The organism is Stenotrophomonas sp. 05N423 (assembly GCF_056397145.1).
The window spans coordinates 57,427-112,542 of sequence record NZ_JBFTMV010000005.1 but is presented as its reverse complement, the minus strand read 5'-3'; the positions used below and the strand labels follow the sequence as shown (position 1 = coordinate 112,542).

The 55,116-nt window shown below is 68.5% G+C and carries 51 protein-coding genes and 1 tRNA gene (2 of these 52 cut by a window edge); 33 read left to right on the top strand and 19 right to left on the bottom strand.

From position 1 onward, the window contains the following. The 3 genes from AC1DGW_RS10215 to AC1DGW_RS10205 all read left to right on the top strand — a co-directional run. Positions 1-2,241: the 3' portion of a GH92 family glycosyl hydrolase gene (locus AC1DGW_RS10215; RefSeq protein WP_478022708.1), read on the top strand. 66 nt of this gene lie to the left of the window's left edge; the window shows 2,241 of its 2,307 coding nt (coding positions 67-2,307); its start codon lies beyond the left edge, outside the window; it ends in the stop codon at positions 2,239-2,241. An 81-nt stretch (positions 2,242-2,322) separates the two neighbouring features. After that, positions 2,323-2,398 (top strand) — tRNA-Ile (locus AC1DGW_RS10210). Between the two features lie 674 nt (positions 2,399-3,072). Further along, entirely contained in the window at positions 3,073-5,754 is a 2,682-nt protein-coding gene (locus AC1DGW_RS10205) for a bifunctional diguanylate cyclase/phosphodiesterase (RefSeq protein WP_478022421.1), read from the top strand. A gap of 8 nt (positions 5,755-5,762) precedes the next feature. Here AC1DGW_RS10205 and AC1DGW_RS10200 read toward each other — a convergent pair whose 3' ends face one another. Continuing rightward, positions 5,763-6,605 carry a class I SAM-dependent methyltransferase gene (locus AC1DGW_RS10200; protein WP_478022419.1) on the bottom strand — a complete coding sequence of 281 codons (843 nt, stop codon included), beginning with the start codon at positions 6,603-6,605 and terminating at the stop codon, positions 5,763-5,765. A 189-nt stretch (positions 6,606-6,794) separates the two neighbouring features. Here AC1DGW_RS10200 and AC1DGW_RS10195 point away from each other — a divergent pair, with 189 nt between their 5' ends. Both AC1DGW_RS10195 and AC1DGW_RS10190 read left to right on the top strand, forming a co-directional pair. After that, a complete protein-coding gene (locus tag AC1DGW_RS10195) occupies positions 6,795-7,730 on the top strand; it encodes a hypothetical protein (RefSeq protein ID WP_478022417.1) in 936 nt (311 codons plus the stop codon). 245 nt (positions 7,731-7,975) lie between these two features. Next, positions 7,976-9,049, top strand: coding sequence for a chitinase (locus AC1DGW_RS10190; protein WP_478022415.1), 1,074 nt, complete (start codon positions 7,976-7,978; stop codon positions 9,047-9,049). Positions 9,050-9,128: 79 nt separating this feature from the next. Here the strand turns inward: AC1DGW_RS10190 and AC1DGW_RS10185 are convergent, their stop codons facing one another. After that, a complete protein-coding gene (locus tag AC1DGW_RS10185) occupies positions 9,129-9,689 on the bottom strand; it encodes a hypothetical protein (protein ID WP_478022413.1) in 561 nt (186 codons plus the stop codon). Here AC1DGW_RS10185 and AC1DGW_RS10180 point away from each other — a divergent pair. Then, on the top strand, positions 9,688-11,769 hold the full coding sequence (locus AC1DGW_RS10180; RefSeq protein WP_478022411.1) for an NHL repeat-containing protein: 2,082 nt from the start codon (positions 9,688-9,690) through the stop codon (positions 11,767-11,769). The two genes, AC1DGW_RS10185 and AC1DGW_RS10180, sit on opposite strands and share 2 nt — an antisense overlap. 446 nt (positions 11,770-12,215) lie before the next feature. Here the strand turns inward: AC1DGW_RS10180 and AC1DGW_RS10175 are convergent, their stop codons facing one another. Further along, positions 12,216-15,386, bottom strand: coding sequence for a TonB-dependent receptor (locus AC1DGW_RS10175; RefSeq protein WP_478022409.1), 3,171 nt, complete (start codon positions 15,384-15,386; stop codon positions 12,216-12,218). Positions 15,387-15,596: 210 nt separating this feature from the next. Then, positions 15,597-15,971: a YciI family protein gene (locus AC1DGW_RS10170; RefSeq protein WP_478022407.1), complete on the bottom strand. Its 375-nt coding sequence runs from the start codon at positions 15,969-15,971 to the stop codon at positions 15,597-15,599. Positions 15,972-16,141: 170 nt separating this feature from the next. Here AC1DGW_RS10170 and AC1DGW_RS10165 point away from each other — a divergent pair, with 170 nt between their 5' ends. The 9 genes from AC1DGW_RS10165 (at position 16,142) to AC1DGW_RS10125 (ending at position 23,574) form a co-directional block, all read left to right on the top strand. Next, positions 16,142-16,573 carry a YciI family protein gene (locus AC1DGW_RS10165; protein ID WP_478022405.1) on the top strand — a complete coding sequence of 144 codons (432 nt, stop codon included), beginning with the start codon at positions 16,142-16,144 and terminating at the stop codon, positions 16,571-16,573. A gap of 44 nt (positions 16,574-16,617) precedes the next feature. After that, positions 16,618-17,055 (top strand): VOC family protein, encoded by a 438-nt coding sequence (locus tag AC1DGW_RS10160; RefSeq protein ID WP_478022403.1) that lies wholly within the window; start codon positions 16,618-16,620, stop codon positions 17,053-17,055. Further along, positions 17,052-17,462, top strand: coding sequence for a VOC family protein (locus AC1DGW_RS10155; protein ID WP_478022401.1), 411 nt, complete (start codon positions 17,052-17,054; stop codon positions 17,460-17,462). Before AC1DGW_RS10160 ends, AC1DGW_RS10155 begins: the two co-directional genes overlap by 4 nt. Positions 17,463-17,526: 64 nt before the next feature. Beyond that, entirely contained in the window at positions 17,527-17,883 is a 357-nt protein-coding gene (locus AC1DGW_RS10150; RefSeq protein WP_478022399.1) for a DUF1428 domain-containing protein, read from the top strand. 91 nt (positions 17,884-17,974) lie between these two features. Then, complete coding sequence (locus tag AC1DGW_RS10145; RefSeq protein WP_478022397.1) at positions 17,975-19,228, top strand: RNA polymerase sigma factor; 1,254 nt, start codon at positions 17,975-17,977, stop codon at positions 19,226-19,228. A gap of 112 nt (positions 19,229-19,340) precedes the next feature. After that, a complete protein-coding gene (locus tag AC1DGW_RS10140; protein WP_478022706.1) occupies positions 19,341-20,960 on the top strand; it encodes a M28 family metallopeptidase in 1,620 nt (539 codons plus the stop codon). A gap of 186 nt (positions 20,961-21,146) precedes the next feature. Then, positions 21,147-22,433, top strand: a complete 1,287-nt coding sequence (locus AC1DGW_RS10135) for a histidine kinase (RefSeq protein ID WP_478022395.1) — start codon at positions 21,147-21,149, stop codon at positions 22,431-22,433. Then, positions 22,423-23,196 carry a LytR/AlgR family response regulator transcription factor gene (locus AC1DGW_RS10130; protein WP_478022393.1) on the top strand — a complete coding sequence of 258 codons (774 nt, stop codon included), beginning with the start codon at positions 22,423-22,425 and terminating at the stop codon, positions 23,194-23,196. Before AC1DGW_RS10135 ends, AC1DGW_RS10130 begins: the two co-directional genes overlap by 11 nt. 33 nt (positions 23,197-23,229) lie before the next feature. Further along, positions 23,230-23,574: a hypothetical protein gene (locus tag AC1DGW_RS10125; protein ID WP_478022391.1), complete on the top strand. Its 345-nt coding sequence runs from the start codon at positions 23,230-23,232 to the stop codon at positions 23,572-23,574. 36 nt (positions 23,575-23,610) lie between these two features. On the opposite strand, the gene AC1DGW_RS10120 is transcribed toward AC1DGW_RS10125, so the two are convergent. Then, the gene (locus AC1DGW_RS10120) at positions 23,611-24,213 is read right to left on the bottom strand and encodes a hypothetical protein (protein ID WP_478022389.1); all 603 of its coding nucleotides are present in this window, start codon (positions 24,211-24,213) and stop codon (positions 23,611-23,613) included. Between the two features lie 331 nt (positions 24,214-24,544). Between AC1DGW_RS10120 and AC1DGW_RS10115 the strand changes: the two genes are divergently transcribed. After that, complete coding sequence (locus tag AC1DGW_RS10115) at positions 24,545-25,465, top strand: oxygenase MpaB family protein (protein ID WP_478022387.1); 921 nt, start codon at positions 24,545-24,547, stop codon at positions 25,463-25,465. Positions 25,466-25,538: 73 nt separating this feature from the next. On the opposite strand, the gene AC1DGW_RS10110 is transcribed toward AC1DGW_RS10115, so the two are convergent. After that, positions 25,539-27,641 (bottom strand): M13 family metallopeptidase, encoded by a 2,103-nt coding sequence (locus tag AC1DGW_RS10110; protein WP_478022384.1) that lies wholly within the window; start codon positions 27,639-27,641, stop codon positions 25,539-25,541. A gap of 340 nt (positions 27,642-27,981) precedes the next feature. On the opposite strand from AC1DGW_RS10110, the gene AC1DGW_RS10105 reads away from it, so the two are divergent. Beyond that, positions 27,982-30,915, top strand: coding sequence for a bifunctional diguanylate cyclase/phosphodiesterase (locus tag AC1DGW_RS10105; protein WP_478022382.1), 2,934 nt, complete (start codon positions 27,982-27,984; stop codon positions 30,913-30,915). Here AC1DGW_RS10105 and AC1DGW_RS10100 read toward each other — a convergent pair. After that, on the bottom strand, positions 30,907-31,815 hold the full coding sequence (locus AC1DGW_RS10100; RefSeq protein ID WP_478022380.1) for a LysR family transcriptional regulator: 909 nt from the start codon (positions 31,813-31,815) through the stop codon (positions 30,907-30,909). The genes AC1DGW_RS10105 and AC1DGW_RS10100 overlap by 9 nt on opposite strands. A 101-nt stretch (positions 31,816-31,916) precedes the next feature. Between AC1DGW_RS10100 and AC1DGW_RS10095 the strand changes: the two genes are divergently transcribed. Both AC1DGW_RS10095 and AC1DGW_RS10090 read left to right on the top strand, forming a co-directional pair. Beyond that, on the top strand, positions 31,917-32,708 hold the full coding sequence (locus AC1DGW_RS10095) for a DODA-type extradiol aromatic ring-opening family dioxygenase (protein WP_478022378.1): 792 nt from the start codon (positions 31,917-31,919) through the stop codon (positions 32,706-32,708). A 114-nt stretch (positions 32,709-32,822) separates the two neighbouring features. Continuing rightward, positions 32,823-34,469, top strand: a complete 1,647-nt coding sequence (locus tag AC1DGW_RS10090) for a Na+/H+ antiporter (RefSeq protein ID WP_478022375.1) — start codon at positions 32,823-32,825, stop codon at positions 34,467-34,469. Positions 34,470-34,534: 65 nt separating this feature from the next. Here AC1DGW_RS10090 and AC1DGW_RS10085 read toward each other — a convergent pair whose 3' ends face one another. Beyond that, positions 34,535-34,780 (bottom strand): DUF3297 family protein, encoded by a 246-nt coding sequence (locus AC1DGW_RS10085; RefSeq protein WP_478022372.1) that lies wholly within the window; start codon positions 34,778-34,780, stop codon positions 34,535-34,537. A 118-nt stretch (positions 34,781-34,898) separates the two neighbouring features. On the opposite strand from AC1DGW_RS10085, the gene AC1DGW_RS10080 reads away from it, so the two are divergent. Further along, a complete protein-coding gene (locus AC1DGW_RS10080) occupies positions 34,899-35,441 on the top strand; it encodes a DUF6630 family protein (protein ID WP_478022370.1) in 543 nt (180 codons plus the stop codon). Positions 35,442-35,481: 40 nt separating this feature from the next. On the opposite strand, the gene AC1DGW_RS10075 is transcribed toward AC1DGW_RS10080, so the two are convergent. The 5 genes from AC1DGW_RS10075 to msrB form a co-directional block, all read right to left on the bottom strand. Next, on the bottom strand, positions 35,482-35,757 hold the full coding sequence (locus AC1DGW_RS10075; RefSeq protein ID WP_478022368.1) for a DUF4031 domain-containing protein: 276 nt from the start codon (positions 35,755-35,757) through the stop codon (positions 35,482-35,484). A 14-nt stretch (positions 35,758-35,771) separates the two neighbouring features. Beyond that, on the bottom strand, positions 35,772-36,251 hold the full coding sequence (locus AC1DGW_RS10070) for a hypothetical protein (protein WP_478022366.1): 480 nt from the start codon (positions 36,249-36,251) through the stop codon (positions 35,772-35,774). A 79-nt stretch (positions 36,252-36,330) separates the two neighbouring features. Further along, positions 36,331-37,287: a flagellar motor protein MotB gene (motB, locus tag AC1DGW_RS10065; RefSeq protein ID WP_478022364.1), complete on the bottom strand. Its 957-nt coding sequence runs from the start codon at positions 37,285-37,287 to the stop codon at positions 36,331-36,333. Positions 37,288-37,290: 3 nt separating this feature from the next. Further along, positions 37,291-38,145, bottom strand: coding sequence for a flagellar motor stator protein MotA (gene motA / locus AC1DGW_RS10060; protein WP_478022362.1), 855 nt, complete (start codon positions 38,143-38,145; stop codon positions 37,291-37,293). Between the two features lie 73 nt (positions 38,146-38,218). Continuing rightward, positions 38,219-38,686 carry a peptide-methionine (R)-S-oxide reductase MsrB gene (gene msrB, locus AC1DGW_RS10055; protein ID WP_478022360.1) on the bottom strand — a complete coding sequence of 156 codons (468 nt, stop codon included), beginning with the start codon at positions 38,684-38,686 and terminating at the stop codon, positions 38,219-38,221. Between the two features lie 127 nt (positions 38,687-38,813). Between msrB and AC1DGW_RS10050 the strand changes: the two genes are divergently transcribed. Both AC1DGW_RS10050 and AC1DGW_RS10045 read left to right on the top strand, forming a co-directional pair. After that, positions 38,814-39,191: a classical arabinogalactan protein 4 gene (locus AC1DGW_RS10050; RefSeq protein WP_478022358.1), complete on the top strand. Its 378-nt coding sequence runs from the start codon at positions 38,814-38,816 to the stop codon at positions 39,189-39,191. Positions 39,192-39,343: 152 nt separating this feature from the next. After that, positions 39,344-39,514: a hypothetical protein gene (locus AC1DGW_RS10045; RefSeq protein WP_478022356.1), complete on the top strand. Its 171-nt coding sequence runs from the start codon at positions 39,344-39,346 to the stop codon at positions 39,512-39,514. Between the two features lie 65 nt (positions 39,515-39,579). Here the strand turns inward: AC1DGW_RS10045 and AC1DGW_RS10040 are convergent, their stop codons facing one another. Then, positions 39,580-40,059: a winged helix-turn-helix transcriptional regulator gene (locus AC1DGW_RS10040; protein ID WP_055770585.1), complete on the bottom strand. Its 480-nt coding sequence runs from the start codon at positions 40,057-40,059 to the stop codon at positions 39,580-39,582. 198 nt (positions 40,060-40,257) lie between these two features. Here AC1DGW_RS10040 and AC1DGW_RS10035 point away from each other — a divergent pair, with 198 nt between their 5' ends. Together AC1DGW_RS10035 and alr are read left to right on the top strand one after the other, a co-directional pair. After that, positions 40,258-41,526, top strand: a complete 1,269-nt coding sequence (locus AC1DGW_RS10035; RefSeq protein WP_478022354.1) for a D-amino acid dehydrogenase — start codon at positions 40,258-40,260, stop codon at positions 41,524-41,526. Next, positions 41,526-42,602: an alanine racemase gene (alr, locus tag AC1DGW_RS10030; protein ID WP_478022352.1), complete on the top strand. Its 1,077-nt coding sequence runs from the start codon at positions 41,526-41,528 to the stop codon at positions 42,600-42,602. The genes AC1DGW_RS10035 and alr overlap by 1 nt, the downstream gene beginning before the upstream one ends. Positions 42,603-42,669: 67 nt before the next feature. Here the strand turns inward: alr and AC1DGW_RS10025 are convergent, their stop codons facing one another. Beyond that, on the bottom strand, positions 42,670-43,239 hold the full coding sequence (locus tag AC1DGW_RS10025; RefSeq protein ID WP_478022349.1) for a DUF3016 domain-containing protein: 570 nt from the start codon (positions 43,237-43,239) through the stop codon (positions 42,670-42,672). Positions 43,240-43,423: 184 nt separating this feature from the next. Between AC1DGW_RS10025 and AC1DGW_RS10020 the strand changes: the two genes are divergently transcribed. The 4 genes from AC1DGW_RS10020 to AC1DGW_RS10005 all read left to right on the top strand — a co-directional run bounded on the left by AC1DGW_RS10020 (position 43,424) and on the right by AC1DGW_RS10005 (position 47,955). Then, a complete protein-coding gene (locus AC1DGW_RS10020) occupies positions 43,424-45,442 on the top strand; it encodes a PAS domain-containing hybrid sensor histidine kinase/response regulator (RefSeq protein ID WP_478022704.1) in 2,019 nt (672 codons plus the stop codon). A gap of 76 nt (positions 45,443-45,518) precedes the next feature. Beyond that, positions 45,519-46,574, top strand: coding sequence for a class I SAM-dependent methyltransferase (locus AC1DGW_RS10015; protein WP_478022347.1), 1,056 nt, complete (start codon positions 45,519-45,521; stop codon positions 46,572-46,574). Beyond that, positions 46,571-47,278: a pseudouridine synthase gene (locus AC1DGW_RS10010; protein WP_478022345.1), complete on the top strand. Its 708-nt coding sequence runs from the start codon at positions 46,571-46,573 to the stop codon at positions 47,276-47,278. Before AC1DGW_RS10015 ends, AC1DGW_RS10010 begins: the two co-directional genes overlap by 4 nt. Continuing rightward, positions 47,275-47,955 carry an HAD family hydrolase gene (locus tag AC1DGW_RS10005; RefSeq protein WP_478022343.1) on the top strand — a complete coding sequence of 227 codons (681 nt, stop codon included), beginning with the start codon at positions 47,275-47,277 and terminating at the stop codon, positions 47,953-47,955. Before AC1DGW_RS10010 ends, AC1DGW_RS10005 begins: the two co-directional genes overlap by 4 nt. Positions 47,956-47,987: 32 nt before the next feature. Here the strand turns inward: AC1DGW_RS10005 and AC1DGW_RS10000 are convergent, their stop codons facing one another. From AC1DGW_RS10000 to AC1DGW_RS09990, 3 genes are read right to left on the bottom strand one after another with little or no spacing between them, the layout of a single operon-like run. Beyond that, on the bottom strand, positions 47,988-48,533 hold the full coding sequence (locus tag AC1DGW_RS10000; protein ID WP_478022702.1) for a DUF1415 domain-containing protein: 546 nt from the start codon (positions 48,531-48,533) through the stop codon (positions 47,988-47,990). A 4-nt stretch (positions 48,534-48,537) separates the two neighbouring features. Beyond that, complete coding sequence (locus AC1DGW_RS09995) at positions 48,538-49,023, bottom strand: YajQ family cyclic di-GMP-binding protein (RefSeq protein WP_273082979.1); 486 nt, start codon at positions 49,021-49,023, stop codon at positions 48,538-48,540. A 60-nt stretch (positions 49,024-49,083) separates the two neighbouring features. Continuing rightward, complete coding sequence (locus tag AC1DGW_RS09990; protein ID WP_478022341.1) at positions 49,084-50,184, bottom strand: serine hydrolase domain-containing protein; 1,101 nt, start codon at positions 50,182-50,184, stop codon at positions 49,084-49,086. Positions 50,185-50,261: 77 nt separating this feature from the next. Here AC1DGW_RS09990 and AC1DGW_RS09985 point away from each other — a divergent pair, with 77 nt between their 5' ends. The 5 genes from AC1DGW_RS09985 (at position 50,262) to AC1DGW_RS09965 (ending at position 54,882) form a co-directional block, all read left to right on the top strand. Further along, entirely contained in the window at positions 50,262-51,173 is a 912-nt protein-coding gene (locus tag AC1DGW_RS09985) for a DMT family transporter (RefSeq protein ID WP_478022339.1), read from the top strand. A 121-nt stretch (positions 51,174-51,294) separates the two neighbouring features. After that, a complete protein-coding gene (locus tag AC1DGW_RS09980; protein ID WP_282276687.1) occupies positions 51,295-52,302 on the top strand; it encodes a methionine ABC transporter ATP-binding protein in 1,008 nt (335 codons plus the stop codon). Then, positions 52,299-52,988 carry a methionine ABC transporter permease gene (locus AC1DGW_RS09975; protein ID WP_273082970.1) on the top strand — a complete coding sequence of 230 codons (690 nt, stop codon included), beginning with the start codon at positions 52,299-52,301 and terminating at the stop codon, positions 52,986-52,988. Before AC1DGW_RS09980 ends, AC1DGW_RS09975 begins: the two co-directional genes overlap by 4 nt. 110 nt (positions 52,989-53,098) lie before the next feature. Further along, positions 53,099-53,899, top strand: a complete 801-nt coding sequence (locus tag AC1DGW_RS09970; RefSeq protein ID WP_478022336.1) for a MetQ/NlpA family ABC transporter substrate-binding protein — start codon at positions 53,099-53,101, stop codon at positions 53,897-53,899. Positions 53,900-54,123: 224 nt separating this feature from the next. Then, positions 54,124-54,882, top strand: a complete 759-nt coding sequence (locus tag AC1DGW_RS09965) for a YiiX/YebB-like N1pC/P60 family cysteine hydrolase (protein WP_478022334.1) — start codon at positions 54,124-54,126, stop codon at positions 54,880-54,882. Positions 54,883-54,972: 90 nt separating this feature from the next. On the opposite strand, the gene AC1DGW_RS09960 is transcribed toward AC1DGW_RS09965, so the two are convergent. Further along, a protein-coding gene (locus tag AC1DGW_RS09960; RefSeq protein ID WP_478022332.1) for an OmpW/AlkL family protein crosses the window boundary here: on the bottom strand, positions 54,973-55,116 show its final stretch. 498 nt of this gene lie beyond the right edge of the window; only the last 144 of its 642 coding nucleotides appear in the window; the start codon falls outside the window, past its right edge — the gene reads right to left on this strand; the stop codon is at positions 54,973-54,975.

Sequence of the window (55,116 nt, the reverse complement as noted above, 5' to 3'; positions counted from 1 at the left end):
GCGGTCGATCCGTTCATCGGTACCGGCGGCGAGGGTCATACCTATCCTGGCGCGACGGTGCCGCACGGCATGATCCAGCTCAGCCCCGATACGCAGATCAGATCGCGCAAGGAGGGCTACGGCTGGGCGGCCGGCTACCGCCATGACGACACCACCATCGTCGGCTTCTCGCACACGCATTTCTCCGGCACCGGCCATTCCGATCTTGGTGACGTGCTGTTGATGCCGATCACCGGCGAGGTGAAGTACGAACGCGGCGATGCCGGCACGCCGGGCAGCGGCTATACCTCGCGCTTCGACCATCGCAGGGAGCGCGCCGAGCCGGGTTACTACGCGGTAACCCTGGACGACTACAGCGTGCGCGCCGAGCTGACCGCCAGTGCACGCGTCGGCATGCATCGCTATGCCTTCCCCGCGGATCGGCCGGCGCACGTGCTGATCGATCTGCGCACCAGCATGTACGACTACCCGGGCAAGATCCTGTGGTCGCGCCTGCGGCTGCGTGCGGACGGCACCGTGACCGGCTTCCGCGAAACACGCGGCTGGGCACCCGGTCGCCAGCTGTATTTCGCCATGCGCTTCTCGCGTCCGGTCAGCGGGCATGCCTTCCACGATACCGAGACCGACGTTGCCTACCGCGGCTTCCCGCCACCGGCAGAGAAGGACCCGGGCGCGCGTGCGCAGATAGAAGGCCGCCAGCTCGTCGGTAGTTTCGACTTCGGCCAGGGAGGGCGCGAGCCGTTGCTGGTGAAGGTATCGATCTCGCCGGTCAGCGAGAACAACGCCATCGCCAATCTTGACGCCGAAGCGCCCGGCTGGGATTTCGATGGCATGCGTGCCGCCGCCCGCGCGCAGTGGGCGCAGGCACTGGCGGAGGTGGACGTGGACGCGCCGCCGGCGCAGCGCACCGGCTTCTACACCGCGCTGTACCACAGCATGCTCGGCCCGACGCTGTTCATGGATAGCGATGGCCGCTACCGCGGCCCCGACAACGCCGTGCACCAGGCGCAGGGCTGGACCAACTACTCGACCTTCTCGCTGTGGGACACCTACCGCGCGCTGCATCCGCTGATGACCCTGCTGCAGCCGCCGCAACGCAGCAGCGACATGGTCAATTCGCTGCTGGCCGCGCGCCGCGAAAGCCCCTACGGCATCCTGCCCGTGTGGTCGTTCCACGGCCTGGAGACGTGGTGCATGATCGGCTACCACGGCGTGCCGGTGATCGCCGACGCCTACATGAAGGGCATCGGCGGCTTCGATGCCGATGAGGCGCTGCAGGCAATGGTCGCCAGCGCCGACTATGGTCCCTACGACGGCATCACCCAGTACCGCGAACTCGGCTGGGTGCCGATCGACGAGGAGGGCGAGGCGGCGAGCAAGACGCTGGAGTACGCCTACGACGACTGGAGCATCGCGCGCATGGCCGCGGCGATGGGACGTGACGACATCGCTGCGGAATTTGCAAAGCGCGCCGGCAACTGGAAACACGCCTTCGATCCTGCAACCGGCTTCATGCGCGCCCGCAAGCGCGATGGCAGCTTCCGCGAACCGTTCGATCCCGCCACCAGCGGCTACGGCAGCGATTACACCGAAGGCAATGCCTGGCAGTACTCGTGGTACGTGCCGCAGGATGTGGCCGGGCTGGCCACCGCGCACGGCGGTGCGGACCGGCTGCTCAAGCGGCTGGATGACGTGTTCGACGCCAAGGTCGATCCGGCGGTCTTCGAACATATGGAGGACATCACCGGCCTGATCGGCTGGTACGCGCATGGCAACGAGCCCAGTCACCACGTCGCCTATCTCTACGCCTACGCCGGCCAGCCCTGGCGCACGCAGGCGCGGCTCAAGCGGATCATGGACACCCAGTACGCGCCACGCCCGGACGGGTTGGCCGGCAACGATGACCTCGGCCAGATGTCGGCGTGGTACGTGTTCACCGCGCTGGGCTTCTACCCGGTCACGCCAGGCAGCAACGAATACATCATCGGCCGCCCGTTCCTGCCGCGCGCCACCTTGAACCTGCCCAACGGCAAGCGCTTCACCATCGTCGCCGACGGCCTGGACGATGCCCATTCCTATGTCGGCAGCGCCACCCTCGACGGCAAGCCGCTGCACCGTGCCTTCCTGCGCCACGAGGAGATCACGGCAGGCGGCGAACTGCGCTTCACCATGCAGGCCGAGCCCAACCGCGAATGGGGCAGCCATCCGGACGCGAGGCCGTACTCGCAGTCGACGCACTGAGGCGCGGGTGCGGGCGCGGAGGCGAGGCGCGCGGGCGGTGGCCGCCTGCGCCAGCCTCCACTACACTTGCGCACCGGCAGCGGGCCTATAGCTCAACGGTTAGAGCAGAGGACTCATAATCCTTTGGTTCCAGGTTCGAATCCTGGTGGGCCCACCATATGGATTAGTGGTTTGTAGCGATGCAGGCCATTTTCTGTTCTTAAGGGCGGCGGCCCGGTGCCTACATGGTGCCTACTCTATTCCCCACTCCCCTCGTTTGCCTCTACCTGTGCCCTCACCCATGCGTGGACGCATCCCTGTCCTGCACGGAGTCCTGGATGTACCCGTGGAGATGGGCACGGTTCCTGATTGCCGAAGCCGATGGCAGGAGTGTGGTCCGGCGCTTGCCTGTGCAGCAGCGCAGGGGTGCGGGACGCTTGATCCGGTGTCGAGGTAGGCAGAGATCAAGAGGAAGGGGTGAGCCTGCAGGTCCCGCCCATGGCAGCGCAGGTGAATGGCTGCCGGGCTGTCAGGGACGGCATGTCTGCTGCGGGCGCATGCGCGGCGGTTTCCGTACCGACCGGTGCGGGGACCTGCGTGGTGAGTAGAATCGGAGCGCTCCATCGGACCCCATTGACCGCGTCCGCGTCCGCGTCCGCGTCGGTGCGTGGGGTGGGTGGAGAAGGCCGTTCGTGGTGCGCGTTGCCGGGGCCGCTTCCTGCTGCCGGCGAACTGGAGTTCGGATATCGGGCAGGGGCCGTATGGACGACAGCGGGACGATGACAGGTCACGGGAGGGGGGCGGCAACAGGGGGGCGTTGGGCCGCCGTGGTGGTTCCCCGGAGATATGCGCATGCATGACGCTTCCGTGGAACGTGGCGACGGCGATGGGCCGCGCTACATGTTCACCACGCCGCTGTGGGCTCTGCTGGTGCTGGTGGCGGGCCTGGCGCTGACGGCCTGGGTGGCGTTCGGTGAGTGGAAGGGCGAGCGCGACCGGGTGCTGTCCCTGCAGCGCGCGCTGGCCGATGCAGCGCCTGCGCGCCTGCGTGAACCGCTGGCCGGCGCCGCGTTGGGATTGCGGGCGATGCAGACCGTGCTGCTGGCCGGTACCCCGCAACTGGACCAGGGCACGTTCGACAGCTACCAGCGCAACCTGCGTTCTCAGGAATGGATCCATGGTTATGTGCTGATCGCCTTCGCGCAGCGGCGCGGTAACGCCGGCAATGATGGTGAGGCCACCTACCGTTACCAGTATGTTGCGCCCCTGGAAGGAAACCAGGTGCTGGTGGGCTTCGACATCGCCCGGCAGCCGGAGAACATGGAAGCATTGCGGCGCGCGCGCGACGCCGATGCACCGGCGATGTCCGCGCCGTTCCCGTTGCTGCAGTTCCGCGGCCAGCAGGGAGCGGGCGACATGGGCATCACCGTGCGCCTGCCCGCATATACGCCGGGCGTCATGCCCGCGACGGTGAACGAACGCCGCGCGCGCGAGCTGGGTGCGCTGGCGGTGAGCGTGCGCCTGGAGCCGATGGTCCGCCAGGCCCTGTACGGCCGGATCCTGGATCACATGAACGTGGAGATCCGCGACCTGGGCGCCCTGCCCGCGCATGCGCGGGTGTTCGCCAGCGCGCCAATGCCGGCCGATGCCGCGTCGCTGCAGGTGCGGCGCATGGAGTTCGGTGGGCGCACGTGGGAACTGCGCCTGTGGCCGCGCACGCCGATGGGGACGTGGGGCCAACTGCGGCTGATCGTCATCGGCGGCAGTTCGATCAGCGTGCTGCTGGCGTTGTTCCTGTGGTCGCAGGCGACCCTGCATCGTCGGGCGGTCGAACTGGCACGGCGGATGAGCGCCCGTTTCGGCGAAAGCGAAGCGCGCTTCCAGGCCCTGAACGAGATGCTGCCGGCGCTGGTGCTGGTGGCCGACGCCCGTGACGGACGCATCAGCTATGCCAACCGTGCGGCGAGGACGCAGTTGGGCAACGTGGCCGGCGAGCCGCTGGAGAGCCTGTTCGCCGATGCCGCGCAGGGCAGGGCGGCGGTTGCCGCCACCCTCGGGCAGGGAACCTGGAACAGCCTCGAAGCGTTCGTGGTGCGTGGTGCCGACGCCGCGCTGTGGGTGAATGCCTCGCTCGCCATGCTGGACATGGACCATGTGCCCCACCTGCTGATGGTGGCCGGCGATACCAGCGCGCAGCGCGAGATGACCGAGCGCCTGCGCTACCAGGCCACGCATGACGAACTCACCGGCCTGTGCAACCGCCGCGAGTTCGAGCGCTGCCTGCGCCAGGCCCTGATCGACCGCGGCGATGCTGGCGCCGCATCGTTCGCGCTGATGTACATCGATCTGGACCAGTTCAAGCTGATCAACGACCTGTCCGGGCATACCGCGGGCGACCAGCTGCTGGTGCAGCTGTCGCAGGCGATGCGCCGCGACATCCGCGACGGCGACCTGCTGGCGCGCCTGGGTGGCGACGAGTTCGGCCTGCTGGCATACGGCGTGGACAAGGCGCAGGCCAACCAGCTGGCCGAGCAGGTGCGCGCCTGCATCGAACGCTCGACGTTCTGCTGGTTGGGGCGCAGCTACACGGTGAGCGCCAGCATCGGCCTGGTGCTGGCCGACCGCCCTGGATGCACCCTGAAGGACCTGCTGGCCTGGGCGGACAGCGCCTGCTACCAGGCCAAGGAAGACGGCCGCAACCGCGTATGCGTATACCGCGACGATGCCGACGCCACCCGCCGCATGGGTGAGATGGAATGGGCCAGCCAGTTGCGCCGGGCGCTGGAGCAGGACCGCCTGTTGCTGGACTACCAGGAGATCGTGCCGCTGTCCGCCGGCGCCAATCCGGTCACGCGGGTGGAGCTGCTGCTGCGCATGCGCGCCGACGACGGCAGCGTGATCGCACCGGGTGTGTTCATGGTGGCGGCCGAGCGCTATGGCCTGATGCCGGCGGTGGATCGCTGGGTGATCCGTACCGCCCTGGCCAATTTCGACAGGCTGCATCCCTGCGGCGACCGCCTGCAGAACTGCGCCATCAACCTGTCCGGCGCCAGCCTGGAGGACGAAGGCCTGGCCGATTTCATCCTCGATGCCATCGCCCGCAACGGCGTGCCGCCGCAGCGCCTGTGCCTGGAAATCACCGAGACCGTGGCGGTGCGTGACCTGCTGCGCGTGGTGCGGGTGATCGAGCGGCTGCGCGCGGCTGGCTGCCGCATCGCGCTGGACGATTTCGGTGCCGGCATGGCCTCGTTCGGCTACCTGAAGAACCTGCCGGTGGACGTCATCAAGATCGACGGCAGTTTCGTGCGCGACCTCGGCCGCGATCCGATGAGCCGGACCATCGTCGATGCCGTCACCCGCATCGGCCACCAGCGAGGTGCCAAGGTGGTGGCGGAGTGGGTGGACAACCTGGACACCCTGGACCTGCTGCGCGAGCTGGGCGTGGACAGCGCGCAGGGCTTCGCCCTGCATCGCCCGGAGCGGGTGGTGTTCCAGCGCGATGGCGCGGAGCGCCCGGAGAGGAGCGATGTGTAGCGCGTTGCTCAGGTGCGGACGGCGAACACCCCGTCCAGTTCCGGTCGCGCGCGGAAGCCTGCTTTTGCCAGGCGCGTGGCGACCTCGCGCGGGACATCGCGTCCGCTGGTGAGTTTGTTGGGCGTGCCGGTGTAGTGGAACAACTGGCCGCCCCGGCGCAGTACCCGTGCCAGGTGGTCGTAGAACGTCTGCGAGTACAGTTCGCCGGCAATGCCGAAGCGCGGCGGGTCGTGCAGCACGGCATCGACCGAGGCGTCGGCGATGTCCGCGATGGCCAGTGAGACGTCGCCATGCGTAAGTGTCAGGCGTCCGCCCGCGGCGTCGGATTCCGGGTCCGGAGACCAGGGATTGAGCGTGCGCAGCCACAGCACTTCCGGGCTCTTTTCGAACGAACGCACGACCGCCACGCCGGCTTCCAGGCAGCAGGCGGCGAAATAGCCCATGCCGCCGCAGGTATCGAGCACCTGCTTGCCGCGCGGCGCGATCAAGGCGACCTTGCGGCGCGCGTCATCCATCGGCGACAGCTGCGCGCTGACCAGCATCTTGATGCCGTCGATCTCGAAGGTCGGCACGCCCCATCCGGTCGGCACCAGCTTGTACAGGCCGTTGCCGAACCGCGCAGCGGGAACGAAGTCCTCGCCGTCCCAGTAGTAGATGGTGCGGTCCTTCAGCCGTTCGGGCCAGGGGTAATCGGCGCCGCGCCACTGCCAGCGACTCGCTTCCAGCCGCACTTCGTCGCTGCCACGTCCCAGGTCGAACGAACCGGCCCACGTCGGCCTGCCGCTGCGGCGCGCGTCGAGCATGGTCTCCAGCAACGGACGGGTAAGCAGGGGGCCGGAGTAATGGGGCATGCGCGGAACGGCCCGGGAGAGGGCGCGGATGACGGAAGGGGCGGCCATCGTAACCTGCGCCGTGCAGCCGGGCCGCAAACCTGTCATGGGCCATGGAACTCGTTGCGCCGCGGCCGGTCTGTTGCTGTCATGGTTGCACCACGGCGGGTCAATGCGCGCCCGTGCAGAGAGATCCGGCGATGGAGAGGCATGCACGATTCACGTGGTCGCGAACCGTTGTCCCACCGCATCGGCGCCGGCCTGGCGACCGCGGCGATCCTCTGCCTGTTCGCGCGCGTGCTCTGGCAGGTGCCCGAGGCAGAGGCGGATGGCCGCGTGCAGCGGCTGCAGGTGCGCTGGCTGCCGCGCGAAACCGATGAAATGCCGTCGTCGTTGCCGCCGCCAGCGGCGGTGACGCGGGCGGCGCCGGCCGTGTCCCGTGACGCGGCACCGCCCTCGTCGGGTGCCCGGCCCTCCCGGCCGGAAGCCGCCGCGCCCGCACCCACGGCCGCGGTGGCTTCCGCGGACTGGTCGCGACGGCTGTACGACAGCCATGGGGAGATCGCCCTGCCCAAGGAACTCGCTGGCGATGGCCGCACGCGCGGAACCGACGAGCGCGTATTCGAGCATCGCGACGAACTGGCCACGGGCGTCGGCGAGCGCGCCACCGCCGGGCTGTTCTCCAAGCAGCGGGCGGGAACGAAACAGTCGCGCATGCAGCGCTGGCTCTACGGCGAGGACACCCAGCCGGCGGAAGCACGGCGCCCGCCGGACGTGGCGTTCAATCCGTCCCTGCACGAACGCGCGTCCGACCTCGGCAGCGAGGCGACCGGCGATGCCTACAAGGCCGCGCCGATCCGCCATGAACCGCTGCCGGGCCTGGAGGGCGAGGCCAGCCGCCGCATCCGTACTGCCATCGGCGAGCTGGAGCGGCGCTATCCGCGTTGCAGCGCCGAGGTGCGCGGCCGCTGGCTCGCCACGGCGCTGCAACATCTCGATGCGCTTGAACGGCTGGAATACCGCTACCGCCACGGTGCCGATCCGGTCGAAGCCGAGCACACGCTGCCGTCCGCGGCCGACAGCGCCTATGACCTGGCACGGCGCGCATTGTGGGATGCGGAGCGACGCATGAAGACCTGCGGCTGAGCGGCGGCGCCAACGGAAGACTGGGCGGGTTGGGCTGCGCTGCCGAGGGCGGTCGCGCGTTGTCCTTCCCGCCGCCGCCATGGGCGTGATGCGACAGCGGGCCGACAGCTTTCAGGCGCTGGCGATGGACAACGCCCGGACTGGCCCGGCCAATACCAGACAACTTCTCCAACGTCATGTTCCGGAAGGATTTTCCGCGTCGGCGGCTGTCTAGAATCGGGTTCCCTCCACCGCATGGGATCGCGATGAAGCCGATCAGCCTGTTGTCGTACGCGCTCGTCCTCCTCACCACGTTCGGCTGCCAGGCCGGGCAGAAATCGACCGCCGAGCCGCAGCCCGGAATCACGCCGGGCTACAGCCAACCGCTTCCGCGCCACGCGTTGGTCGGCTACCTGCACAACTTCGACAACGGTTCGGGCGTGCTGCCGCTCGGGCAGGTGGACGACAGCTGGGACGTGATCGTGCTGGCGTTCGCCGACGACATGGGCGAAGGGCGGATCGCGCTCAACCCTGCGCCGGGACTGGAGCGGACGCGCCTGGTCGCCGACATCGCCGCCCGTCGCGCGCGCGGCGGCATCGTGGCGCTGTCCTTCGGCGGCGAACTGGGCACGGTGACCCTGCAGACGCAGCGTGACGAGGACAACTTCGTGCGCACCACCGCGCAGGCCATCGATGCCTACGGACTGGACGGCATCGACATCGATCTGGAGAAGATCGCCGGGGTCGTGCATGGCGCGCCGGTGACCGGCCACCTCGTCTCCGCGGTCAAGCGCCTGCATGCCATGTACCCGAACCTGTATGTGTCGATGGCGCCGGAGCACCCCTATGTGCAGGGCGGCTGGGTGTCGATGGAGGGCATCTGGGGTGCCTATCTGCCGTTGATCGATGGGCTGCGCGACGAACTGGACCTGCTGCACGTGCAGCTCTACAACAACGGCGGCCTGCCAACGCCCTACCGCACGGACACGCTGCCAGCCGGCAGCGTGGACATGATGGTGGGCTCGGCGAAGATGCTGATCGAAGGTTTCCAGCTCGCCGATGGCAAGGGCCGTTTCGACGGCCTGCGCCCGGACCAGGTGGCGCTGGCCCTGCCTTCCGGCCTGACCGCGGCCGGCAACGGCTACGCCACGCCGGCCGACATCAACCGCGCCTTCGATTGCCTGGCCACGGCCACCGCTTGCGACACGGTGAAGCCGGCGCAGGCTTACCCGGAGTTCCGTGGAGTGATGACCTGGTCGATCAACTGGGACGCGGCGCATGGCGGGGAGTTCTCCATTCCCGTCGGCGCGCATCTGCGCAAGGCGCGGGCAGAGCAATGATCGTGCGGGCGCGGCATGGGGCTGCGTCCGGGCTTCACGTGTTCCGCCACGACTGATGCCCGTGGCCTGCGGGGGGGCATCAGGCCGCCGCAGGCATCACCCGCAGGGCCGGGAGGCCGACGTGGTGCAGAAGCTCGCGCACCACCACCAGCGCGGCGACAAAGCCGGGTTGGTCGGGCACGCCCAGGCTGCGTGAGGGAACGCCGGCCGCCACCCGGGCGAGGCGGTCGAAGACTTCCTCGACTTCGGCGATGGAAAACGTGGCTGCTGCCATGGGATCACGTCCGGTGGCCGGCAACAGCGGCGCCAGCACCGGGTCGGCGCATTCCAGCAGCATCGCCGGAGGATGGCGCAGGCTGGGAATCGCCGGCATCAGTGCATCCTCGACCAACTGGATCGCCTGCTCGAGCGCCGCGCTGCCTGGCGGAAAAGTCCCCAATCCCGCGGCCAGCAGATCATCCAGCGACAACGGCAGCACGACCGTCGTGGCGTGCGGTGCCTGCAGGTGGATCGTTTCTTCCTGCAGATGCAGTCGCAGGTTCATGTGGGCTCCTATGCGAGGTGCCAGCCGGGGACAGGTGGTTCCGCGCAGGCCGGCGAGCGTCCATGATGCCGGGTCCGCAGTGGGTTGGATGTACATGGAACGCAGGCATTGGGTGATGATGGTGGCGGTGCTGACGGGCGGCGCGTTGGCGGCCAGCTATCTGTGGGCGCCGCGCGCGCCGCAGGCGAGGGTGCCGGTCGCGACGCCGCTGGGCTGGCGCGCGCAGGTCGACCTGCTGGCCGGCGACGGCGTCGAGGGCGACGCCATCGGCCCGGGTGAACAGAGCCGCTTCAGCGATCCTTGGGGCGTGGCGATGGACGCTGGTGGCACGCTGTATGTGGCCGACGCCGGCGACAACAATCGCATCCTGTATCGCTGGCTGGACGGCGGGTTCCATGTGCTGGCCGGCGGCCGCGAGGGCTTCGCCGATGGCCGCGGTGAAGCCGCCGCGTTCAACACGCCCTCCGGCCTGGCGCTGGACCGGCACGGCAACCTGTATGTCGCCGACACCGGCAACCATGCGATCCGCAAGGTCACGCCGCAGGGCGAGGTCAGCACGCTGGCCGGCGACGGTGTGGCGGGCTTCGCCGATGGCGTCGGGCGGCAGGCGCGTTTCGACGGGCCGATGGGCCTGGCCGTGGATGCGGCCGGACGCGTCTACGTGGCCGATACCTGGAACGACCGCATCCGCGTGATCGAGCCTGATGGACGGGTGTGGACGCTGGCCGGCGGCGACCGTCCCGGCTGGGCGGACGGGCAGGGCGGCATGGCGCGCTTCGATACGCCGACCGACATCAAGCTCGCCGCCGACGGCACCCTGTGGGTGGCGGACCTGTACAACGACGCGCTGCGCACCGTCACCGCGGCAGGCCAGGTCGCAACGCGGATCGGTGGCCCGGATGGCCAGCGCGTGCTGTGGGGGCCGATGACGCTCGCGCTCACCCACGATGGCGTGGCCTATGTCGGCGAACGCATCACCGGCCGCGTGGTGCAGGTGTCGCCGACGGGACACGTGGTGGCGGTCGCGGGCGATGCGCAGCGGTTCGCGCGTCCGGCCGGCATCGCACTGGCGCCTGATGGCAGCCTGCTGCTCGGCGATGCCGATGCCTACCGCATCCACCACCTGCAACCGCAGGGAGAGGGGATGGCGGCGGCGGAAGCATCGGTCGGGCCTTCGATGGACAATCCGCTGCCACACAACGGGGGACGTTGGCCGCTGGCGCCGCAACAGGGCTGGCACGAGGTAGTCGGCACGCTCGGCGAGGTCCGCGGCAATTTCAGCGGCGAGAGCCGGCACCACCTGCACAGTGGCTTCGACGTGCGCGGCGACGTGGGCCAGACCGTGCTCGCCATTGCCGCCGCCAAGGTCAGCAGCCCAACGGCAACCTGGAGCCTGGGTGGGCAGGCCGAGGGCCTGTCGCTGGATAGCGTGGACTACATCCACATGAAGGTCGGCCGCGACCCGGCCAACCGGCCGCTCGACCGCGTGCGCTTCCAGCTGGTGTACGACGAAGCGGGGCAACTTGAACGCGTCCGTGTCCGCCGCGGCACGCGCTTCAACCCTGGCGATGCGCTGGGCAGCATCAACAACCAGGCCCACGTGCATCTGGCGGTTGGTCCTTCCGGCTACGAGCGCAACGCCGTGCGGCTGGGCTTCGCCAACTATGCCGACCACGTACCACCGCGCATCGACGACATCGCCCTGTTCGACGCCGGGGGCCAGCGGCTGCGCGAAACCCGCGACGGCCGCCTCGTCGTGCCGCGCGATGCTGGCGGCCTGCAACTGGTGGTCGAGGCCTGGGACCAGGTGGACGACAACCTGCCGCGCCGCCGCCTCGGCCTGTACGCGCTGGGCTACCAGATCCTCGATGCCGCGGGCCGGCCGCTGCCCGGCTACGAACAGCCGCGCATGAACATCGAGTTCAACCGCATGCCCCCGCAGTCCGAAGCAGCGAAGGTGGCCTATGCCGAAGACAGCGGCATCACCGTCCACGGCAGCGCGGTGACCCGGTTCCGCTACGTGCTCACCAACACCGTGCGCGACGGGCGGCTGGCGAGCGGCGCGCTGGAACACTCGGAGCTGCCGAAGGGCGACTACAGCTTGCGCATCATCGCAAGGGACTACAGCGGCAACGAGGCGAGTGAGCGCAGGGAACTGCAGATCGCGTTGTTCTGAGCGACCCGGAGAGTTGGCATGGGGGTGGGCTGACGAAGGCAGTCCAGCCCACATGCCCGATATTCCAGGATGCTGGGCTTCCTTCGCCGGCCCAGCCTGTGGCTCCTGACCAAGGCCGTCATGCTCGCAGACCCGCATCTGCTCCACCGGCAACCCCGCCTGCCGCAACCGGGCGCTGCTGCAGGCTGCCCATGGGAACTGCCGGGAGATGCGCATGGACTTCCCGGTAGCGGCAGCTTCGATCAGGTTGAAGCCGGCCAGAACCTCGCGGTTTCGGAGGGGGGCTTCATGGATGGCATTGGGTTTTTCCACAGAATCGAAAGGGGAGGCGGATTACGGCCTGTACCCGGGTCTCAGCGAATGCTTTCCGCTTGGGCCACATGGCAAAAAAAACCGGCCTTCTTGCGAAGGCCGGTGTGATTCAACTTCCAAAAACCGACTAGGACTTACCAGTCGTAAGACATCGAGAACTGCACGTAACGCGGAGTGGTGTAGCTCTGCGGCAGCATGTAGTCATTGTTCACGCTGTAGGGGCCGTCAGACTCGCTGTTCTGGATATAGGACGTCGCCTTGCGCTCGTTGAACACGTTGAACACATTCAAGGTGAACGCCATCTTGCCATCGAGCACTGCCGGACGGTACATCACCGACATGTCGTAGCGATGGGTCCACGGCGAGGTCTTCTTGCCCGGCGGCCATGCCTCACCAAAGCAGGTGTGGTAGCTGTCGTAGTAACCGATCGGATCGGCTTCAGCGGAGTCATGGTCAATGGTGCCATCCGGGTCGTAGTAACCGAAGCAGCTGATCGGGGCACCCGAGGTGATACGCACGTTGGCACCAACGGTCCATTCCGGCGTAATGGCATAGGACGCACGGCCCTTGATCTGATGGCGGCGGTCATTGGGCAGGTAGCCGTCGGCGTACTCCATGATCTGCCAGGCATCCCAGTTCTGGCTGGTGCCTACGCCATTGTCGTGCGCGTTGGAACCCTGGCCGGTATCCGAGTTGGCCGGGCCTTCCGAGTTGCCGCGCGACTTGCTGTAGGTGTAGTCGACACGGGCCTCCCACTTTCCATCCCACTTGCGCTCCAGGAACAGATCGATGGCCGAATAGGTGCGCTTCAGATTCGGGAAGCCCAGGGCCGAGGATGCGACCTTGACCTTGGTGTACGAGCCATCCACGTTCGCATAGCCGTTGCCGTTGGGCGTGATTTCCTGGAAGGCATAGGTATTGCTGCCGCCCGGGTTGAACATGTAGCAACCGGAGGTGGCGTAGTACTTGCCATCAGCGGACTGGACGATGTACGCAGCACGGCTGTAGTCGTAGTTGAGCACGTCGAAGCCTGCACCTTCGGCCAGCGTTGCCGAGTCGCAGAAGTCGTCGATGCCCGATTTCAGCTCGCGTCGAGTGACCTTGGCACCGAACGACCAGTTCTGGGCGAACGAATGCTCGAAGCCCAGGACGTACTCATCCTGATACTGGGACTTGATGTCCTCGGGGACGTAGGTCAGCGGATCCTTTACCGTGCCGAATTCACCGTTGGAGGAGACCGGGCCGGCCGGCTTGCCGGTGCCGATGCCGTTGATCGCCGTCAAACCGGTCGGATTGCCATTTGCGTCAACGCCGGTATAGGTGAAGTACTCACGGGTAAAGGTGGATTCGCCCACGCCACGGATGGCGACGGCGTTCGGCATGTTCAGGAAGTAGCGGCCAGCGTTGCCGAAGACCTTGAAGCTGGAATCACCATACACGTCCCAGGAGAAGCCCAAGCGGGGCTGCCACTGGGTGCCGCTGTCGACGAACTTGACGCCGGTTCCGTTGAAGTTCGAGAAGGTGTCCGCACGCACGCCCAGCGACAGCAGCAGATTGTCCATGACCTGCCACCTGTCTTCCAGGTAGTAGGCGTTCTGCTTGTTGTGCATGCTGGTGGTGTCGAAGTACTTCAGCTTGTAGGTGTAGTAACCGCAGTTGGTGGACGATCCATTTGCGTTGGCCTGGTTGGGGGTGCCGTTGCAGGCGCCGGCAACAAGACCCGTTGGGCCGACGCCCAGAGAGGCAGATGCGTTGCTCCTTTCCGAAGCGGCCTTGCCGTAGTACCAGTAGTCCGCAATCTGACTGGTGCCTTCATTCACACCTTCGAGCTTGGTGTTGTCGATACCGGCAGTCAGAGTGTGGCGGCCCAGCAACCACTCCAGCTCCAGGCGCAGACCATCGGTGTAGTCGCTGGTGTTCTTGGTGGCGCGGTATGTCTGCTGGTTGCTGGGATTGGAGGAAGATGCAGCTCCAGGCAGGGACGGGTTACGGCTAGACCAGTTGGAGACGAACGGGGCCCCGGTCAGGAAGGGGCTGGTGTTGTAACGATTGCGCGATCGCCCGTAGGTTCCGTTCAGGGTCAGGTTGTCGGTCAGGTAACCCGTGTACTTGAGAACGGAGAACTCGGTGTTGGACGTGGTTTCCGTTGCCGGATTCCGATAGTTGCCGAAGGAATACGAGTCCCAGTCGAAGTCGTAGAGACCGCCGGTCTGCTTGTACTTTTCGGAAACGTAGGTGTACTCGAGCAGGTGGTTGTCGGTGATGTTCCAGTTCAGCTTGGCATAGAGCTTCGGATCACTGGACTTGTACTTGGTTCCGGTTGCCGCAAAGCCGACTTCCGGATTGCCGCCAGGACTGGTGCTGTGGCCCTTGGCATCTTCAGCCGACAGGAAGAAGAACAGCTTGTCCTGGATGAGGGGACCGCTGACATAGCCGCTGTACACGGTTTCCCAGGACAGGCGGTCCTTGCCGCTGTCGTACTGGACACCCGCCAGCTCAGGGGTGGCGTAGTCATAGCCGGCCGGCAAGGCCTGCGAGGTGTAGAAGCGATCCGGACGTTCCTGCTTCAGCCCCTTCGGAGTCCAGACGACCTGGCCACCGAAATGCCATTCGTTGGAGCCACTCTTGCCGACCTGGCTGATGACGCCGCCGCTGGAACGGCCGTACTTGGCACCGTAGCCACCGGTGTAGGTTTCCTGCTGCTCGATCGAGCCATACGGCAAGGTGAAGCCGCCGACGTTCGTCATCGGGTTGCCGGAGAAATAGCCGTTGAGGTAGTAGGCGTTCTCCGCGACGCTGGAGCCACCGAACGAGATCTGGCTACCGAAGAAGCTGCCATTGCCGCCAACGGCACCCGGAGACAGCATGGCGATGGCTTCCGCCGAGCGGGCGATGGGAAGGCGCTTCAGCTCTTCCGCGGTGATGACGGTGCGTGTATCGGTGGTGGTGACGTCAATCGGCGCTACGCTGGTAGCGGTGACGGTCACCGTATCGAGATTGGTGGCGCCACTGGCATTGAACGACACGTTGGTGCCGGCACCAATGGTCACGACAACCTGCCGCTTGCTGTCCCCCGAGGTGACGGTATAGCTACCTACCGGCAGGCTGCCGATGTTGTAACGGCCATTGGCGTCCGCGGTGATCGTGCGGGTCAGGCCGCTGTTGTTGCTCACCACGATTTCAGCACCGACCGGCGCGTTGCCGTAGATGTTGCCGGTAGTGCTTTGCGCTTGGGCGGCACCTGCAATGCACAACCCCAGTGCTACGGTCAGCGTTGCACGCTGGATCGACTTGCGCTTAATCATCTTCCTCTCTCTCCTAGGCGGAATGGCTTGACAACGGGCCAAAAGATGAACATCGGCCTAACATCAAGTGAACGGAAGATAACCTGCGAAGGCTTGAAAGTTAATAAGTTATGAACAGTTTTACATGAAATTTTTTAATAAAATAGATTTTTCAAGTAGTTACAACTTGTTTGTGTCGCAAATGTATCGTGTTGTGTCGTTCAGGCTGTGTCATGAGTACAGCCGCGTCCGCTCCGCCTGCAGGTCCTCCACCTCCCGCACCTCGATGCTGCCGTAGGCCGCCCAGGGGAACTGCCGGGCGATGCGCATGGCTTCTTCCGCGTCGGCGGCTTCGATCAGATTGAAGCCGGCCAGGATCTCGCGGGTCTCGGCGAAGGGGCCATCGGTGATGCGCGGCTGGCCGTTGCGGGTGCGCAGGGTGCGCGCGGTGGCTGGGGGCTGCAGCTTCTGCGCCATCTGCAGCGTGCCCTGCGCCTGCAGGGCATCGGCGTGGAGCAGGCATCCGCGCATCTGCGCGTCGTACTCCTGCGGCGGCAGCGACTGCAGCAGCTCCGGGTCGATATAGATCAGCAGCAGGAATTTCATGGAAGGAGCCGGTCCGGGATGAGCCGCCATGATGGCGCAGGAGCCGGTCTGCGGGGCAATCATTAATGCGTTCATGAAAATAATCGACGACGCTGTCGATTCCATCGGCGCCGGTTCGTCGTATCGGGTGTGAAGCGGATCATCCGGTCCGCAACCGGAAAGGCACTGCGATGAAAGTGATGGTGATCGTGAAGGCGACGGCCGATACCGAGGCCGGGGTGATGCCCACCCAGGCCGAGCTGGCGGCGATGGGGGCCTACAACGAGCGGCTGGTGGAGGCAGGCATCATGCTGGCCGGCGAGGGCCTGCATCCGAGCCGGCGCGGCGCGCGGGTGCGGTTCGACGGCGCGCAGCGCAGCGTCATCGACGGACCGTTCGCCGAAACCAGGGAACTCATCGCCGGCTTCTGGCTGTGGCAGGTCCGCTCCATGGACGAGGCGGTGGAGTGGCTCAAGCGCGCGCCCTTCAATCCCGATGGCGGCACGCCGGTGGAGGTGGAGATCCGCCCGTTCTTCGAGGCCGAGGACTTCGGCGAAGCCTTCACCCCCGAATTGCGCGCGCAGGAGCAACGTCTGCGCGAGCGCATCGACAGCAACGATTGACCTCTGGTTCCAATCTCTCCAATCCCGACGACAGGAGCAGCACGATGAAACTGATTCCCTTCCTGGGCTTCAACGGCAACACCCATGAGGCGATGGCGTTCTACGCCAAGGCGCTGGGCGGCAAGGTGGTGTCGGAAATGAAATACAGCGACATGCCGCCCGGCCCCGACATGGATGCCGAAGGCTGTGGCGGATTCATGCCGCAGCCGGAACATGTCGCGCACTGCCAGGTCGAGGCCGGCGGCGCGATCCTGATGGCGGCCGACGGCCCGCCCGCCGAGGGGCAGTGCGCGACCACCATCAACGTCGACGTGGACACCGTCGAGGAGGCCGAGCGCGTGTTCGCCGCGCTTGCCGAAGGCGGCCAAGTGCAGATGCCGTTGGCCGAGACGTTCTGGGCCAAACGCTGGGGCATGCTGGTGGACCGTTACGGCAAGCCGTGGATGGTCAACTGCATGAAGCCGATGGACGGGGGGAAGTGAGCATGGCCACGCCGCAGATGATCTTCGTCAACCTGCCGGTGCGCGACCTGGACGCCTCCAAGGCGTTCTTCGCCGCGCTCGGCTACACCTTCAACCCGCAGTTCACCAACCAGGATGCGGCCTGCATGGTCATCAGCGACAGCATCTACGTGATGCTGCTGGTGGAGCCGTTCTTCCAGACCTTCACCCCCCAGCCGCTGTGCGACGCGCGCCGGCAGACCGAGGTCATCACCTGCCTGTCGGCGGCCAGCCGCACGGCGGTGGATCAACTGGTGGACAAGGCGATCGCCGCCGGCGCGAGCGAACCGATGCCGGCGCGCGACTACGGTTTCATGTACCAGCGCGGCTTCCAGGACCTGGACGGGCACCTGTGGGAAATCGCCCACATGGACGGCGAACCGGGCTGATCCACGAGCGGCCGCGAACCGACGCGGCCGCATCCGTCGTATTCCATGAGTGGAGGAGACAACGATGAGTTATGTCGATGGTTTCGTACTGCCGGTGCCGCAGGCGCGGTTGGCCGAGTACCGGCGGATGGCCCGCCTGGGCGGCAAGGTGTGGAAGGAACATGGCGCGCTGGCCTACCTGGAAGCGGTGGCCGACGACGTCAAGCCGGGCAAGCACACCTCCTTCCCGCAGGCGGTCAAGCTCAAGCCCGATGAAGTAGTGATCTTCGCCTACATCATCTACCGCTCGCGGGCGCACCGCGACCGGGTCAACGCCAAGGCCATGGCCGATCCGCGCCTGGCCGGCATGGACGCCAAGACCGTGCCGTTCGACGGCAAGCGCATGTTCTGGGGCGGGTTCAAGGCCTTCGTCGAGCTGTGATGGATGGGGTGCCCGTCGCCGCAGGCGCGGCGGCGGCATGGCGGCGCGGAAACTTGCGTGCGCGGTGGCGCGATGGTGTGATCGCGGGCTGATGGAAGCACGCGACGTCCAGCGCAGGCTCGATACGGTGTGGCGCATGGAGTCGCCACGCCTGATCGCGCGGCTGGCGCGGATGCTGGGCGACCTGGACAGCGCCGAGGAACTGGCCCAGGACGCGCTGGTTGCCGCGCTGGAGCATTGGCCGCGACATGGCGTGCCGGACAACCCCGCCGCATGGCTGATGACCACCGCCCAGCGCCGGGCGATCGACCTGCTGCGCCAGCGTCGCCTGCATGCCGGCAAGCATGAGGCGATGGCCCAGGAGCCGGACCATCAGGGGAGCGTCGTGCGCGACCACGAGCGCGAGGTGGAAGACGACATCGGCGACGACCTGCTGCGGCTGCTGTTCGTCGCCTGCCATCCGGTACTGCCTGCCGACGCGCGCGTGGCGCTGACCCTGCGCCTGCTGTGCGGCTTGAGCACGGCCGAGATCGCGCGCGCGTTCCTGTTGCCGGAACCGACCATCGCCCAGCGCATCGTCCGCGCCAAGCGCACGCTGGCCGAGCGCGGCGTGGCGTTCGAGGTGCCGCGGCGGCAGGCGCTGCCGCAACGCCTGCGATCGGTGCTGGAGGTGGTCTACCTGGTCTTCAACGAAGGCTATGCGGCCAGCCACGGCGAGGACTGGATGCGCCCGGCGCTGTGCGAGGAGGCCCTGCGCCTGGGCCGGGTGCTGGCCGGGCTGATGCCCGCGTCGGCGCCGGTGCTGGGGCTGCTGGCGTTGATGGAGCTGCAGGCCTCGCGGATGAACGCGCGCGTCGATGCCGATGGCGCGGCGGTACTGCTGATGGAACAGGATCGCAGCCGTTGGGACTGGCTGCAGATCGGCCGCGGGCAGGCCGCGCTGGAGAAAGCGCTGGCACTGGGCGGCGAAGACGATGCCTATGTACTGCAGGCGGCCATCGCCGAATGCCACGCGCGGGCGCGCCGCGCCGCGCAGACCGACTGGTCGCGCATCGCGCAGCTGTATGCGCGCCTGGCGACGGCGATGCCCTCGCCGGTGATCGAACTGAACCGCACGGTCGCGGTGGCGCGCGCGCAGGGGCCACAGGCCGCGTGGCCGCTGCTGGAAGCCCTGCAGGAAGACGGCCGGCTCGACGACTACGCGCCGCTGCAGGCGGTGCGCGGCGACCTGCTCGAACAACTGGGCCGCCGTGACGAAGCGCGCGACGCCTTCGAGCGCGCCGCCAGCCTGAGCGGCAACGCCCGCGAGCGGGATGCGCTGCTGGCCCGGGCGGCGGGCCTGTAGCCGCGGCCGTGCACTCCGGCACTGCCCGCCCGGCCGCGGTGCTGGCTACACTCCGGCGGTTGTTCGACCCTTGGAGATGGATGTGAAGCGAATTGTGATCAGCCTGCTGGCGATGTCGGTATCCACCGCATTGATGGCCGCGCCGCCGAAGTTCGATGGCGCGCGGATTTCCGCCGACGTGAAGGAGCTGGCCTCCGACGCCTATGAAGGCCGTTCGCCGGCTACCGCCGGCGAGGAGAAGACCATCGCCTACCTGAGCCGCCAGTTCGCCGCTGCCGGCCTGCAGCCCGGCGGCGACCTGCAGGACGGCAAGCGCCTGTGGACCCAGGCGGTGCCGCTGCTCAAGGGCGACATCGTCGGCAAGCCGCAGTTGTCGCTGTCCAGCAGGGGCAAGCCGCAGGCGCTGACCCAGGGCCAGGAGATCGCCGTGCGCGCGGCCATGAACGGCGATAGCGCGGTGGCGATCAAGGACGCGCCGCTGGTCTTCGTCGGCTATGGCGTCAAGGCGCCGGAGCGCGACTGGGACGACTTCAAGGGCGTGGACCTGAAGGGCAGGATCGCGGTGATGCTGATCAACGACCCCGACTTCGAGACCGGCGTCGGCGATTTCGATGGCAAGGGCATGACCTACTACGGCCGCTGGACCTACAAGTACGAGGAAGGCGCGCGCCAGGGCGCGGCCGGCGTGCTGATCGTCCATGAGACCGCGCCGGCCTCCTACGGCTGGGCGACGGTGGCCGGTTCCAATACCAACACCATGTTCGACGTGGTGCGCGACAACCCGGCCGCGGCGCATCCGCCGCTGGAAGGCTGGATCCAGCGCGACCTGGCGGTGGACCTGTTCAAGCGCGCCGGGCTGGATTTCGAGGCGTTGAAGAAGCAGGCGCAGTCGCGCGACTTCCGCCCGGTGGAACTGAAGGGCGAGACCTTCTCGGCCGACTATGCGGTCAAGACCGAGGTCATCACCTCGCACAACGTGGTCGCGCGCCTGGAAGGCAGCAGCCACCCGGACGAGACCGTGCTCTATTCCGCGCACTGGGACCACATCGGCGTCGGCGAGCCGGACGCGCGCGGCGACCGCATCTTCAACGGCGCGCTGGACAACGCCAGCGGCACCGCCGCGCTGCTGGAACTGGCGCGCGGCTTCGCCAAGGCGCCGCGTCCGCAGCGCTCGGTGGTGTTCCTGGCGGTCACCGCCGAGGAGAAGGGCCTGCTGGGTTCGGAGTACTACGCCAGCCATCCGCTGTACCCGCTGGGCAAGACCGTGGCGCTGATCAACATGGACGGCATGGCGCCATTCGGCCCGTCGCGCGATTTCGGCATCTACGGCTCGGCGCGTTTCGAGCTGCTGGACCAGTTGAAGGACGTGGCCAAGGGCTGGGACATCCGCTACACGCCGGACCCGAAGCCGGAAGCCGGCCTGTTCTTCCGCTCCGATCACTTCCCCTTTGCCAAGCGCGGCGTGCCGGCGCTGTCGTACTCGGCCGGGCAGGACTGGATCGACGGCGGCGTGGCGGCCGGCAAGAAGGCCTCCGACGACTACACCGCCAAGCGCTATCACCAGCAGGGCGATGAATGGCAGCCGGACTGGACCTTCGCCGGCGCCGCGCGCGACCTGGAGGTGGTCTACACGCTGGGCGAGCAGCTGGCCAACTCCCGTGCCTGGCCGAACTGGAGCGCCGACGAGCCGTTCCGCGCGACGCGCGACGCCAGCGCCGACGAGCGCAGGTAAGCGTTTGCGGGGTGGGGGCGGCCGATGCCGCTCCCACCGCTTGCCGGTGCCTTCAGCGCCTGCTGCCCTCTGTTTCATCCCGGAAGATCCCGGCCTGTCCGCCGTTTCCGTGGTTTCGTCGCATGCCGCTTGCAGCACCGGCGGGGCTGCCTATGCTCGACGCCAATCCCCTTGGGTGACCGCGCCATGTTCGCCAGCCTGTTCCTCGGTTTTCGCATCATCGCCGCCTGGGTGCTGACCCTGCTGGTTGCCGGCTTCCTGTGGAGCGGCCTGTTCAGCGGCATGGACAGGGCGCCGGGCTGGATTTTCGCAATGGCTGCCGTCGCCCTGGTGGTGTTCGCGCTGACCTCGGTCGCCAGTCATATCCGCCGCGTCGCGCTGATCGCCGACCAGTTGGATTCGCAGACCCTGGGCAACCGCCACCGCCGCCAGGTGGAACTGCCACTGGAGGCATCCACCGCGTTCGCCCTGCTGGAGCAGGTGATCGGGCAGATGCCGCGCATCGAGCAGATGGAGCGCTCCATCGGCACCCTGCAGCTGCGCGCCACCCAGCGCCGCGCCGATCCCTATGGCGAGCGTCCGCCGTCGCGCTGGAACCCGCTGGCGCGGCTGGCGATCCGCCACAACCAGATCACCGCGCGGGTCATTCCCGGCGTCGATACCAGCAGCGTCACCCTGTTCTTCGAACCCGATGCCGGGGCATGGGTGGACCTGCTGCTGCTCGATGAAGGCAGCAACTACGAGAACGCCGATGCCATCACCCATGCGCTCAGTGGCAAGGTCGCCCAGCAGCGCCGCGAGGAGCGCGAGCACGCCGCGCGCACCGAAGCGGAGAAGGAGCTCAGCGTCGCCCGCCTGAACCTGCTGCATGCGCAGGTCGAGCCGCACTTCCTCTACAACACGCTGGCCAACGCACAGGTATTGACCCGCAGCGACCCGGCCCGCGCCGAGCAGATGCTCGGCCACCTGATCCAGTACCTGCGCAGTTCGCTGCCGGGCATCGACCAGTCGGTGTCCACGCTGGGGCAGGAGCTGGAGCGCGTGCAGGCCTATCTGGAAATCCTGCGCATCCGCATGGGCGCGCGGCTCAACCTGCAGATCGACGTGCCCGAGGCATTGCACGGCGTCAGCCTGCCGTCGATGTCGCTGCAGACCCTGGTGGAGAACGCCATCAAGCACGGCCTGGAGCCCAAGAGCGGTGGCGGTACGGTGTGGATCCTGGCGCGCGAGCGGGAAGGCGAGCTGACCATCACCGTCGCCGACGATGGCCAGGGCATCAACACCGCCACCAGCGGTACCGGCATCGGCCTGAAGAATCTGCGCGAGCGTCTGCGCCTGAGCTGCGACGAACGGGCCACGCTGTCGGTGGTGTCCAACTTCCCCAGCGGCGTGGCCGCGACCATCAGCCTGCCGCAGGCCGCACCGACGGTGGTGCCGTTCCCGGTCGTGCCGGAGCTGCCCCGTGCATCTTGACGCGCTCATCGCCGAGGACGAGCCGCTGCTGCGCCAGGCGCTGGCCGCACAGCTGCAGCGGCTGTGGCCGGACCTGCGCATCGTCGCCGAATGCGAGGACGGTGCCGCCGCCCTGGAAGCGCTGGAAACGCTGAAGCCGGACCTGGCCTTCCTCGACATCCGCATGCCCGGCGTCACCGGCATCGACGTCGCCCGCGCGCTGGAGACGCTGAGCCCGCAGACCCAGGTGGTGTTCATCACTGCTTACGACCAGTACGCCATCGATGCCTTCGAGCGCGGTGCGGTCGACTACCTGCTCAAGCCGGTGGCCGACGAGCGCCTGCTGGCCACCCGCCAGCGCGTGCTTGCGCGGCTGCAGGCCGGCGCGCCGGACAGGCGCCTGCTGGACCAGCTGCTGGAACAGCTGGGGCGGCGTCCGGCCGGAAGCAGCACCGCGCCGCCGCTGGCCTGGATCACCGCCAGCAACGGCCGCGAGACGCGGCTGGTCATGCTGGAGGACGTGCTGTACTTCCGCGCCGACAGCAAATACACCGCGGTGGTCACCGCCGGCGAGGAGCTGCTGCTGCGCAGCTCGCTGCGCGAACTGGCCGAGGCGCTGGATCCGCAGTGCTTCCGCCAGGTGCACCGCTCCACCATCGTCAACATGAAGGCGGTGGCGGCGGTGAGCCGCGACGACAGCGGGCGCGGCGTGCTGCGGCTGAAGAACCGCAGCGAGACGCTGGTGGTCAGCCAACCGTTCATGAGCCTGTTCCGCGGCATGTGACTCCCTGCCTGCGGCCGTACAAGGAGAAGTGCCATGCAGTACCTGACTTTCGTGCTCGGCAGCCTGCTGGCGATGCTGGGCTACCGCGAACCGCAGGGGCAGACGTCGATCGTCCGCGTCAGCGGCGAGGCGGCCGTGCTCAGCCGCACCACAGTGTCCGGCGACCGTGCCCGCTTCCAGTGCCTGCAGAGCGAGAGCGGCAACTGCTTCTACCGGCTCTACCGGGAGCACTGCAGCGACGAGGGAACCGGCGAGCTGTGCCGGCGCCAGGCGCTGGACGATTTCAGCGTGGTGGTCGGCAGCGTGCGCGACGTGCGCGGGCTGCCGGCCGGCTTCGGCCAGCAGGTGCAGGCCCGCAAAGCGCAACGCCGCGACTGAGCGCGGCGTTGCGGGAAGGGTGCTGGAGCGGAAGACTCAGAACGCCGGCTGCAGGCGCAGCCCGTCGTCGCCGATGTGGTTGAGCTTACCGACCAGTTCCGAATGCTGCCGCATGCGGCCCAGCTCGCGCATGATGCGGATGTCCTCATGGCGCAGTTCGCGCCGGGATGCCACCGCCTGCTTGTAGTCCAGCACTTCCGGATAGTGCCGGGCCATTTCCAGCGCATCGGCCACGGTCTCCACGCTGTCGGCGTCGGAGCTGATGCGCGCACGGCTGTTGAAGGCCTTCATCCAGCGCTCGAAGCCGGCGGTGTGGTCGAACATGTTGGCCATGAACCAGATCACGAACAGGATCGATACCCACGAGCCGAACACGATGACCACGCGGGTGAACGTGATGTGGAAATCATCGCGCCAGAGGTAATTGGTGATCAGCCCCAGGATCAGCAGCGAGGACGCCTGCCAGAGCACGATGGACGCCATCAGCCACTGGCACTTGGCCTTGGCCAGTATCGATACTTCGTCGCGGATCTGCTCGTCGCTCAGGTTCTTCCAGTGCTCGACCTGCTTCTCAAACGGACTGCCATACAGCTCATTGTCTTGCAGCAACAAACCCAAACCCTTGAACAACGCGATCATGTGGAGCTCCTTGCAGAAACCGGCTGGAACGAGCGACGGATGTGGCGTGGAACGATCTGGCGCTTCCAGTTCTAGCACTTTCATGCCGCTTGGCAATGGGGGCGGTGCGATGAAGTGACGGTGCCGCATCGACCGGTACGCTGGCCGGTCCGTGCTTTTTTGCGGCGCGTCATCGCGCAAGTGGCGGAATCGAAAATCGAAAGTGCGCCTGCATGCTGCGGATGCACACGCAATGGCCGGAAGCCGCCAGCGGGCGCTGCCAGTGCGGAAGTCGCCGCCCAGCCAGCGCTGCGGCCGCCTGCGTGCGCGACCGCTCCACTACGATGTGCCCATGTCGTTCCTGTCCAGACCTGTTTCCTCGGCGGCCGCCACCCAGATCCGGCGCTGGGTGCTCGATGCCTTCCCGCGCGACCAGAGTGGCGTCGCGTACGACGTGCCGCCGGGAGACCCGGGCTGGTTCGGCCCGGACAGCGTGACCTGGCGCATCCATTCCGAGTTCCCGGGCATGCTCGCCGGCGGCCTGTGCGCGCTGATGCTGCAACTGCTGCACCCGCGCGCGCTGGCCGGCGTCCACGACCATTCCAACTTCCGGCAGGACCTGGTCGGGCGCCTGCGCCGCACCACCCACTTCGTCGCCGGCACCAGCTATGCGCCGGTGGCGGAAGTGGAAAAGCTGGTCGAACGGGTGCGGCGCATCCATGCGCGCATCGCAGGTACGTTGCCCGACGGCCGCGCCTATGCCGCCGACGATCCGGAACTGCTCACCTGGGTGCACGTCACCGAGGCCTACGGTTTCCTCGAAGGTTGCCGCCGCTGCTGCCGCGAAGTGCCGGGCGACATCGCCGATCGCTACTACGCCGAGTACCGGCGCGTGGCCGAGGCGCTGGGTGCGCGCGACGTACCGGCCAGCGAGGCGCAGGTGCGCGACTACTTCGCCGTGCAGCAGCCGCAGCTGTGCATGGATGCGCGGTCGCGCGAGGTGCTGGACGTGCTCGAGGCCGTGCGCCTGCCGGTGCCGTTGCCGGGCGTGTCGCGCGATCTGTTCCTGTCCGCTGGCGCGGCGCTGTTGCCGGAATGGGCGCAGCAGCTGATCGGCCGCAGCCGCAGCCAGCGCCTGCGCGCCAGGCTGGCCGTGCGGATGCTGCGCGGGGCGGCGCCGCTGTTCCGTGTCGCGCTCGGCGATGGCATCGCCACGCGCGCCTGCAGGCGAATGGGACGCGATCCGCAGTCGCTGCTGCGGTGGCCGCCGTAGCCGGGCTTTTCGACCGGACAAAAGGGAACGGGCGCCGAAGCGCCCGTTCCCATGCCAGCCTGCCGGCGGTGCGTTACCAGACCTTGACCCGCTTGTCCGGGGCCAGGTACAGCTTCTGGCCTTCCTTGACCTCGAAGGCCGGGTACCAGGCATCGAGGTTGCGTACGGTCAGCGTGCGGAACTGGCCCGGTGCATGCACGTTGGTCAGCAGCGAATTGCGCAGCGCCTGTTCGCGCATCTTGCTGCGCCAGGCCTGGGCGAAGCCGAGGAAGAAGCGCTGGTCCGGGGTGAAGCCTTCCAGGTCCTGCGCCGGCTTGCCCTGCTGCGCCATCAGGTAGGCGTCGTGCGCGGTCGCCAGGCCGGCCACGTCGGCGATGTTCTCGCCCAGGGTCAGGCGGCCGTTGACGTGCACGCCGGGGAACGGCTCGTAGCTGCTGAACTGTGCGGCCAGCGCGTCGCCGGCGGCGTTGAACTGCTTCAGGTCGTCGGCCGTCCACCAGTTGTGCAGCCTGCCGGTCTCGTCGAACAACGCACCGGCGTTGTCGAAGCCATGGCTGATCTCATGGCCGATCACCGCGCCGATGGCGCCGTAGTTGACCGCATCGTCGGCCGCGCCATCGAAGAACGGCGCCTGCAGGATCGCGGCCGGGAATACCAGGCGGTTCTCCAGCGGTACGTTCATCGCGTTGATGGTCTGCGGCAGCATCGCCCATTCGCTGTGGTCCACCGACTGGCCGAGCTTGGCGATGTTGCGCCGGTATTCGAACAGCGCCGCGCGCTGCGCGTTGCCCAGCGCGTCGTCGCGCTTCACTTCCAGCGCGCTGTAGTCGCGCCACTTGTCCGGGTAGCCCATGCCGACCTTGAGACCGGCGACCTTGGCCTGGGCGTGCGCCTTGGTCTCCGGCGACATCCATTCCAGTGCGTCGATGCGCCGGGCGAAGGCGGCGATGATGTTCTTCGCCATCTCGTCGGCGCGCGCCTTGGTGGCGGCGTCGAAGTGGCGCTCGACGTAGATCTTGCCGACTGCCTCGCCGATGGCGGTGTTGGTTTCGTTGACGGCGCGCTTCCAGCGCTCGCTCTGCTGGGGGGTGCCGCTCATCGCGGTGCCGTGGAAGGCGAAGTGCGCGTCGGCGAAGGCCTTGGGCAGGTAGGGTGCGGCTTCGTCCAGCGCGTGGAAGGCGAGATAGTCCTTCCATGCGTCCAGCGGCTCGCTGGCGACCAGCTTCGACAGCCCGGCCACGGCCTTCGGCTGCCAGACGATGAAGTCCTGCTGCGCCGACAGGCCGGCGGCACCGAGGAACGCCGCCCAGTCCATGCCCGGCGCCCTGGCCGCGAGATCGGCCTGCTTCCAGGCGTTGGCGCCCTTCTCGACGTCGTTGGTCTCTTCCTGGGTGGCGTGGGCGCGCGCGATCTTCGTTTCCAGCGCGACGATGCGCGCGGCCTTGGCGGCGGCGTCGGCATCGCCGGACAGTTCCAGCAACCGGGCGACATAGCCTTCATAGGCCTTGCGCAGCTCGGCCATGCGGCCGCCTTCCAGGTAGAAGTCGCGGTCGGGCATGCCCAGGCCGCCCTGCACCAGATAGGGTGCGTTGCGGTCCGGCTGCAGCAGGTCCACCGACACCCACACGCCGAACAGGTGCGGCGTATAGAAATTTGTAGCGTTGAGCAGGTCCACGTCGGCGCGCAGGCTGGCGCCCAGCGCCTGGGCCAGCGCCTGCCTGTCGGCGATGCCGGCGATGGCCTGCAACTGCGGCTGCGCCGGCGCCGCGCCGCGTGCCTCGATGCCGGCCTCGTCCATGAACGCGGCGTAGTAGTCGCCGATCTTGCGCGCCTCGCCGTCGCTGGCCTTGCCGGCCTCCTCCATGATCGTGCGGGTGTCGGTCAGGGTCTTTTCGTAGATGACGTTGAAGCTGCCGAAGCTGGAGCGGTCGGCCGGGATCTCGGTGCGCTGCACCCACTGGCCGTTGGCGAAGTCGAAGAAGTTGTCGCCGGCGGCCACGCTGCGGTCCATGCCGGAGACGTCGAAGCCGAAGCTGCCCAACTGCGCCTTGGCAGTGGTTCCGGCGGCGGGCGTGGCGGTGGCGTTGCCTTCGGCGGGGGCCTTGTCGCCGCCGCAGCCGCTCAGCGACAGCGCGGCACCAAGGGCGAGTGCAAGGATCGAACGTTGCAGGGCCATGACGGCTCCGGAATCTGTGATGGAACCGGCAGTCTAGTCCTGCGCACCGGTGTGCGCGCTCCCGATTCCGGCACTTGCCCCCTTGGCATGGATATGCGGCGACGAGACGGGACCGCATGCAAGTCTTCCCGCCGGGGGCGTTTGTGCTGCATGCTGTGAAACGGGCATTGGGCGGCGACTCCCGGGGAGGGCGGGAGCCGCATTGCATGCGAGCCGTTCCGTGCCACTGGGGCACGGCGGCCGCGGCCGGTGGTTTCCGATGGTACGGCGGACGAACGACGAACGAGACCATGCATGCAGACCGAACGCTGACGCAGGGAAGGTGCCGGTGCACCGTGACATGAGCCAACCGCTGCGCCAGGTCGCCGCCTTCGGGCTTGTGATCGCGCTGCTGCTGGCGGCGACGCTGGTGACCATGCTGTGGAACGACCGTGGCAGCCGCCTGCAGGCGGCGCAGCGGCAGAGCATGGCGCTGGCGACGGGCAGCGACCGCCTGCTGCGGGCGGAACTGACCACGATGGAGCGCGCGCTGCGTGGCGCCGCCCGCGACGGCCGCGAGTATTACCGGCAGGTACCGGAGCGGGCGCCGGCATTGCTGGCGGCCAGCATGCGCGGCACGCTGGAACGCAATACCGACCTTGCTGCGATCACCCTGGTCGACGATGCCGGCCTGCCGGTGACCGAGGGTGCCGGCGATCCGACGCTTGCGCGATGGGCGGTGCCGGAGAACCGCGTGCTGGCCGGCGAACTGTACGTCGGCGGGCTGGAGACGCTTCCCGGTGGCGGCAGGGTGCTGGTGACCGCGGTGCCGGTGCAGCCCGGCCAGTGGCTGCTGGCGCGCGTGCGCCTGGCGGTGTTCCAGCGGGTGGTCAGCGGCCTGGATACCGGCCGCAGCGGCGTGGTCTCGATCAGCAGCCGCCACGGCGAGCTGCTGGCGCACAGCCTCGATCCCTCGGCAGTGGAACGTGCGCTGCCGAGGCCGATGCGGCTACCGCCCGCCGCCGACCAGGTGCAGGCGCTGGGCGTGGCGGACAGCCCGATGGACGGCGTGCGCCGCGTCGTCGCGGTGAGCGCGCCGCGCGATTACCCGCTGATCCTGTTCGCTGGCCTGTCCTATGACGAGGTCATGGCGCCATGGCGCACGTACTTCTACGTCGCCACCGGCATCTACCTGCTGTATCTGTGCGGGTTCGCCTACCTGTATGGCAGCATGCGCCGCGGTGCGCTGCGCCAGGCACGGCTGGCCGACGAACTGCGTACCGGCGCGGCCGAACTGGCGCTGGCGCACCAGGTCGGCAAGGTGGGGACCTGGTCGATCGACAGGAAGGGCGGCACCCTGCGCTGGTCGGCGCTGACCCGGCGCATGTTCACGCTGCCGGCGCGGCAGGCCCGCCTGGAGGAGTTCTACGCCCGCGTGCACGAAGAGGACCGCCCCTGGCTGCGCCAGCAGGTCCAGCAGGCGACAGAGGCCGGGCGCGCGGTGAACGCGCTGTTCCGCCTCGTGCTGCGCGACGGCTCGGTGCGTTGGCTGTCGGCGCGTGGCGAGCGGGTGCATGGGCTTGGGCCGCATCCGCGCATGACCGGCGCGGTCACCGACATCACCGAACGGGTGCGCAACGAAGCGCGCGTGCAGCGCGCCGAGCACCAGTTCCGCCTCGTGTTCGAGCGCAACCCGGCGCCGTTCTGGATCTTCGACCTGGCCACGCTGCAGTTCCTGGAGGTGAACCAGGCCGCGATCGACCAGTACGGCTACAGCCGTGCCGAATTCCTCGCCATGACCATCCTCGACATACGCCCGGAAGATGGAAAGGAGGAAATCCAGCGCACGCTGGAAGAATCCGGGGACGGCAGCTCGCCGGTGCCGCGGGTGCGCACGCACCGGCGCCGCGACGGCAGCCTGTTCGATGTGCTGGGACATCTGGCGCGGCTGGAATTCGATGGTCGCCCGGCCTGCCTGGTGCTCGCCGAGGACGTCAGCCAGCGGCTGGCCTACGAGCGCGACCTGGCCTGGCGCGCCAGCCATCACCCCGGCACCGGCCTGTTGACGATCGAAGCGCTGGCCGAGCGACTGGACGCGGGCGCAGCCGGCTACACCATTCTCCATGCGCAGCTGCGCGGGCTGCAGATGGTCGCCGACACGCTGGGCCGCGAAGCCGGCGACGAGGTCCTGCAGGCGATGGTCGCCCGGCTCGCCACGCTGGGCGAGCGCTACGGCCTGCTGGCCTACCAGCCAGCGGAGGATTTCGTGTTGGCGGTCGCCGGTGGACACGATCCGCAGCGGGTGCTGGAGGCGCTGCGCGCAGCGGTGTCCGAGCCGGTGCGCGGCCGCGATTCCTTCCACCAGCTGGAACCGCGCATCGGCGTGGCGAGCAGCCCGGGCGATGGCGCGCGCGCCGACCTGGTGCTGGGCTGCGCGGCGCAGGCGGCCCACGCCGCGCGCGAGAACGGAGTGGTGGTGCTGCGCTTCGATCACGCGCTGGCGCAGCGTCACGCCGACCGGCTGCAACTGGCCGGGCGTATCCACCTGGCCATCGAACGCGACGAATTCGAGCTGTATTTCCAGCCGATCCGCCATGCCGCCGACGGATCGCCGGCCGCGCTGGAAGCGCTGCTGCGCTGGCCGCAGCCCGACGGCAGCTTCATCCCGCCTTCGGATTTCATCCAGCTGTGCGAGGACACCGGCCAGATCATCGCGCTGGGCCGCTGGGTGATCCGCGCCGCCGCACAGGCCGGTCGCGTGCTGGCCGACAACGGCTGGGCCGGACTGCCGGTCGCGGTCAACGTCTCGGCGGTGCAGTTGTTCAACAGCGACCTGGTCGGCGAGTTCACCCGCGCCGTCGAGGCGCAGGGCTTGCCGCCGGGCGCGCTGCAGATGGAGCTGACCGAGAGCAGCCTGATGCGCAACCCGGCACAGGCGATGCAGGTGCTGGAGAGCCTGAGCGCCAGCGGCATTGCGGTGGCGCTGGACGATTTCGGCACCGGCTTCTCCAGCATGTCCTACCTGCAGCACCTGGCGCTGGACTCGCTGAAGATCGACCGGGCCTTCGTTGCCGACGTGGAGCGCAACCCGCGCAACGCCGCGATCTGCCGCGCGCTGCTGTCGCTGGGGCACAGCATGGGGCTGGGGGTGATCGCCGAGGGCGTGGAAACCGAAGGCCAGTTCGACTGGCTGGTGGCGCACGGCTGCGACCAGGTGCAGGGCTACCTGCTGGGCCGTCCGATGCCGCTGCGCGAACTGCTGGCGCTGCTGGCCCTGGCGCGCGATTCAGCCTGAGGACGGGCCGGCCGCGTCCGCGCCGAGCTGTTCGACCAGATAGTCGATGAAGCTGCGCACCTTCGGCGCCAGATGGCTGCGGCTGGCGTAGACCGCATGGATGCCGACCGGCGGCAGGCGCCAGTCCGGCAGCACCGCTGCCAGCCGGCCGTCGGCCAGCGCCTGGCCGACGATGAAATCGGGCTGGGCGATGATGCCCATGCCGGCGATGGCGGCCTCGCGCAGCACCTCGCCGTTGTTGGCGCGCATGCGCGCCCTGACCGGCACGCTCACCTCGCCCTGCGGACCCTGCAGTTGCCAGCTGTCGCCGCCGGCCCAGTAGCTGTAGGCCAGGCAGGCGTGGTGCGCCAGGTCGTCCGGCTGCGCCGGCGTGCCATGGCGCGCCAGATAGGCCGGCGCGGCGCACAGCACGATCGCGGCTTCGGCCAGGCGGCGGGCGATCAGCGACGGCGCTGGCTGGCGGGTGATGCGGATGGCCAGGTCGAAACCTTCCTCGACCATGTCCACCTGCCGGTCGGACAGCGACAGGTCCAGTTCCACGTCGGGGTGGCGTTCGGCATAACCGGGCAGCAGCGGCGCCAGGCGCGCGATGCCATAGCTGACCGGCGCATTGATCCGCAGCCGGCCCGAAGGCTGCAGCGCCTGCGCGCCCACCGAGGCTTCCAGTGCGTCGAACTCAGCCAGCAGCTGCACGCAGCGCTGGTAGTAGGCGGCGCCGATGCTGGTTGGACTGACCCGCCGCGTGGTGCGGTTGAGCAGGCGCGCGGACAGGCGCTTTTCCAGCGCGGCGATCTGCCGGGTGACGGCGGCGGTGGACAGATCCAGCGTCTCGGCGGCGGCGCTGAAGCCATTGCGCTCGACCACCGCGACGAACACCCGCATGGCATCGATGGTGTCCATTGTTTCTGCTTCGGCAATAAAACGTTGATGCCGAGGTTATTTGTTGCCCCGTGCCGCGGCAATAAGCTGGGCGGCATCGAATCCTCCGCGTGGAGTTTCCCATGTCCTCCCTGCCGTCCCTGTACATCTCCCATGGCTCGCCGATGACCGCGCTGCAGCCCGGCCTGGTGGGGCCGCGCCTGGCCGAACTGGCCGCCGCGCTGCCGCGCCCGCGCGCCATCGTGATGGCCTCGGCGCACTGGCTGGGCCGCGCGCCGATGGTGTCGGCGGCGGCGCGGCCGGAGACCATCCACGATTTCGGCGGCTTTCCCGAGGCGCTGTACCAGTTGCAGTACCCGGCCCCCGGTGCGCCCGAACTGGCGCAGGACGTGGCGGCGCGGCTGGCCGCAGCCGGCCTGGCACCGGTGATCGATCCGCAGCGTGGGCTCGACCACGGCGCCTGGGTGCCGCTGCGCTTCCTCTACCCGCAGGCCGACATCCCGGTGCTGCAGCTGTCGATCCAGCCGTCGCTGGGGCCGGCGCACCAGTGGGCGATGGGCCGTGCGCTGGCGTCGCTGCGCGATGACGGCGTGCTGCTGGTCGGCTCGGGCAGCATCACCCACAACCTGCACGACTGGCGCAGCTACGCGCAGGGCGGGGAGGCGCCGTACGTGCGTCCCTTCATCCAGTGGGTGGAGCAGAAGCTACAGGCCGACGACGTGCCGGCGCTGCTCGACTATCGACGGCAGGCGCCCTTCGCCGGACAGGCGCATCCCACCGACGAACATCTGCTGCCGCTGCATTTCGCGATGGGCGCGGCCGGTTCGGACCGGCTTGGTGCGCGGCGCATCGATGCCGGCATCGACATGGGCTTCCTGGCGATGGACATCTACCGTTTCGACGGCGCGGCATAGCACCACATTCCTGCAGGAACACGCGCCGCCGTCATCGGCGGTGGCGCGGCGCTGTGGTAGTTTTTCCACGTTGGTTCAACCGTCGCCGCCAGGGTGGTGACTTCGTGGAGAGGCATGCACACGATCGAAGTCGTTCTGGCGATGTTGGTGGCGGTGGTCGCCAGCGGCTACCTGGTGAGAATCCTGCCGTTTTCCCTGCCGCTGCCGCTGGTGCAGATCGGCCTGGGCGCCCTGATTTCCGGCGTGTTCAAGCGCGGCCACGCGCTCGAGCCGGACATGTTCTTCCTGTTGTTCCTGCCGCCACTGCTGTTCCTGGACGGGTGGCGCATTCCCAAGCAGGGCCTGTTCCGCGACAAGGGCGCGATCCTGGAGCTGGCGTTCGGCCTGGTGGTGTTCACCGTGGTCGGCGCCGGGCTGCTGATCCATTGGCTGATCCCGGCCATGCCGCTGGCGGTGGCGTTCGCGCTGGCGGCGATCATCTCGCCCACCGATCCGGTGGCGGTGGGCGCCATCGCTTCGCGCGTGCCGATTCCCAAGCGGCTGATGCACATCCTGGAAGGCGAGTCGCTGCTCAACGACGCGTCCGGCCTGGTCTGCTTCCGCTTCGCGGTGGCGGCGGTGATGACCGGCAGTTTCTCGCTGGCGCAGGCCTCGCTGACCTTCCTGTGGGTGGCCTTCGCCGGCCTGGCCATCGGCGTGGCGGTGACCCTGGGCGTATCCACCTTCCAGCGCTGGTTGTGGCGCAGCTTCGGCGAGGAGCCGGGCGCGGCGCTGCTGGTCAACCTGCTGATCCCCTTCGCCGCCTATCTGCTGGCCGAAGAATTCAACGCTTCCGGCATCCTCGCCGCGGTCGCCGCCGGCATCACCATGAGCTATGTCGAACTCACCGGCCGCATCAGCGGCAGCATGCGCGTGCAGCGCGCGGCGGTGTGGAACACGGTGCAGTTCAGCTTCAACGGCATCATGTTCGTGCTGCTGGGCGAGCAGTTGCCGGGCATCGTCCAGCGCGCGGCGGACACGATCTCGGTCACCGGCCACCGCGAATGGTGGTGGCTGGCGATCTATGTGCTGGCGATCAACGCGATGCTGGTGGTGCTGCGCCTGGCGTGGGTATGGCTGTCGCTGCGCTGGAACCTGCTGCGCGCGCGCTGGCGCGGCGAGGAGCGCGCGAACCATACCTCGTGGCGGGTGGTGCTGGCGATGTCGGTGGCCGGCGTGCGCGGCGCCATCACCCTGGCCGGCGTGCTGACCCTGCCGCTGATGGTGCCTGGCGGCGAGCCATTCCCGGCGCGCGACCTGGTGATCTTCCTGGCCGCGTCGGTGATCCTGGTGTCGCTGCTCGGCGCCAGCCTGCTGCTGCCGCGGCTGCTGCGCGGACTGGAACTGCCCAAGGACGACGACAGCCGGCGGGTGGAGGACCTGGCCCGCAAGCTGTCGTCCAAGGCCGCGCTGGCGGCGGTGGAGAAAACCCGCCAGCAGCTGGTGGACGGCCAGACCACCACCAATGTGCAGCTCTACAACGATGCCGCGGCGCGGGTCAGCCTGCTGTACCAGCGCAACCTGGAGAAGGGGCAGGGCCCGGACGAAGACCCGGAGAAGGTGCGGCGCATGGAGCAGGCCTACCGCAGCCTGCGCTCGGCCGGGCTCACCGCCGAGCGCGAGGAACTGTTCCGCCTGACCCGGCACGGGCAGATACCCGACGAGGTCGCACGCAAGCTGATCCGCAACCTGGACCTGCTGGAAAGCCGCCAGAGGGATTGAGGTGCAGTCGTGGACCCTGCCCGGCGGCGGTCGCGACGGTGGCGCCCCCCGGGGCGCCGCCGGCCTTACTTGTTCAGTTCGAGGAAGTACGGCTCGACCGAGCCGTTGATCTTCAGCGTCATCGGGTTGCCGCGGCGGTCGCGGGCCTTGCCGGCCTGGACGCGGATCCAGCCTTCGCCGACCGAGTACTCCTCCACGTCATCGCGCTCGATGCCGTTGAAGCGCACGCCGACGCCGCGTTCCAGCGCGGCCGGGTCATGGAACGGGCTGGTGGGGTTGACCGCCAGGCGGTCGGGAGGGGTATCGCTCATGTCTGTGTTCGTTGACGGCCACCGTGGCCGGCTTCATGTGCGCAAGGATAACCGGTGCGGCTTCCGCTGCCGCGCGCGCGGCGGCAGAATGCGCGCCATCACGCAGTGGAGAACCGCCATGCCCGACAACAGCGCCGACTACGAGGATTCCGACGAACTGCTGCCGACCTTCGACGAGGACGACCATCCGGCGCGGGTGTGGAACCTGCTGTGGCTGATCAATCCCGGCGACGAGGAGGCGGCGCTGCAGCAGTTCGATGCCTGGCGCGAAGCGCGCGCCGGCGCCGAGGATGAATCCGGCGACGAGCAGTGGCTGTGGGACCTGAAGGACGCCATCGACTGGCGCGCGGGCTTCTACGTGGACTGGAAGGATGTCGATTCGTTCGTGGCCGCGCTCGACGAACTGGCCGCGCGCTGGAACCTGCGCATCGACTGGGGCGGCGACCTGGACGACGAGGACTTCGCGCAGGACATCGACGTGCCCACGCTGATGGCGACCGCGCACGACCGCCTGCGCGAGCATGGTTACGCGCTGTGGAACTGGAACACCGGTGGCGATGGCTATGCCGGCTGGATCGCGCTCAGCCGCGACGACGAGGCGATGCTGGCGCTGTGCTCGCTGCTGGGCGTGGAAGTGCGGCCCGGCAGCGATCCGTTCTGAGCACTGCCGTGCATGCGCAGGTGCGGGGTTTGCCCCGCACCTACGGTTGATATTGCGTGCGTGCGTTGGCGATCACCCGCCGCACCAGTTCGCGGTCGTCATGCCGCGAGATGGCGGCCGCGCCAAGGGCGATGGCGGTCTCGCGCAGCGGTGCCGGCACGTCGTAGTGCGCACCGCTGGGACGGTTCTGGAAGGCCCGCCGCGGAATCCCGAGCTGCTGCGCCATGGCGTGCAGCTCGGGCAGGGTGTCGGCCATCAGGTGCGCCCAGCGCTCGCCGCGCCAGGGGTGTACCGCATCGTCGATATAGACCGTCACCGCGGGCGCGCAGGTCAGGCCTGCGGCTTGTCGCCGGCGTCGGCCGCCGCTTCGATGTCGCCCGCTTCATCGGCGGCATCACTGTCGGCCACAACCGCGGCCTCCTCGCCCTCGACACCCTCGAACTCGGCGACCAGGCAGGCCAGGTAGTCGTCGGCGCTCTTGCCTTCGGCCGCAGCGGTGGCATCGATCAGCTGCTGCAGCTGCTCCGAATACTCCAGGGCGACCTTGCGGCCTTCCTTCTCCTGCACGTTGGCCAGGTGCTTGAGCATGGCCAGCATCGGCACCGGGTTGTCGGCGTTGCCCATGGTCTGGCCGCCGATGGACAGCAGCCACTGCCGGCCCTGCAGGCCGATGGCGGCGACCACCTGGCCTTCCTCGTTCACCAGCACGGCGTGGTTCTGGATCTGCTGCTGCGCATCCAGGCGCAGGAAGGGGCGGCGGGGCTGCTGCTTCTTGCGCTGGTCGCGCTTGGCTTTGGACTGCTTGGACATGATCGTTCGACGAAAGGAAACGGCCGCCATTGTAGGCGGCCGCTCCCATCGTTGCCGAAACCCTGCCGCGGCGCGGTCCTCAGTGGGCGCCAGCCCCGGGCGCCACGGCCGCCTCGTCGCCGATGGCGGAGGGTGCGGCGGCAGTGGGGGCGGGCAGGGCGGCGATGGCCGACAGGGCAGCCGCCTCGGCCTCCCTGGTCATCACCACGATGCTGATGCGGCGGTTGATCGGGTTCTGCGGGTCGGTCTTGTCGAACAGCACCGAGGAGGACAGCCCGATCACCCGCGCCACCTTGTCCTCGTCCATGCCGCCTTCCAGCAGGGCGCGGCGTGCGGCGTTGGCGCGGTCCGCGCTCAGTTCCCAGTTGCTGTAGCCCAGCTGCGTGGAATAGGCGGTGATGTCGGTATGGCCGCCGATGCTGATGCGGTTGGGCACCTGGTTGATGAAGTGCGACAGCTCGCGCAGGATCTCGCGCGTGTACGGCATCAGCTTGGCGCTGCCCATGTCGAACATCGGCCGGTTCTGCTTGTCCACGATCTGGATGCGCAGCCCTTCGGGGGTGATGTCCAGCAGCAGCTGGTCCTTGAACGGCTCCAGTGCCTGGCTCTTGCTGATGGCTTCCTCCAGCTCCTGCTTCAGCGCTTCCAGCTGCTTCTTCTCGCGTTCGCGCTCGTCCACCGGCGTGGGGATGGACTCGCGCTGGTTCTGGAAGGGGTCGTTGCTGTCGCCGCGGGAGATGTCGGTGGCGCCGCCGAGCTTGATCATCGAGGTGCTGGCGCCGCCGGGGCCAGCCATGCCGGGGGCCGGCGTGCTGCTGGTGCCGCTGAGCGGGCTGGGGTTGCGGAAGTATTCGGAAATGGCCGCGCGCTCGGGCTTGGTGGTGGCGGCCATCAGCCACATCACCAGGAAGAAGGCCATCATCGCGGTGACGAAGTCGGCGTAGGCCACCTTCCACGAACCGCCGTGGTGCCCGCCGCCCTGGATCTTCTTCACCCGCCGCACGATCACCGTGGGCTTGGCATCGTTGCTGGCCATGGCTTACTTGACCGACTTCAGGTGCTGTTCGAACTCGCTGAAGCCCGGGCGCAGCGCCGACGGCACGGTCTTGCGCGCGAATTCCAGGGCGATCTTCGGGTTGTAGCCGCGCAGGCAGGCCAGCAGGGCGGTCTTGACCGACTCGTAGATGCGCGAGTCCTGTTCGGCGCGGGCTTCCACCGCGGCTGCGATCGGGCCGATGAAGCCGTAGCCGAGCAGGATGCCGAGGAAGGTGCCGACCAGCGCGCCCGCCACATGGGCGCCGACTTCCTTGATGTCGCCGCCGATCGCGCCCATGGTGATGACGATGCCCAGCACCGCCGCGACGATGCCGAAACCGGGCAGGCCGTCGGCGACCTTGGTCAGCACGTGCGCCGGTTCCATCGCCTCGTGATGGTGCTTCTCCAGCTCCAGTTCCAGCAGCGGTTCCAGTTCATGCGGCTCGATGTTGGAGCCGATCATCAGCCGCAGGCAGTCGGTGATGAAGTCGATCAGGTGGTGATCGGCCTGGATCTTCGGGTAATTGGCGAAGATCGGGCTCTCGGCGGCGTTCTCGACATGCTCCTCGAGCGACATGAAGCCTTCGCGGCGGGCCTTGTTGAGCAGTTCGTACAGCAGGCTGAGCACATCCAGGTAGTCCTGCTGCTTGTAGCGTGGCCCCTTGAACACGCCGACCACGGCCTGGAGGGTCTTCTTCACCGTCTTGGCCGGAGTGCCGACCAGGAAGGCGCCCAGCGCCGCGCCGCCGATGATCACCAGTTCGAAGGGCTGCCACAGCGCGCCGATTTTTCCGTGCGCCCCGACATAGCCGCCGAGCACGCTGAGGATGACGACAAGCAGACCGACGATGATGAGCATGGGGCACGGGACACGGGAGGGGATATCCCGTTGTCGGCCGCGCCGGCCGGAACTGAAGCGGGAAAATGTGAACTCAGTCGGAGGCTGTCGATTCGGCGCCTCCGCGCCGCAACGGGTCCGGCCAGGGGGCGCCGCGGTCGAGGAACGACAGCGAAACCGAGTTCAGGCAATGCCTTTCGAAGGTCGGCGGCGGGCCGTCCGGGAACACGTGGCCCAGGTGGCTGCCGCAGCGGGCGCAGACGATTTCCGTGCGCACCATCCCGTGGCTGCCGTCGCGGATGCGGCCGATGTGCGCCGGGTCGAACGGGGCGAAGAAGCTCGGCCAGCCGGTGCCGGAGTCGAACTTGGTGCTGGAGCGGAACAGCGGCAGGCCGCAGAGCCGGCAGCAGTAGGTGCCCTCGCGCTTGTTGTCCAGGAACACGCCGCAGAACGGCGCTTCGGTGCCGTGGTGGAGCAGGACGCGCCGTTCGTCGTCGTCCAGGCCGGCGATGAGGGCATCGCGGTGGGCGGCATCGGGGGGAGTCAGGTCGAAAGCGGTCATGGGGACGCCTCCGTGGGGATGGATCGCCATGGTAGGCGCGGGCCGGCGTGGCTCCAACCGGTGCGTTTACCGCGCCTGCAGCGCCGGTGGTGCATGATCGCCACACACGGACCTGTGGGAGTGCCTGATGAAACGGATTCCTCTGCTGTTGCTTGCGATGCTGGCAACCACCCCCGCCTTGGCCCAGCTCAAGCCCTTGCCGCCGCCTACCGAGACCCGGCCGGTGAGCCTGCCGCCGCCCTCGAAACCGGCCAGCGATGCCTCCGGCCAGGCGGCCGACAACGAGCGCCTGCGCGAGCGGCTGGAGCGCCCGGCGCTGGGCGACAGGCCGGCGGCCAAGCCCGCCGCGAAGCCGCAACCTACTGCGGCGGTGCCGGTGTACGACCGCGATGGGCGGCGACTCAATGGCATGCGTCCGGCCGGTCCCGACCGGGTGATGGACACCCGCACCGGCCGCTACCACGACACCGTTCCCAGCGGCGACGGCGTGCGTATCGTGCGCTGAGCGCAGGCGGCTTAACCGCGGGCAACGCGGCCCGCGCAGTCACCCAGGTCACGGTCTGGATCACGGTGCCTTGGCGCGTGCTTAACCGGTTCCGGGCGCACTGTGCGCATGCGCAGTCGATGCGCGTCCACATGCCGTACCGGAGTACCGAAATGTCCAACATGCACCACAACCAGCCGAACCAGGGCCATGCCCCGCAGCGCAACGCCGGCCAGTCGGCGCCGCAGGAACCGCAGCGGCCATCGAAGATGGCCAGCGGCAGCGAAGCCGCCGGAAAGGCGGACAAGCAGGCGCACAAGGCGCCGGAGCGGGAGCGCCACTGAGAACGTGACGGGCATTGTTCGATGAGGAAGCGGCGGGCTTGTCCCGCCGCTTTGCCGTCGGGCAGTCAGTCGGCGATGGGCAGGCTGAGCGTCTCCTTCACTTCCTCCATCACGATGTAGCTCTTGGATTCGCGCACGTGCGGCAGGCTCAGCAGGGTGCTGCCGAGCAGCTTGCGGTAGGAGGCCATCTCGTTGATGCGCGCCTTGAGCAGGTAGTCGAAATCGCCTGAGACCAGGTGGCACTCCAGCACGTTGGGCAGCTTGAGCGCGGCGCGGCGGAATTCCTCGAAGATGTCACCGGACTTGTAGGCCAGCGAGATCTCCACGAACACCAGCAACCCGGCCTTCACGTACTGTGGGTCCAGCCGCGCGTAGTAGCCGGTGATCACGCCCTCGCGTTCGAGCCGGCGCACGCGCTCGGTGCAGGGCGTGGTGGACAGGCCCACCCGCTCGCCCAGTTCGGTGAAGGAAATGCGACCCTCGGCCTGCAGGATGCGCAGGATGCGGCGGTCGATCTTGTCCAGTTCGCGGCTGCGGGTGGCCATGGCGCTCTGCTTTGCGTGAATGAAACGGGAAATTACCCTGTTTTATCCGTCAATACGGGAAAAAACACTGGAATGGGCTGAATATACTGCGCCGTTCATGGCCCCTGCCCGATCCTGCGCAGGGAATTGACAGGGTCCGAGCCTGCCATCGCTCCCGCCACCTCCGTGCGGGCACGGGTGGGTTCCCAGGAGAGAACGATGCGGGTTCTGATACTCGGCAGTGGTGTGATCGGCACGACCAGTGCCTGGTACCTGCGACAGGCAGGTCATGAGGTGACGGTGGTGGACCGGCAGCCGGGCCCGGCGCTGGAAACCAGTTTCGCCAACGCCGGCCAGCTCTCCTTCGGCTACACCTCGCCGTGGGCCGCTCCGGGCGTGCCGCTGAAGGCGATCAAGTGGCTGTTCCAGGAACACGCACCGCTGGCGATCCGCCCCACCGCCGACATGGCCCAGTACCGCTGGCTGTGGCAGATGCTGCGCAACTGCACCGCCGGCCGCTATGCGATCAACAAGGCGCGCATGGTGCGCATGTCCGACTACAGCCGCGACTGCATCAACGAACTGCGGGCGGCCACCGGCATCGATTACGAAGGTCGCCAGCTGGGCACCACCCAGCTGTTCCGCACCCAGCAGCAGCTGGACGCCGCCGCCCAGGACATCGAAGTGCTGCGCCAGTACGGCGTGCCCTATGAAGTGCTGGATCGCCAGGGCATCGTGCGCGTGGAGCCGGCGCTGGCCGGCAAGGCAGACACCCTGGTCGGCGCATTGCGCCTGCCCGAGGACCAGACCGGCGACTGCCAGCTGTTCACCCGCCGGCTGACCGCGCTGGCCGCCGCCGCCGGCGTCGAGTTCCGTTTCGACCAGGACGTGGCCGGGCTGGAGCGCGACGGCGACCGCATCACCGGCGCGCGCATCGGTGGCCGGCTGGAGACCGCCGACCAGTACGTGGTCGCGCTGGGCAGCTACTCGCCGCAGCTGGTGGCGCCGCTGGGCATGCGCCTGCCGGTGTACCCGCTCAAGGGCTATTCGCTGACCCTGCCGATCACCGACGCGGCGATGGCGCCGACCTCGACCATCCTGGACGAGAGCTACAAGGTGGCGGTGACCCGCTTCGAGGACCGCATCCGCGTCGGCGGCATGGCCGAGGTGGCCGGGTTCGACCTGTCGCTGGATCCGCGCCGCCGCGCCACCCTGGAGAAGGTGGTCAACGATCTCTATCCGCACGGCGGCGATCTGTCCCGCGCCGAGTTCTGGACCGGTCTGCGCCCGGCCACGCCGGACGGCACCCCGGTCATCGGCGCCACGCCGTACCGCAACCTGTTCCTCAATACCGGCCACGGCACCCTGGGCTGGACCATGGCGGCCGGTTCCGGCCGCTACCTGGCCGACCTGATGGACGGCCGCAAGCCGCAGATCAGCACCGAAGGCCTGGCCATCTTCCGCTACGGCGGCCAGGGAGCGGCCTGATGCGCCCGGCACAGGCCCTGATCGACCTGGAAGCGCTGCGCGGCAACTACCGGCTGGCGCGCCAGCTGGGCGGCGGCAAGGCGCTGGCGGTGATCAAGGCCGATGCCTATGGCCACGGCGCGGTCGCCTGCGCGCGCGCGCTGGAGGCCGAGGCCGACGGTTTCGGAGTGGCCTGCATCGAGGAAGCGCTGGAGCTCCGGCAGGCCGGCATCACCAAGCCGGTGCTGCTGCTGGAAGGCTTCTTCGACGCCGCCGAACTGCCGCTGATCGTGGAGCATGGGCTGTGGACCGCCGTGGCCTCGCCGTGGCAGGTCGAGGCGGTGGCCGCGTTCCGCACCGACGCCACGCTGCAGGTCTGGTTGAAGCTGGACAGCGGCATGCACCGGTTGGGCCTGTCGGTGGAGGAGTTCCGCGCCGCGCACGCGCGCCTGTCGGCGCTGCCGCACGTCGCGCCGATGGTGCTGATGAGCCACATGGCGCGTGCCGACGAACTGGACAGCCCGCGCACGCTGGAGCAGCTGGATACGTTCAGCCGCGCCATCGACGGCCTGCAGGGCGAGACCAGCCTGTGCAACTCGCCGGCGCTGCTGGGCTGGCCGCAGGTGCGCAGCGACTGGGTGCGCCCGGGCCTGATGCTGTACGGCGCCGATCCGCTGTACCCGCAGCCAAGCCCGCATGCGGACCAGCTGCGCCCGGTGATGACCCTGCAGTCGCGGGTGATCGCGGTGCGCGAGATCGGCGTCGGCGAACCGCTGGGCTATGGCGCGCGCTTCGTCGCGCAGCGGCCCACGCGCGTGGGCGTGGTGGCGATGGGCTATGCCGATGGCTACCCGCAGTTCGCGCCCAACGGTACCCCGGTGCAGATCGACGGCGTGCCCGGCCAGCTGATCGGGCGGGTATCGATGGACATGCTCACCATCGACCTCACCGACCATCCGCAGGCAGGGCTGGGCAGCATCGTGCAGCTGTGGGGCACGGCGCCGACCATTTCCGAACTGGCGCCGCGCTGCAATACCAGCGCCTACCGGCTGCCCTGCAGCCTCAAGCGCACGCCACGCGTCTATCTATCGCAATAGGCGCAACAGGAAAGGGCCGCGTTCGCGGCCCTTTCCCTTCCTGCGGTCGTGCAGGCCGATGTGGGTGTCAGAGCCCGGCGGTGGCGCGGTCCTCGCGCAGTTCGCGACGCAGCCAGTCATCGAGCAGGCGCTTCTCGTAACGCAGCGGATCGGTATCGGACAGGCGGGTGTTGCCGTACAGGTAGGCGTTGTCCACCAGCTTGCGCTCGCCCTGGTCGATCACCTGGCCCTGCGCGTCGGTCAGGGTGAACTGCAGGCTGATCCGCGGCGGATAGATGTCGCGCATGAAACGTACGTCGTCCATGCGTGGGCCGTGCCAGGGCTCATAGTCGCCGGCGCGCTTGATGTCGGTGATGGTGACGGCCATCTGCTGGCCCTCGGGCAGCTTGCTGGACGCCTGCTTGCGCAGGTACTCGGCCAGGTTCGCCACCCAGTTGCCGCGTTCGGCTTCCCAGCGGTTGTGGCTCTGGCGCAGCTCGGTGAAGCCAGACGGGTCGTTCCACTGCACCTGCACCGGGCCTTCCACGGCCAGGGCGCGCGGCGCCTGCGGGTCGGTGACGTTGGCGGGACGGGCGGCGGCGGTACCCGCCACGAGCAGGCAGGCCAGCGCCAATGCGGCAAAAGTCGGGGTCTTCATGACGAACCTCCGGTGATGGGTGTGCATTGCAGTGTGGGGGCGATCGCCATGCCGGGCAATCGCCGGGCGCCGGGCGGTTGGAGCCGGGTTGCAGACGGTTCATCATCACATGCCGTGGATAGTTGCACGCCCAGACTTTCCTCCCGCTGCCGCACCGCCGCAAAGACCTGCCACCGCCTTGAGCATGCATCCGCCCGAACTGGAGCCGTTCGTCCCGCCGCCGGCGCCACCGGTGGCCGAGGGGCTGGAAAGCTCGCCGCTGTACCAGGAAGTATTCGAGGCCGTCGGCACCGGCTTCTGCGTGATCGAAGTACTGTTCGACGAGGCCCGCGCGGTGGACTTCGTGCACTGCAAGGTCAACGCGGCGTTCGAGCGCATCACCGGCCTGGCCGATGTCATCGGGCGGCGCGCCACCGAGGTGCTGCCGGGGCTGGACGAGTATTGGTTCCGGGTGTTCGGCCGGGTGGTGGGCGAGGGCATGCCGGTGCAGTTCGAGCGTTACCTGCCGCAGCTCGGGCGCTGGTATTCGGTCGAAGCGGTGCGGCTGGGGCCTGCCGCGGCGCGGCGGGTCGCGGTGCTGTTCTTCGACATCTCGCGGCGCAAGCAGATCGAGACCGACCTGGCCGAGAGCGAGGCGCGCTTCAGCGCGCTGGCCGACGGCCTGCCGATGCCGGTCTGGGTGCTGGACGACCTGGGCCACGTGCGCTTCGTCAACAACGCCTTCGGCAGCTTCTTCGGGCTGGACGGCGACCATTGCTTCGGGCCGCGCTGGTGGGAAGAGCTGCTGCATCCGGAAGACCTGAAGGTCTTCGAGTACGCGCTGGACGACGCCCTCTCCAATGAGCGCGACCTGCACCTGAACGCCCGCCTGCGCCGTCACGATGGCCAATGGCGGTGGCTGGAGATGAACGCCGCGCCGCGCTTCTCGGCCGATGGCCGCTTCATCGGCCTGGCCGGCAACAGCCCGGACATCACCGAGCGCCGCGAGATCGAGATGGCGCGCGAGGAACTGCTGGAGGCCGAGCGCGCCGCCCGCAACACGGCCGAAGGCATGGCGAGGGTGAAGGACGAATTCCTCGCCACCCTGTCGCACGAGCTGCGCACCCCGCTCACCACCATCCTGGGGTGGAGCGAACTGCTGCTGCAGCGGATGGAGGCCGAACATCCCATGCGCCGCGGCGTGGAAGTGATCGCCAGCAGCGCGATGGCGCAGAAACGGCTGATGTCGGACATGCTCGACCTGAGCAGCATGCTGCTGGGCAAGGTGCAGCTGGAAGTCGAGGTGCTGGACCTGGCCGAGCAGGTGCGCGAGGCGGCGCGCCTGCAGGAGCTGGTGGCGCAGGGCAAGGCACAGGCGCTGGTGGTCGATGCGCCGCAGGCGCCGTGTCCGGTGCTGGGCGATGCGACGCGGCTGCAGCAGGTGCTGTGGAACCTGCTGGCCAACGCCATCAAGTTCACTCCGGTCGAAGGCCGGGTCGAGGTCGCGCTGCGCCGGGAGGACGGACACTATGTGCTGGACGTACGCGACAACGGCGACGGCATCGCGCCGGAATTCCTCGCGCACCTGTTCAGCCGTTTCAGCCAGGCCGACGGCACCACCACCCGCCGCCACGGCGGCCTCGGCCTGGGTCTGGCGATCGTGCAGCAGCTGACCGAACTGCATGGCGGATCGGTTTCCGCGCAGAGCGCGGGCGCCGGCCAGGGCGCCACCTTCAGCGTGCGCCTGCCGGTGTATCGCGTGGAGAGTGCCGGGCGGCCGCGGCGCACGGTGCAGCGGGTCGCGGCGGGCGAACAGGTGGTGGCCGCCCACGCCTTGGCCGGGACGCGCATCCTGGCGGTGGAGGACCAGCCGGACGTGCTGGCCTATCTCCGGCGGGTACTGGAGGAACAGGGCGCCACGGTGGTGGCGGCGGCGTCAGCGGCCGAGGCGCTGGAGCTGCTCGACCTGCGCGGCCACGCCGCCTTCGACGTGCTGGTCAGCGATGTGGGCATGCCCGGCATGGACGGCTACGGGCTGGTGCGCACCCTGCGCGAGACCATGGGCGTGTCCGCGGGCGAGCTGCCGGCGGTAGCAGTGACCGCGCTGGCGCGTGGCGATGACCGCCGCCGCGCGCTGGTGGCCGGTTTCCAGAAGCATGTCGCCAAGCCGTACAGCGTGGCGCAGCTGGTCGGGGCGATCCGCGAGGCCCGTACTCGCTGCTAAACCCCGGGACGGTGCAGCCGGCTCCGGCCTGGACGGGCCGCTAGAATGATTGGCTAGTTCCGCTGGATATTCCGCGATGGCCGCCGCCCAAGACGCCCCGCTGCAGACACTGTTCCTCCCGTTCGCCACTGGCGCCCTGCCATGGCCGCAGGGGCCGGTGTTGTTCCTGCGCGCGCGCGATGGCTGGCCGCTGCGCGAGCATGCCGCAGCCGGGCAACTTGTCTGCGTGCAGAGCTTCCGCCCGTTCGCGCAGGCGCTGGAGCGCGGTGGTTGGGACGTGCGCGACGAGGCCACACTGGAAGCCTCCACCGGGAAATACCCGCTGGTGCTGGTGCTGCCGCCGCGCCAGCGCGACGAAGCCCGCGCGCTGCTGGCGCGGGCCGTGGAGCAGGTGGCGCCGGGCGGCGTGCTGGTCGCCTGCCAGTCCAACAGCGAGGGCGCGCGCTCCGGCGAAAGCGACCTGCAGCAACTGGCCGGGCTGGGCGGCAAGCTGACCAAGAACCACTGCCGCGTGTTCTGGACCGCGCCGCTCGACGGTGGCCACGATGAAGCGCTGCGCGTGCGTTGGGCGGCGCTGGATGCGCCGCGCCCGATCATGGACGGGCGCTTCCGCAGTCGACCGGGCGTGTTTGCCTGGGACCGCATCGACCGGGCCTCGGCGCTGCTGGTCGAACAGCTGCCGGCCGACCTTGCCGGTCGCGGCGCCGATCTTGGCGCCGGCTGGGGCTATCTGTCGGCCGAGGTGCTGGCACGCTGTCCGAAGGTCGCCGCGCTGGACCTGTACGAAGCCGAATCGCGCGCGCTGGCGCTGGCCCGGCACAATCTGGCCGGCAGCCACGCACAGCTGGATTTCCGCTGGCACGACGTCACCGCCGGCATCGACGGCCGCTACGATTTCATCGTCTCCAACCCGCCGTTCCACACTCCCGCGCGCGAGGACCGGCCGGACATCGGCCAGCGTTTCATCGCCGTGGCGGCGCAGGCGCTGCGTCCGGGCGGGCGGCTGTTCATGGTCGCCAACCGGCACCTGCCCTACGAGCAGATCCTCAACGACAGTTTCGGACAGGTGCGCGTGGCGGCCGAGCGCGACGGCTTCAAGGTCATCGTCGGCACCCGTGGTGGCCGCGCATGAAGCTGGTCAAACACATCGCCAACCTGGGCTACGGCAGCCGCAAGCAGGTGCAGTGGCTGTTCCGCGAGGGCCGCGTTACCGATGCCGATGGCGAGGTGCTGTATGCCGACGACAAGGTGGAACACGATGCGATCCGCATCGACGGCGAGCCGCTGGACCCACCGCCGGGGTTGAGCCTGATGCTGCACAAGCCGGCCGGCTACACCTGCTCGACCAAGGACCATGGCCGGCTGGTCTACGATCTGCTCCCCGCCCGTTTCCGAGAGCGCTCGCCGCTGTTGTCCACGGTGGGCCGGCTGGACCGCGACACCAGCGGCCTGCTGCTGATGACCGACGACGGCGCGTTGCTGCACCGGATCGTGTCGCCGAAGTCGAAGCTGGACAAGGTGTACGAGGCGCAACTGGCGCAGGATTTGCGCGGCGACGAAGCGGCAACCTTCGCCAGCGGCACGCTGATGCTGGAGTCGGAGGACAAGCCGCTGCTGCCGGCCGAGCTTGGCGTGCTAGGTCCGCGCCACGCGCGGTTGACCCTGCATGAAGGCCGCTACCACCAGGTACGGCGCATGTTCGCCGCGGTCGGCAACCACGTCGATGCGCTGCACCGCAGCCGCATCGGCGGGCTCGCGCTGGACGGACTGGCGGAAGGGCAGTGGCGGCAGTTGTCGGCCGCCGACCTGCAGACCCTGTTCGGAGACGCGCAATGACGCTGTTGGTGGCGCTGGCGGCGCGGCCGCAGGCGGTGATCTTCGACATGGACGGGCTGATGCTGGACAGCGAGCGCGCCCTGCTGGGCTGTCTCGCCGAAGCCGGTGCCGAAGCCGGGCATGATCTGCCCGAAGCCTTCCTGCTGTCGCTGATCGGCTCCAGCGACACGCTCACCCGCCAGCGCATCGCCACCCAGGTCGGGGCCGACGCGGTCGATGCGCTGCTGCAGGATTCCTATGCGCGCTACGACGGGGTGGTCGCCGCCGGCGTGCCGCACCGACCCGGCATCGTCGACCTGCTCGATACCCTGGTCGCCCATGGCATTCCGCGTGCGGTGGCGACCTCGACGCGGCGCCCGCTGGCGCTGCGCAAGCTCGAAAGCGCCGGCCTGTTGCCGTATTTCGAGCACGTGGCGACCAGCAGCGACGTCGCCCACGCCAAGCCGGCGCCGGACATCTACCTGCTGGCCGCGGCGAAGCTGGGCGTCGAGCCGCGCCATTGCCTGGCACTGGAGGATTCGCCCACCGGCGTGCGCGCCGCGCTGGCCGCCGGCATGACCGTGATCCAGGTGCCGGACCTGCTGGCGCCGGACGAAGAGATGCGCCGGCTGGGCCACGCCATCGCCGGCTCGCTGCACGATGTGCGCGGCCTGCTGCAGCCGTTGTTATCCGTGTAGAGCGGGGCAACGCCCTGCCGGGGAAGGGAGCATCACTCCCCGGACAACAGCCTGTTCCAGCCGTCCACGCCCAGCCTGTCCAGCGTGGCGATGTTGCGCTCGACGATCACGTCCGGGTCCGGGAACGCGGCCACCGCACGCTCCACGCTGTCCTCGCGCAGCAGGTGCAGGGTCGGCCAGGGCGCGCGGTTGGTGTAGTTGCTCACGTCGTCCGGCGCCGCGCCGGCGAACTGGTACTGCGGGTGGAAACTGGCCACCTGCAGGATGCCCTGCAGGTCCAGCGCCTCCACCGCCGCGTCGGCGTTGTCGAGGAAGTCGTTGTAGTCGAGGAAATCGGTCAACACCTGCGGGTGCACGATCAGCGTGGTGTCGATCTGCTCGGCCGGCGTGTCGCGCAGGAGCAGCAGTTCCTCGGCCAGTTCCTCCAGCAGCGCCTCGGGCGTGCTGGCGTCGCTGAGCACGAAGCGCACCTGTTCCTTGGCATACACCGCCTTGGCGAACGGGCACAGGTTCAGCCCGATCACGGCTTTCTCAAGCCAGCGGCGGGTGTCGGCGATCGGATCGGCGTCGGCGTGCATGGACTCAGTCACGGAAGTTGTCGAACTGCAGCGGCTGCTCGAACTCGTTCTTCTTCAGCAGCGCGATCACTTCCTGCAGGTCGTCGCGCTTCTTGCCGTTCACGCGCAGCTTGTCGCCGTTGATCTGGGTGTCGACCTTGATCTTGGATTCCTTGATCTTCGCCGCGATCTGCTTGGCCAGCTTCTGCTCGATGCCCTGTTTGACCGTGACCTGCTGTCGCGCGCCGGCCAGGTTGGTCTCGACATCGCCGAATTCCATGCAGCGGAAATCGATGCTGCGCGCGGCCAGGCGCTGCTTGAGGATGTCGGCCATCTGCTTGAGCTGGAAATCGCTGGGCGCGGCCAGCTTGATCAGCTTGTCGCCGTCCTGCTCGAAGCTGGCGGCCACGCCCTTGAAGTCGAAGCGCGTGGACAGCTCGCGGTTGGCCTGGTCGATGGCGTTGGTCAGTTCGTGCTTGTCGACTTCGGACACGACGTCGAAGGAAGGCATGGGGAGGCTCCTGGCGGAAAAACAGCGGCCATTCTAGGCGATCGCCCAGTGGCGCCGCCGTCAGGGCGTGCCCTTCCACTGCGCATGCAGCAGGTTGGACACCGCGAAGCAGGCCGGCGCGTCCCTGTTGGACAGCACGATCACGGTTTCGCCCGTGTGCGGATAGGTGCGCACGTCGGTGCAGATGCCGTCGGCATTGCCGCCATGCCCCCAGCGGAAGTCGCGCTCGGGCACGTCCGGGCCATAGCCGGTGGCGAAGAAGCCCAGCCCCATGAACTCGCGCTGCGGCGTGGTCGCTTCCATGAACAGCGGCAGGGGCAGCAGCCGGCCATCGCGCAGTGCCTGCACGAAGCGCAGCAGGTCGCCGGCCGGCGCCACCTCGCCACCGGCGGCGAAACCGCGCGCCGGCAGCGTGGCGCAGTTGCGCACGCGCCTACCGTCGACCTCGACATGGCCCACCGCCAGGTCCGGCGCCGGGTCGTTGCAGTCGACGAAGCCGGTGCGGATCATCCCGGCCGGCGCCAGCACATGCGTGCGGATGTAGGACTCGAAGTCCTGCCCTGACAACACCTCGACCATCCGCCCCAGCAACACGTAGCCGTAGTTGCCGTACTTCTGCTGCGTGCCGGGGGCGAACTCCGGCGCGCGGCGGCCGTGCAGGGCGATGATGTCGGCGGCGCTGCGCAACCGCGCGCGCTCGGCCGCATGTCCGGCGCCGAACAGTTCGTCCACGTCGCCGGCCCCGGCGGTGTGGGTGAGCAGTTGCCGCACCGTCACCGTGTCGGCGAAGCCGTGGTCCGGATAGTCCTTGAGGATGTCGCCGACAGGGCTGTCCAGCGCGATGCGGCCGGCGGCGACCTGCTGCAGGATCGCCACGCTGGTGAACATCTTGCCGGCGGAGGCCAGGTTCAGGCGGTCGTCGGCGCGCAGCGGCGCCTCGCCGTTCTCGTCGCGTGGCCCGTAGGCCTTCTCGAACACCACCTTGCCGTCGTGCGCGACCAGCACCACGCCGGAAAAGCGCCCGGCCGTTTCCAGCCCGAGGGCGAAGCCGTCGAGCCGCGCCAGGTCGGTGGCCGAAGGCGCCTGCGCGGCGGCCGTCGCGCAGGCCAGGGACAGGGCCAGCGCGGCCAGGGAGCGAAGCGGGGTGGAAGTGGCAGGCATGTTCCGGCTCCGGCGGAAGATGGGGTGAGCATAACGGCAGCGCGGCGTGCGCCGGCACGGCCTGCGATAATCGGGCCATGTCCGCTTCCTCTCCGTCCGTTCCGCGCTCTCCCGCCGCCGCCGTGGCGTGGATGCTGTCCGCCGTCGCGTTCTTCTCGCTGATGGACGCCGGCATGAAACTGCTGTCGGCCGGCTACCCGACCCTGCAGGTGACCATGCTGCGCGGCGCCGCCTCGCTGCCGTTCGTGCTGGTGTGGGTGCTGGCCACCGCCGGACCGCGCTCGCTGGTCCCGGTGCGCTGGGGCCTGCACCTGCTGCGTGGCGCGCTGGGCATGGTGATGATCGGCTGCTTCGTCTATGCGCTGCGCAGCCTGCCGTTGTCTACCGCCTATTCAATCTACTTCGTCGCTCCGCTGCTGGTGGCGGCGCTGTCGGTGCCGCTGCTGGGCGAGCGGGTCGGGCCGCGGCGCTGGGTCGCCATTGCCATCGGCCTGGTCGGCGTACTGGTGGTGCTGCGCCCGGGCGTGGATGGCTTCATCTCGTTGCCAGGGTTGATGGTGCTGCTGGCGGCCACCGCCTATGCCATCGCCGCGGTGACAGTGAGCCTGCTGACCCGCACCGATACGCCGCAGTCGATGGTGGTGTGGTTCCTGCTGATCATGGCGGTCGGCGCCGGGCTGCTGGCCTGGCCGCAATGGCAGCCGCTGCAGTGGAAGCATGCCGGGCTGATCGCCGGCATGGGCCTGGCCGGCGCGCTGGGGCAGATCGCGCTGACCCGGGCTTTCCAGCTGGGCCAGGCGTCGATGATCGCGCCGCTGGAGTACACCGGCCTGGTCTGGGTGATCGGCTGGGACCTGCTGCTGTGGGGCGTGCTGCCGGACCGCATGACCTGGATCGGTGCGGCGATCATCGTCGCCAGCGGCCTGTACCTGCTGCACCGCGAGCGCGTCCAGCACGCGCGCCGGGCCGCGCAGGTCGATCACCCCTGAACCCTGCGCCAGTCTTCATAGAACCAAAAGGAATAAGATTCCCTCCGCCCGTGCGGGCGCCGCGGCCGCGGCGCTGCTAGGCTTGCCGCCCCCTTGTCGTCCGTCCATCCGCGCCCTGGCCGTGATCGAGTTCCAGAACCTGCACAAATCCTATGCCGTGGAAGGCCGCGCGATCACCGCGCTGCATCCGCTCGACCTGACCATCGGCGCCGGCGAGGTGTTCGGCATCATCGGCCATTCCGGCGCCGGCAAGTCGACCCTGATCCGCCTGATCAACCGGTTGGAGGAGCCCAGCGGCGGCCGCGTGCTGATCGACGGCCAGGACGCCACCGCGCTCGACGCGCAGGGCCTGCGCGCGCTGCGCAGGCGGATCGGCATGATCTTCCAGCACTTCAACCTGCTGTCGGCGCGCACCGTGGCCGGCAACGTCGCCTTCCCGCTGGAGCTGGCCGGCACGCCGAAGGCGAAGATCGACGCGCGCGTGGCCGAACTGCTGCGCACGGTCGGCCTGGAGGCGCATGCGGCCAAGTACCCGGCGCAGTTGTCCGGCGGGCAGAAGCAGCGCGTGGGCATCGCCCGCGCGCTGGCCACCGAGCCGAAGATCCTGCTGTGCGACGAGGCCACCAGCGCGCTCGACCCGCAGACCACTGCTTCGGTGCTGTCGCTGCTGTCGAAGATCAACCGCGAGCTGGGCTTGACCATCGTGCTGATCACCCACGAGATGGACGTGATCCGCCGCGTCTGCGATCGCGTGGCGGTGCTGGACGCCGGCCGCCTGGTCGAGAGTGGGCCGGTAAGCCAGGTGTTCCTGCACCCGCAGCATCCGACCACGCGCCGCTTCGTGTCCGAATCCGAGCACGTGGACGAGGGCGAGCTGCACCGCGACTTCGCCGCCGTGGGCGGGCGCATCGTGCGCCTGACCTTCCTCGGCGACGGCACCTACGAGCCGCTGCTGGGCCGCATCGCGCGGCAGACCGGGGTGGACTACAACATCCTGTCCGGCCGCATCGACCGGATCAAGGACACGCCCTACGGGCAGCTGACCGTGGCCCTGGTGGGCGGCGACCAGAACGCCGCCCAGGCCGGCTTCGTCGACGCCGGCGTACACGTGGAGGAACTGCGCCGATGATCGTCGCGACCGCCGGCGGCTTTTTCCGCCACCTGGATGCCGGCAAGTGGGCCGACATCGGCCAGGCCACCGTCGACACACTGCTGATGCTGGCCGGCTCGCTGCCGCTGACCATGGCCATCGGCCTGCCGCTGGGCGTGCTGCTGTTCCTGACCGGTTCGCCGCAGCTGCGCCGCCGCCCTGTCCTGTATGGCGTGACCGCGCTGGCGGTGAACGTGCTGCGTTCGGTGCCCTTCATCATCCTGATGATCGTGCTGATCCCGGTGACGTTGGCGCTGATGGGCACCTCGCTGGGCGTGCGCGGCGCGATCCTGCCGCTGGTGGTCGGCGCGGCGCCGTTCTACGCGCGCCTGGTCGAGACCGCGCTGCGCGAAGTGGACCGCGGCGTGATCGAAGCCAGTCAGGCGATGGGCGCCACCACCGCGCAGCTGGTGTTCAAGGTGCTGCTGCCCGAAGCGCGGCCCGGCCTGATCGCCGGCGCCACCGTGACCACCATCGCCCTGATCGGCTTCACCGCGATGGGCGGTGCGATCGGTTCCGGCGGCCTTGGCGACCTGGCCTTCCGCGATGGCTACCAGCGCTCGCACACCGACGTGGCGCTGGTCACCGTGGTGCTGCTGCTGGTATTGGTGCAGCTGCTGCAGATGCTGGGCGACAGGCTGGTGCGCCACTACACTCGCCGTTGATCGTCCGCTCTCCGTAGAGCCGGGCTTGCCCGGCTGGGGGCCTTCCTGCCGGCCTCGCGCGGGGCAAGCCCCGCACCTACGTGGATCCTCCCTCCCGCACTGGAATCCCGATGAAGACTTCCCTGTTCCGCCCGCTGCTCGTTGCCGCCGCCGCGCTGGCGCTGTCGGCCTGCGGCAAGCCAGCCGCCGACGAGTCCAGGCTGGTGGTCGCCGCCACCGCCGTGCCGCACGCCGAGATCCTGGAAGTGGTCAAGCCGATCCTGGAGAAGGAAGGTGTCACGCTGGACGTGCGCGTATTCAACGACTACGTGCAGCCCAACGACCAGCTGGTGCAGAAGCAGGTGGACGCCAACTATTTCCAGACCGAGCCCTACCTGGACGCCTACAACCTCGACCGCAAGACCGGCCTGGTGACCGTGGTCGGCGTGCACATCGAACCGTTCGGCGCCTATTCGCGCCGGGTCAAGTCGCTGGCCGAGCTGCCTGTCGGCGCCGACGTGGTCATTCCCAACGACCCGAGCAACAACAGCCGCGCGCTGATCCTGCTGGACAAGGCGGGCGTCATCAAATTGAAGGACCCGTCCAACGCCCTGTCCACCCAGCGCGACATCGTCGACAACCCGAAGCAGCTCAAGTTCCGCGAGCTGGACTCGGCGATGCTGCCGCGCGTGCTGGACCAGGTCGACCTGGCGCTGATCAACACCAACTACGCGCTGGACGCCGGCCTCGACCCGACCCGCGACGCGCTGGCGATCGAGAGCAAGGATTCGCCGTACGTGAACTTCCTGGTCGCGCGCCCGGACAACAAGGATGACGCGCGCGTGCAGAAGCTGGCCAGGGCGCTGACCAGCCCGGAAGTGAAGGCCTTCATCGAGAAGAAGTACAAGGGCGCGGTGCTGCCGGCGTTCTGAGGCCCTCTACATCCATGCAGGAGCGCACTTCAGTGCGCGATGGGCTTGCGCGCAGATCCCTCTGCAACAGCCCGCACATCCATGTGCGGGGATTCAAATGGAAGGCCCCATCGCGCACTGAAGTGCGCTCCTGCTGGAACATCGCGGCCGCGTCATCGCCGCCGGTTGTGCGCCTGCCTCGACGGGGGCTAGGCTTCCTCCATCGCTTTCGCGGAGAGGCATGGATGGGGTTGCTGCGTTTCGCCGGGCGCCGCATGGCGCATTTCCTGGCCCAGCCGCGGCGGCAGCAGGCGCGGCCGCCCACCAGCGATCCGCAGCTGCTGGCGCGCACCCTGCGTCGCGGCGACGTGCTGCTGGTGGAGGGCAACAGCCGCTTCTCCACCGCGATCAAGTACCTCACCCAGTCCACCTGGTCGCACGCCGCCCTGTACATCGGCGAGGAAGCGCTGGAGGCGGACGGGCCGCGGCGGCCAATGCTGATCGACGTGGACGTTGAAGCGGGCGTGCGGCGCGTGCCGCTGGACGCCTTCGCCGAGGAGCACACCCGCATCTGCCGGCCGCACGGGCTGCCGCCGCCGGTCATCGACCAGCTTGTCGGCTTCATGCGCGCCCGCATCGGCTACAGCTACGACCTGAAGAACGTGTTCGACCTGGCGCGCTACCTGATCCTGCCGCCGGTGCCCGGACACATGCGCCGGCGCCTGATCGCGCTGGGCAGCGGCGAGCCGACCAAGGCGATCTGTTCGACGCTGTTGGCGCAGGCATTCGAGTCGATCCGCTACCCGATCCTGCCCGAGATCGAGACCGTGCTCGGCCACGCCGGCGGCCGCGAACAGCAGCGTGAGATCCTGCATATCCGCAACTACAGCCTGTACACGCCGCGCGATTTCGACGTGTCGCCGTTCTTCGAGATCGTCAAGCCGCGCCTGCAACTGGGCTTCGACTACCGCACGCTGCAGTGGAGCGAGGACGGCAACCCCTGACGCCGCCGGTGCGTCGCCGTGGCCCATGAACGCGACAGGCACGGATCGCGGACGATCCGTGCCTGTCGGCAAGCCGTGTTGCCGCGTGGATCAGAAGCGGGCGCCGATGCCGAAGCCCACGGTCCACGGGTCCAGCTTCAGCTTCTCGCCGGTGCCGGAGCCGGCCACGCTCAGTTCCGGGCGCGCGTGCATGTAGCGGGCGTCGGCGCGGGCGAACCAGGTCGAGTTGATGTT

Coding starts and splice junctions, on each gene's coding strand:
- AC1DGW_RS10205 (WP_478022421.1), top strand. CDS start 3,073: ATGCATGACGCTTCCGTGGAACGTGGCGACGGCGATGGGCCGCGCTAC.
- AC1DGW_RS10200 (WP_478022419.1), bottom strand. CDS start 6,605: ATGCCCCATTACTCCGGCCCCCTGCTTACCCGTCCGTTGCTGGAGACC.
- AC1DGW_RS10195 (WP_478022417.1), top strand. CDS start 6,795: ATGCACGATTCACGTGGTCGCGAACCGTTGTCCCACCGCATCGGCGCC.
- AC1DGW_RS10190 (WP_478022415.1), top strand. CDS start 7,976: ATGAAGCCGATCAGCCTGTTGTCGTACGCGCTCGTCCTCCTCACCACG.
- AC1DGW_RS10180 (WP_478022411.1), top strand. CDS start 9,688: ATGGAACGCAGGCATTGGGTGATGATGGTGGCGGTGCTGACGGGCGGC.
- AC1DGW_RS10185 (WP_478022413.1), bottom strand. CDS start 9,689: ATGTACATCCAACCCACTGCGGACCCGGCATCATGGACGCTCGCCGGC.
- AC1DGW_RS10175 (WP_478022409.1), bottom strand. CDS start 15,386: ATGATTAAGCGCAAGTCGATCCAGCGTGCAACGCTGACCGTAGCACTG.
- AC1DGW_RS10170 (WP_478022407.1), bottom strand. CDS start 15,971: ATGAAATTCCTGCTGCTGATCTATATCGACCCGGAGCTGCTGCAGTCG.
- AC1DGW_RS10165 (WP_478022405.1), top strand. CDS start 16,142: ATGAAAGTGATGGTGATCGTGAAGGCGACGGCCGATACCGAGGCCGGG.
- AC1DGW_RS10160 (WP_478022403.1), top strand. CDS start 16,618: ATGAAACTGATTCCCTTCCTGGGCTTCAACGGCAACACCCATGAGGCG.
- AC1DGW_RS10150 (WP_478022399.1), top strand. CDS start 17,527: ATGAGTTATGTCGATGGTTTCGTACTGCCGGTGCCGCAGGCGCGGTTG.
- AC1DGW_RS10145 (WP_478022397.1), top strand. CDS start 17,975: ATGGAAGCACGCGACGTCCAGCGCAGGCTCGATACGGTGTGGCGCATG.
- AC1DGW_RS10140 (WP_478022706.1), top strand. CDS start 19,341: ATGTCGGTATCCACCGCATTGATGGCCGCGCCGCCGAAGTTCGATGGC.
- AC1DGW_RS10135 (WP_478022395.1), top strand. CDS start 21,147: ATGTTCGCCAGCCTGTTCCTCGGTTTTCGCATCATCGCCGCCTGGGTG.
- AC1DGW_RS10125 (WP_478022391.1), top strand. CDS start 23,230: ATGCAGTACCTGACTTTCGTGCTCGGCAGCCTGCTGGCGATGCTGGGC.
- AC1DGW_RS10120 (WP_478022389.1), bottom strand. CDS start 24,213: ATGATCGCGTTGTTCAAGGGTTTGGGTTTGTTGCTGCAAGACAATGAG.
- AC1DGW_RS10115 (WP_478022387.1), top strand. CDS start 24,545: ATGTCGTTCCTGTCCAGACCTGTTTCCTCGGCGGCCGCCACCCAGATC.
- AC1DGW_RS10110 (WP_478022384.1), bottom strand. CDS start 27,641: ATGGCCCTGCAACGTTCGATCCTTGCACTCGCCCTTGGTGCCGCGCTG.
- AC1DGW_RS10105 (WP_478022382.1), top strand. CDS start 27,982: ATGAGCCAACCGCTGCGCCAGGTCGCCGCCTTCGGGCTTGTGATCGCG.
- AC1DGW_RS10100 (WP_478022380.1), bottom strand. CDS start 31,815: ATGGACACCATCGATGCCATGCGGGTGTTCGTCGCGGTGGTCGAGCGC.
- AC1DGW_RS10095 (WP_478022378.1), top strand. CDS start 31,917: ATGTCCTCCCTGCCGTCCCTGTACATCTCCCATGGCTCGCCGATGACC.
- AC1DGW_RS10090 (WP_478022375.1), top strand. CDS start 32,823: ATGCACACGATCGAAGTCGTTCTGGCGATGTTGGTGGCGGTGGTCGCC.
- AC1DGW_RS10085 (WP_478022372.1), bottom strand. CDS start 34,780: ATGAGCGATACCCCTCCCGACCGCCTGGCGGTCAACCCCACCAGCCCG.
- AC1DGW_RS10080 (WP_478022370.1), top strand. CDS start 34,899: ATGCCCGACAACAGCGCCGACTACGAGGATTCCGACGAACTGCTGCCG.
- AC1DGW_RS10070 (WP_478022366.1), bottom strand. CDS start 36,251: ATGTCCAAGCAGTCCAAAGCCAAGCGCGACCAGCGCAAGAAGCAGCAG.
- motB (WP_478022364.1), bottom strand. CDS start 37,287: ATGGCCAGCAACGATGCCAAGCCCACGGTGATCGTGCGGCGGGTGAAG.
- motA (WP_478022362.1), bottom strand. CDS start 38,145: ATGCTCATCATCGTCGGTCTGCTTGTCGTCATCCTCAGCGTGCTCGGC.
- msrB (WP_478022360.1), bottom strand. CDS start 38,686: ATGACCGCTTTCGACCTGACTCCCCCCGATGCCGCCCACCGCGATGCC.
- AC1DGW_RS10050 (WP_478022358.1), top strand. CDS start 38,814: ATGAAACGGATTCCTCTGCTGTTGCTTGCGATGCTGGCAACCACCCCC.
- AC1DGW_RS10045 (WP_478022356.1), top strand. CDS start 39,344: ATGTCCAACATGCACCACAACCAGCCGAACCAGGGCCATGCCCCGCAG.
- AC1DGW_RS10040 (WP_055770585.1), bottom strand. CDS start 40,059: ATGGCCACCCGCAGCCGCGAACTGGACAAGATCGACCGCCGCATCCTG.
- AC1DGW_RS10035 (WP_478022354.1), top strand. CDS start 40,258: ATGCGGGTTCTGATACTCGGCAGTGGTGTGATCGGCACGACCAGTGCC.
- alr (WP_478022352.1), top strand. CDS start 41,526: ATGCGCCCGGCACAGGCCCTGATCGACCTGGAAGCGCTGCGCGGCAAC.
- AC1DGW_RS10025 (WP_478022349.1), bottom strand. CDS start 43,239: ATGAAGACCCCGACTTTTGCCGCATTGGCGCTGGCCTGCCTGCTCGTG.
- AC1DGW_RS10020 (WP_478022704.1), top strand. CDS start 43,424: ATGCATCCGCCCGAACTGGAGCCGTTCGTCCCGCCGCCGGCGCCACCG.
- AC1DGW_RS10015 (WP_478022347.1), top strand. CDS start 45,519: ATGGCCGCCGCCCAAGACGCCCCGCTGCAGACACTGTTCCTCCCGTTC.
- AC1DGW_RS10010 (WP_478022345.1), top strand. CDS start 46,571: ATGAAGCTGGTCAAACACATCGCCAACCTGGGCTACGGCAGCCGCAAG.
- AC1DGW_RS10005 (WP_478022343.1), top strand. CDS start 47,275: ATGACGCTGTTGGTGGCGCTGGCGGCGCGGCCGCAGGCGGTGATCTTC.
- AC1DGW_RS10000 (WP_478022702.1), bottom strand. CDS start 48,533: ATGCACGCCGACGCCGATCCGATCGCCGACACCCGCCGCTGGCTTGAG.
- AC1DGW_RS09995 (WP_273082979.1), bottom strand. CDS start 49,023: ATGCCTTCCTTCGACGTCGTGTCCGAAGTCGACAAGCACGAACTGACC.
- AC1DGW_RS09990 (WP_478022341.1), bottom strand. CDS start 50,184: ATGCCTGCCACTTCCACCCCGCTTCGCTCCCTGGCCGCGCTGGCCCTG.
- AC1DGW_RS09985 (WP_478022339.1), top strand. CDS start 50,262: ATGTCCGCTTCCTCTCCGTCCGTTCCGCGCTCTCCCGCCGCCGCCGTG.
- AC1DGW_RS09975 (WP_273082970.1), top strand. CDS start 52,299: ATGATCGTCGCGACCGCCGGCGGCTTTTTCCGCCACCTGGATGCCGGC.
- AC1DGW_RS09970 (WP_478022336.1), top strand. CDS start 53,099: ATGAAGACTTCCCTGTTCCGCCCGCTGCTCGTTGCCGCCGCCGCGCTG.
- AC1DGW_RS09965 (WP_478022334.1), top strand. CDS start 54,124: ATGGGGTTGCTGCGTTTCGCCGGGCGCCGCATGGCGCATTTCCTGGCC.